The sequence below is a fragment of the Kordia sp. genome (assembly GCF_022447245.1).
Taxonomy (GTDB): Bacteria; Bacteroidota; Bacteroidia; order Flavobacteriales; family Flavobacteriaceae; genus Kordia.
Genome location: NZ_JAKVBC010000034.1, coordinates 1 through 57,671 on the forward strand (window position 1 = coordinate 1; position 57,671 = coordinate 57,671).

50 protein-coding genes and 1 tRNA gene (1 of these 51 running past the window's edge) are annotated in these 57,671 nt (G+C 33.8%); 28 read left to right on the forward strand and 23 right to left on the reverse strand.

Translation table 11 applies throughout. From position 1 onward, the window contains the following. Nucleotides 1-93: 93 nt before the first annotated feature. From MK119_RS19055 to abc-f, 3 genes are all read right to left on the reverse strand, one after another. Nucleotides 94-166: transfer RNA gene (locus MK119_RS19055), tRNA-Met, on the reverse strand. A gap of 58 nt (nt 167-224) precedes the next feature. Further along, entirely contained in the window at nt 225-407 is a 183-nt protein-coding gene (locus MK119_RS19060) for a CPXCG motif-containing cysteine-rich protein (protein ID WP_290682213.1), read from the reverse strand. A 16-nt stretch (nt 408-423) separates the two neighbouring features. Beyond that, on the reverse strand, nt 424-2,346 hold the full coding sequence (abc-f, locus tag MK119_RS19065) for a ribosomal protection-like ABC-F family protein (protein WP_290682215.1): 1,923 nt from the start codon (nt 2,344-2,346) through the stop codon (nt 424-426). Nucleotides 2,347-2,430: 84 nt separating this feature from the next. Here abc-f and MK119_RS19070 point away from each other — a divergent pair, with 84 nt between their 5' ends. Further along, a complete protein-coding gene (locus tag MK119_RS19070) occupies nt 2,431-2,823 on the forward strand; it encodes a DUF983 domain-containing protein (protein WP_290682216.1) in 393 nt (130 codons plus the stop codon). Between the two features lies 1 nt (nt 2,824). Here the strand turns inward: MK119_RS19070 and MK119_RS19075 are convergent, their stop codons facing one another. From MK119_RS19075 to MK119_RS19135, 13 genes are all read right to left on the reverse strand, one after another. Continuing rightward, complete coding sequence (locus MK119_RS19075) at nt 2,825-3,874, reverse strand: FAD-binding oxidoreductase (protein WP_290682219.1); 1,050 nt, start codon at nt 3,872-3,874, stop codon at nt 2,825-2,827. A gap of 64 nt (nt 3,875-3,938) precedes the next feature. Further along, nucleotides 3,939-4,832 carry a gliding motility protein GldN gene (gene gldN, locus MK119_RS19080; RefSeq protein WP_290682221.1) on the reverse strand — a complete coding sequence of 298 codons (894 nt, stop codon included), beginning with the start codon at nt 4,830-4,832 and terminating at the stop codon, nt 3,939-3,941. Nucleotides 4,833-4,852: 20 nt separating this feature from the next. Further along, nucleotides 4,853-6,415 carry a gliding motility protein GldM gene (gldM, locus tag MK119_RS19085; RefSeq protein ID WP_290682224.1) on the reverse strand — a complete coding sequence of 521 codons (1,563 nt, stop codon included), beginning with the start codon at nt 6,413-6,415 and terminating at the stop codon, nt 4,853-4,855. A gap of 56 nt (nt 6,416-6,471) precedes the next feature. Beyond that, a complete protein-coding gene (gene gldL / locus MK119_RS19090; RefSeq protein ID WP_290682227.1) occupies nt 6,472-7,104 on the reverse strand; it encodes a gliding motility protein GldL in 633 nt (210 codons plus the stop codon). 83 nt (nt 7,105-7,187) lie between these two features. Then, a complete protein-coding gene (gene gldK / locus MK119_RS19095) occupies nt 7,188-8,552 on the reverse strand; it encodes a gliding motility lipoprotein GldK (protein WP_290682230.1) in 1,365 nt (454 codons plus the stop codon). A gap of 151 nt (nt 8,553-8,703) precedes the next feature. After that, nucleotides 8,704-9,873: a formimidoylglutamase gene (locus tag MK119_RS19100; RefSeq protein ID WP_290682232.1), complete on the reverse strand. Its 1,170-nt coding sequence runs from the start codon at nt 9,871-9,873 to the stop codon at nt 8,704-8,706. After that, a complete protein-coding gene (gene topA / locus MK119_RS19105; RefSeq protein WP_290682235.1) occupies nt 9,873-12,368 on the reverse strand; it encodes a type I DNA topoisomerase in 2,496 nt (831 codons plus the stop codon). Before topA ends, MK119_RS19100 begins: the two co-directional genes overlap by 1 nt. A 104-nt stretch (nt 12,369-12,472) precedes the next feature. Then, on the reverse strand, nt 12,473-13,645 hold the full coding sequence (locus tag MK119_RS19110) for a hypothetical protein (RefSeq protein WP_290682237.1): 1,173 nt from the start codon (nt 13,643-13,645) through the stop codon (nt 12,473-12,475). Continuing rightward, nucleotides 13,632-14,180, reverse strand: a complete 549-nt coding sequence (locus tag MK119_RS19115; protein WP_290682240.1) for a sigma-70 family RNA polymerase sigma factor — start codon at nt 14,178-14,180, stop codon at nt 13,632-13,634. The genes MK119_RS19110 and MK119_RS19115 overlap by 14 nt, the downstream gene beginning before the upstream one ends. A 41-nt stretch (nt 14,181-14,221) precedes the next feature. Continuing rightward, nucleotides 14,222-15,283 (reverse strand): hypothetical protein, encoded by a 1,062-nt coding sequence (locus tag MK119_RS19120; RefSeq protein ID WP_290682243.1) that lies wholly within the window; start codon nt 15,281-15,283, stop codon nt 14,222-14,224. A gap of 73 nt (nt 15,284-15,356) precedes the next feature. Next, nucleotides 15,357-15,806 carry a hypothetical protein gene (locus tag MK119_RS19125; protein WP_290682246.1) on the reverse strand — a complete coding sequence of 150 codons (450 nt, stop codon included), beginning with the start codon at nt 15,804-15,806 and terminating at the stop codon, nt 15,357-15,359. Between the two features lie 159 nt (nt 15,807-15,965). Then, entirely contained in the window at nt 15,966-16,454 is a 489-nt protein-coding gene (locus MK119_RS19130) for a hypothetical protein (protein ID WP_290682248.1), read from the reverse strand. 452 nt (nt 16,455-16,906) lie between these two features. Then, nucleotides 16,907-18,142: a hypothetical protein gene (locus MK119_RS19135; RefSeq protein ID WP_290682250.1), complete on the reverse strand. Its 1,236-nt coding sequence runs from the start codon at nt 18,140-18,142 to the stop codon at nt 16,907-16,909. A 162-nt stretch (nt 18,143-18,304) separates the two neighbouring features. Here MK119_RS19135 and miaB point away from each other — a divergent pair, with 162 nt between their 5' ends. From miaB to MK119_RS19220, 17 genes are all read left to right on the forward strand, one after another. Beyond that, on the forward strand, nt 18,305-19,750 hold the full coding sequence (gene miaB, locus MK119_RS19140) for a tRNA (N6-isopentenyl adenosine(37)-C2)-methylthiotransferase MiaB (protein WP_290682252.1): 1,446 nt from the start codon (nt 18,305-18,307) through the stop codon (nt 19,748-19,750). A gap of 40 nt (nt 19,751-19,790) precedes the next feature. After that, nucleotides 19,791-20,753: a hypothetical protein gene (locus MK119_RS19145; protein WP_290682255.1), complete on the forward strand. Its 963-nt coding sequence runs from the start codon at nt 19,791-19,793 to the stop codon at nt 20,751-20,753. A 100-nt stretch (nt 20,754-20,853) separates the two neighbouring features. Further along, nucleotides 20,854-21,840 carry a hypothetical protein gene (locus tag MK119_RS19150; protein ID WP_290682258.1) on the forward strand — a complete coding sequence of 329 codons (987 nt, stop codon included), beginning with the start codon at nt 20,854-20,856 and terminating at the stop codon, nt 21,838-21,840. An 18-nt stretch (nt 21,841-21,858) separates the two neighbouring features. Further along, nucleotides 21,859-23,121 carry a sigma-54 dependent transcriptional regulator gene (locus MK119_RS19155; RefSeq protein WP_290682261.1) on the forward strand — a complete coding sequence of 421 codons (1,263 nt, stop codon included), beginning with the start codon at nt 21,859-21,861 and terminating at the stop codon, nt 23,119-23,121. Between the two features lie 18 nt (nt 23,122-23,139). Further along, nucleotides 23,140-23,643, forward strand: a complete 504-nt coding sequence (locus tag MK119_RS19160) for an LptE family protein (protein WP_290682264.1) — start codon at nt 23,140-23,142, stop codon at nt 23,641-23,643. A 1-nt stretch (nt 23,644) separates the two neighbouring features. Continuing rightward, a complete protein-coding gene (locus tag MK119_RS19165) occupies nt 23,645-24,781 on the forward strand; it encodes a tetratricopeptide repeat protein (protein ID WP_290682267.1) in 1,137 nt (378 codons plus the stop codon). A gap of 6 nt (nt 24,782-24,787) precedes the next feature. After that, nucleotides 24,788-25,141: a preprotein translocase subunit SecG gene (gene secG, locus MK119_RS19170; protein WP_290682270.1), complete on the forward strand. Its 354-nt coding sequence runs from the start codon at nt 24,788-24,790 to the stop codon at nt 25,139-25,141. A gap of 152 nt (nt 25,142-25,293) precedes the next feature. Then, nucleotides 25,294-25,572: a co-chaperone GroES gene (locus MK119_RS19175; protein WP_290682273.1), complete on the forward strand. Its 279-nt coding sequence runs from the start codon at nt 25,294-25,296 to the stop codon at nt 25,570-25,572. Nucleotides 25,573-25,630: 58 nt separating this feature from the next. Then, a complete protein-coding gene (gene groL / locus MK119_RS19180; protein WP_290682276.1) occupies nt 25,631-27,268 on the forward strand; it encodes a chaperonin GroEL in 1,638 nt (545 codons plus the stop codon). A gap of 124 nt (nt 27,269-27,392) precedes the next feature. Further along, nucleotides 27,393-29,741 carry a hypothetical protein gene (locus MK119_RS19185; protein ID WP_290682278.1) on the forward strand — a complete coding sequence of 783 codons (2,349 nt, stop codon included), beginning with the start codon at nt 27,393-27,395 and terminating at the stop codon, nt 29,739-29,741. Nucleotides 29,742-29,983: 242 nt separating this feature from the next. Next, nucleotides 29,984-32,326, forward strand: a complete 2,343-nt coding sequence (locus MK119_RS19190; RefSeq protein ID WP_290682281.1) for a hypothetical protein — start codon at nt 29,984-29,986, stop codon at nt 32,324-32,326. Between the two features lie 276 nt (nt 32,327-32,602). Further along, entirely contained in the window at nt 32,603-35,008 is a 2,406-nt protein-coding gene (locus MK119_RS19195) for a hypothetical protein (RefSeq protein WP_290682284.1), read from the forward strand. 258 nt (nt 35,009-35,266) lie between these two features. Then, nucleotides 35,267-37,666 carry a Plug domain-containing protein gene (locus MK119_RS19200; protein WP_290682287.1) on the forward strand — a complete coding sequence of 800 codons (2,400 nt, stop codon included), beginning with the start codon at nt 35,267-35,269 and terminating at the stop codon, nt 37,664-37,666. 556 nt (nt 37,667-38,222) lie between these two features. After that, nucleotides 38,223-38,654 (forward strand): hypothetical protein, encoded by a 432-nt coding sequence (locus MK119_RS19205; protein ID WP_290682290.1) that lies wholly within the window; start codon nt 38,223-38,225, stop codon nt 38,652-38,654. 44 nt (nt 38,655-38,698) lie between these two features. Next, nucleotides 38,699-38,986 carry a hypothetical protein gene (locus MK119_RS19210; protein WP_290682292.1) on the forward strand — a complete coding sequence of 96 codons (288 nt, stop codon included), beginning with the start codon at nt 38,699-38,701 and terminating at the stop codon, nt 38,984-38,986. 309 nt (nt 38,987-39,295) lie between these two features. Then, nucleotides 39,296-39,472, forward strand: a complete 177-nt coding sequence (locus MK119_RS19215) for a hypothetical protein (RefSeq protein WP_290682295.1) — start codon at nt 39,296-39,298, stop codon at nt 39,470-39,472. Between the two features lie 35 nt (nt 39,473-39,507). Beyond that, complete coding sequence (locus MK119_RS19220) at nt 39,508-39,978, forward strand: hypothetical protein (protein ID WP_290682298.1); 471 nt, start codon at nt 39,508-39,510, stop codon at nt 39,976-39,978. Here MK119_RS19220 and MK119_RS19225 read toward each other — a convergent pair. Together MK119_RS19225 and xrtF are read right to left on the reverse strand one after the other, a co-directional pair. Next, nucleotides 39,975-40,415, reverse strand: a complete 441-nt coding sequence (locus tag MK119_RS19225) for an exosortase F system-associated protein (RefSeq protein WP_290682301.1) — start codon at nt 40,413-40,415, stop codon at nt 39,975-39,977. The genes MK119_RS19220 and MK119_RS19225 overlap by 4 nt on opposite strands. Then, nucleotides 40,416-41,027 (reverse strand): exosortase family protein XrtF, encoded by a 612-nt coding sequence (gene xrtF / locus MK119_RS19230; protein WP_290682304.1) that lies wholly within the window; start codon nt 41,025-41,027, stop codon nt 40,416-40,418. An 83-nt stretch (nt 41,028-41,110) separates the two neighbouring features. Here xrtF and MK119_RS19235 point away from each other — a divergent pair, with 83 nt between their 5' ends. The 7 genes from MK119_RS19235 to rodA all read left to right on the forward strand — a co-directional run bounded on the left by MK119_RS19235 (nt 41,111) and on the right by rodA (nt 48,913). Next, nucleotides 41,111-41,569, forward strand: a complete 459-nt coding sequence (locus MK119_RS19235; RefSeq protein ID WP_290682308.1) for a GAF domain-containing protein — start codon at nt 41,111-41,113, stop codon at nt 41,567-41,569. A gap of 208 nt (nt 41,570-41,777) precedes the next feature. Continuing rightward, on the forward strand, nt 41,778-43,310 hold the full coding sequence (gene purH / locus MK119_RS19240) for a bifunctional phosphoribosylaminoimidazolecarboxamide formyltransferase/IMP cyclohydrolase (protein ID WP_290682311.1): 1,533 nt from the start codon (nt 41,778-41,780) through the stop codon (nt 43,308-43,310). Nucleotides 43,311-43,377: 67 nt separating this feature from the next. Next, nucleotides 43,378-44,412: a rod shape-determining protein gene (locus MK119_RS19245; RefSeq protein WP_290682314.1), complete on the forward strand. Its 1,035-nt coding sequence runs from the start codon at nt 43,378-43,380 to the stop codon at nt 44,410-44,412. A 7-nt stretch (nt 44,413-44,419) separates the two neighbouring features. After that, nucleotides 44,420-45,241, forward strand: a complete 822-nt coding sequence (mreC, locus tag MK119_RS19250) for a rod shape-determining protein MreC (protein ID WP_290682317.1) — start codon at nt 44,420-44,422, stop codon at nt 45,239-45,241. Continuing rightward, complete coding sequence (locus tag MK119_RS19255; protein ID WP_290682320.1) at nt 45,242-45,748, forward strand: rod shape-determining protein MreD; 507 nt, start codon at nt 45,242-45,244, stop codon at nt 45,746-45,748. It abuts the gene before it with no gap. After that, nucleotides 45,745-47,628: a penicillin-binding protein 2 gene (gene mrdA, locus MK119_RS19260; RefSeq protein WP_290682323.1), complete on the forward strand. Its 1,884-nt coding sequence runs from the start codon at nt 45,745-45,747 to the stop codon at nt 47,626-47,628. Before MK119_RS19255 ends, mrdA begins: the two co-directional genes overlap by 4 nt. Continuing rightward, on the forward strand, nt 47,621-48,913 hold the full coding sequence (rodA, locus tag MK119_RS19265) for a rod shape-determining protein RodA (protein ID WP_290682326.1): 1,293 nt from the start codon (nt 47,621-47,623) through the stop codon (nt 48,911-48,913). Before mrdA ends, rodA begins: the two co-directional genes overlap by 8 nt. A 342-nt stretch (nt 48,914-49,255) precedes the next feature. Here the strand turns inward: rodA and MK119_RS19270 are convergent, their stop codons facing one another. After that, complete coding sequence (locus MK119_RS19270) at nt 49,256-50,368, reverse strand: leucine-rich repeat domain-containing protein (RefSeq protein WP_290682329.1); 1,113 nt, start codon at nt 50,366-50,368, stop codon at nt 49,256-49,258. A 245-nt stretch (nt 50,369-50,613) separates the two neighbouring features. Between MK119_RS19270 and MK119_RS19275 the strand changes: the two genes are divergently transcribed. Beyond that, the gene (locus tag MK119_RS19275; protein ID WP_290682331.1) at nt 50,614-52,170 is read left to right on the forward strand and encodes a vitamin K epoxide reductase family protein; all 1,557 of its coding nucleotides are present in this window, start codon (nt 50,614-50,616) and stop codon (nt 52,168-52,170) included. A gap of 194 nt (nt 52,171-52,364) precedes the next feature. Here MK119_RS19275 and MK119_RS19280 read toward each other — a convergent pair whose 3' ends face one another. After that, a complete protein-coding gene (locus MK119_RS19280; RefSeq protein ID WP_290682334.1) occupies nt 52,365-52,895 on the reverse strand; it encodes a YcxB family protein in 531 nt (176 codons plus the stop codon). A 25-nt stretch (nt 52,896-52,920) separates the two neighbouring features. After that, a complete protein-coding gene (locus MK119_RS19285) occupies nt 52,921-53,766 on the reverse strand; it encodes a DNA/RNA non-specific endonuclease (RefSeq protein WP_290682337.1) in 846 nt (281 codons plus the stop codon). Between the two features lie 131 nt (nt 53,767-53,897). Between MK119_RS19285 and MK119_RS19290 the strand changes: the two genes are divergently transcribed. Further along, on the forward strand, nt 53,898-54,119 hold the full coding sequence (locus MK119_RS19290) for a hypothetical protein (RefSeq protein ID WP_290682340.1): 222 nt from the start codon (nt 53,898-53,900) through the stop codon (nt 54,117-54,119). 50 nt (nt 54,120-54,169) lie between these two features. On the opposite strand, the gene MK119_RS19295 is transcribed toward MK119_RS19290, so the two are convergent. Together MK119_RS19295 and MK119_RS19300 are read right to left on the reverse strand one after the other, a co-directional pair. Continuing rightward, nucleotides 54,170-55,279: an ABC transporter permease gene (locus MK119_RS19295; protein ID WP_290682343.1), complete on the reverse strand. Its 1,110-nt coding sequence runs from the start codon at nt 55,277-55,279 to the stop codon at nt 54,170-54,172. Between the two features lie 14 nt (nt 55,280-55,293). Next, nucleotides 55,294-57,420: a carboxy terminal-processing peptidase gene (locus MK119_RS19300; protein ID WP_290682345.1), complete on the reverse strand. Its 2,127-nt coding sequence runs from the start codon at nt 57,418-57,420 to the stop codon at nt 55,294-55,296. Nucleotides 57,421-57,656: 236 nt separating this feature from the next. Between MK119_RS19300 and surE the strand changes: the two genes are divergently transcribed. Further along, nucleotides 57,657-57,671: the 5' portion of a 5'/3'-nucleotidase SurE gene (gene surE, locus MK119_RS19305; RefSeq protein ID WP_290682348.1), read on the forward strand. Its footprint extends 765 nt past the window's final position; the window shows 15 of its 780 coding nt (coding positions 1-15); its start codon is at nt 57,657-57,659; its stop codon lies beyond the right edge, outside the window.

Sequence of the window (57,671 nt, forward strand, 5' to 3'; positions counted from 1 at the left end):
TTGTTAAAATCTGTTCGAATATAGTCATAAAAAAACGGTTTACCAAAAGAGGTAAACCGTATAAACAGTGGCTTTTCGCCTATTTTATCCTAGTAGCGGGAACTGGACTCGAACCAGTGACCTTCGGGTTATGAGCCCGACGAGCTACCTACTGCTCTATCCCGCGATATTGGATTGCAAATATACAACCATTTTTCATTCTACCAACAAAAAAATAAACTTTTTTATTGTTCTATGTTTTTTGCATTGAAAGCTGTGATTTCTCCTTCTTCTGTAAGCAGTTCTAATTCAATTGGATTGCAGCAAACTTCGCAGTCTTCAATGTATTTTTGCTGGCGCACAGATGTATCAATTAACATGGAAATTTCTTCCCAACAATACGGACATTGAAAAAAATATTCGTTCATATTGCAAAAATACAACTTAAGATTGAGACTCCAACGCTTCCATTTCTTCCTGAATTGCTTCCCAATCTTCCATCAATGTTTCCAACGTCTTCTTTTTCCCCTGATATAAATCAAAGAAATTAGGTTGCGCTATGGTTTCTTCATAATTAACCGCCAATTCCATATCAATATCTTTGATTTCTTTTTCCAAGTCAGAAATAGCACGTTCAACTTTGTTGAGTTTATTGTTAAGTGATTTTAGCTTTTTTTGCGATTCATAAGAGTGCTTTGGCGCTTCTGCTTTTACAATTTCTTGCTTTACTACTGTTCGTTTTTCAACTTCACGCAAGTCTGCTACTTTTCGTTCACCCAAATAATAGTTAATATCACCCAGATATTCTTTTATTTTTTGATCTTTAAACTCATAGACTTTGTTTGTTAAACCTTGTAAAAAATCACGATCATGCGAGACTAAGATTAAAGTTCCTTCAAAGTTTTGCAATGCTTTTTTGAGTACATTTTTCGACTTTATATCTAAGTGATTCGTAGGCTCATCCATTACCAATACATTGAAAGGTTGCAAAAGCATTTTACACAAAGCCAAACGATTTCGTTCTCCTCCAGAAAGTACTTTTACTTTTTTGTCAACTTCTTCTCCTCTAAATAGAAAAGCTCCTAGCATGTCGCGCACTTTTGGGCGTGTTTTTTCATCGGCAGCTTCAATCATTGTATCTTCTACCGTAAGGCTACCATCCAAGTATTCTGCCTGATTTTGCGCAAAATAACCAACCTGTACATTATGCCCCAATTCCATTTTACCTTCATGCGAAATTTCGTTGACAATGATTTTTGCCAAAGTAGATTTTCCTTGTCCATTTTGCCCAACAAAAGCAATTTTGCTACTTCTTTCTACAAATAAATCAATGTTTGAAAGCACTTGTTTTTTTCCATAATTTTTAGAGATATTTTCTCCTTCCACCACAACTTTTCCTGGCTGAATAGATAACGGAAATTGAATTGCCATCACCGCATTATCATCTTCATCGACTTCAATACGGTCAATACGTTCCAATTTTTTAATGAGTGATTGCGCCATGGCAGCCTTGGAAGCTTTCGCTCGAAATTTTTCAATGAGTTTTTCTGTATGTTGAATATGCTTTTCCTGATTTTTTTGAGTTGCTAATTGTTGTTCACGGATTTCTTGGCGTAGTACTAAATATTTAGAATACGGTTTGTTGTAATCGTAAATACGACCTAGCGAAATTTCAATAGTCCTGTTCGTTACATTATCCAAAAACATTTTATCGTGCGACACTATGATTACGACACCCGGAAATGCTTTTAAGAACTGTTCTAACCAAATGATAGACTCTATATCCAAATGGTTCGTAGGCTCATCTAAAAGCAAGATATCGTTTTTCTGCAATAAGAGTTTTGCCAACTCTATTCGCATACGCCAACCTCCTGAAAAGGTATCTGTTTTTTTGTCAAAATCTTCTCGCTTGAAACCTAATCCTTGTAAAACTCTTTCAGTATCTCCTTTATAGTTATAACCTCCTAATATTTCATAACGCGAAGTGCATTCGCTTAAATCGACAATGAGTTGATTGTAGGACTGGCTATCATAATCAGTGCGCTCTGATAGTTGATGATTGATTTGATCAATTTTAAGTTCTAGCTCTCGAATTTGCTCAAAAGCTTCATAACTTTCTTCCAAGACGGTACGTCCTTGCGTAAATTCAATATCTTGTTTTAGAAAACCAATTTCGACATCTTTATCAGTTGCAATTTCTCCTTCATCTGGTTCGTTTTCTTTGGCAAGAATTTTTAATAAGGTAGATTTCCCCGCGCCATTTTTTCCAATCAGTCCAACACGGTCGCCCGCATTGAGTCGAAACGCAATATCTTTAAACAGATACGTTCCACCAAAAGCAACAGCAATATTGTGAATATTTATCATGAGTGTGACAAAAGTTACAGTTTTTATAAAATGTAAATCTTACTTTTGTAGTTCAGTAAGATGGTTTTATAATATATTTTACAAATGTTAAAAAAAGGAACGAAATTAAATAGTATTTTAACGGGAAGTTGCCCAAAATGCCAAAACGAGCGTATGTATGAGGTGAAAAATCCATATAAATTAAATACTACATTAAAAATGAACGAAACTTGTTCGCAATGTGGCACTCGTTATAAGATAGAACCTTCCTTTTTTTATGGAGCAATGTATGTAAGTTATGGTGTAGGAATTGCGTTTGCGGTAGCCGCTTTTATAATTACTCGATATTTTATTGGTTCTGAAAGTTTACTGACTTCCTTTTTTGCAATTATGGGAACATTGATTGTTTTTATGCCCATTATTATGCGTGTATCGAGAAATATTTGGATTAATCTTTTTATGTCTTATGACAAAGAATTAGATCCGAAAGCAAAGTAAATTACGCATCTGCATCTTCAAAACGTTTTATATTGATCTCATTTGGTAATTCAGCTTGATATTCTAGGTGCTTATAGAGCTGTTTGGGAACTGTTGGGGCAATCATAACACCACGTGTTCCTAAACCGTTTAAAACAGCTAATTTTGGGTTTTCAGGATGTATCCCCACTAACGGTCTTCGATCAATCACTGTTGGTCGTATTCCAGCTACATGTGCTATGATTTCGTATTCACAATTAATCAGTTTTGACAATTTTGTTACGAGCTCCCTTTTAGCTTCTTCTGTTGCAGTATTTGTTTTGTCTGTCCAATTATAAGTTGCGCCTACTGTATAGACATCATTTCCTTGTGGGATAAGAAATACAGAAGATTTTAACACATAGTCTATTTTTAATGTTGGCGCTTTGATAAAGAGTAATTCTCCTTTAGTTCCATTTAATGGTAAATATGAAAAATATGGATTTTTCTTGATTCCAAATCCTTCACAGAATACTATTTTTTTAGCTTGTATGTTCTGATATTGCACGAATTCATCTTCTATAGTCAACTTTTCATATTGAAAACTTTCATTTCGCAAATAGTTTTTAGCTTGAAGATATTCGCGGTAAGCTTTGAGTAATTTTCCTGTAAAGATTCTCCCTGTTTCTTTTACTTTCCCTAAAGAGAAAGGTGCATCGACTGCTTCATTCGTGTTAATGACAAGTTGTGTATCTAGGTATTTAGACAGTTTCGGTTTATCAGAAGCTTCAAACCACATATTTTGCTCTTCAATAGCAGCAAAGCGTCTCATAACAGGTAGTTTTTCATCAATGCTTGTTTGTAATTTCTCCTCCAAAGCTTCGTAAAACGGCAATGCGACTTCCAGTTGTTCATCAGCATTCCAAACTGGCGTAAATCGTTTTAAAATTACAGGATTATACAATCCGCCTGCAACTGTAGAAGATTTTTGAGAATCATCTTCAAAAACTATAATTTTTTTCCCTTCAGCTTCTAGTTCTTCACAAAAAGCAATTCCGGCCAATCCTAATCCAACAACTATACAATCAATCATGTTGCAAAAATAAAAAACGCTCACCAAATAGTGAGCGTTTTAATATTGTTATGTGTTATGAATTTTAGTAATTCCACATGTCTTGTTCTCTTCCTCTGATCTTTTCTTTGATTCGTTCAGATTCCAATAACTGCATGAGTGAATTCTCTTTCACGTATTCTTTAACTTGTCGATCTCCCTGGACATTTTCTTCTTTGTAGATAAGTCCATTGAAACGTCTTGAGTTGAGCACATGGTCAAATGATAATGGCACTGCAGCATTACGATCATTGAATGCTTTAGCTTCGTGCAAAATTTCTCTTGCATCTGGATAGAATACCCAAAATAATTCGATTAAATCTTGCTCTCCATCTAAATCAACATATTGTGCTTCAACTGCAACAGGTGCAATACCTAACAGTCTATATTTTAATTCACCTTGACGCTTGTCGAAATACCAGACTCCTTTTACATGATATTCTTGAATATCAGCAGCAGTTAGTTCTCTTACTTCAATATACTCATCAGAAAGTTTTTCTCCTCTGTTTAATTGGTTGAAACCTTCATCTAAGGTATCAATCTTCTTTAAACTTGATTGAATATCTTTGAGTGTACGTGTTGCTGTAAAATTACCATCTGCATAGATCTTTTCGATCTTGTTGCTTTTGATATATGCCATTAACACATCATATAGAGAACGTCTGTCTGGACGTATCCCGATTGAGTCAATAGGATAATACAATGGAAAGTTTACTCTTTCATCAAGATCTATAATTTCCCAAGTTGTTGCTGACCAAAGAATATCTCTGTCATCAACATATCCGTATGGTAAAGGACCATCATTATCAGCATCTTTCTGAGCTTGTGTCTTTTTACCAATTTCACTTGGATCCTTTGCGTTCAATAAGTTTGCTTGCGCAAGCATAGTTCCTGATAGCAGGAATGTAAATGCAATTGTAAATAAACCTTTCCAATTCATAACAAATGTTTTAATATTTTTTAGTTTGTAATTTCAATAATTACTGGCGATATTTTCTTAATAAGTGGTCCGTTACTTTTGGCCTTAATATTCAGAATCTGTACCGTTTGTCCTCTTCTAGCTCTGTTTAATGCAGCTTTAGCTCTTCCGTCTAACTTACTACCATTCACAGTAATTGTTGGTTGACCAGGAACTTTAAAATCAAACTGAGTTACACGTAATGGTAATTCGAAGTCGAAATCTTCGAAATCAGCTTTTACTGATCCCTTTGCAACACCTGATTTACTCATTTTTGTAGAACCTTTAACACCTCTAAAGAATCCAGTTGGTGCAGGAATATCTTTAATTCTGAATGTTTTACTATCTCCAGCTTTAGAACCATCATCAAGTGTAGCAGATACATTGATTTTTACTTCTGTTCCTGTAGATGGCTTCATGTTATATTTCCCGTTTCCAACTTTTTTTAATCCATTTGCATTTGCAGTTACCTTATTATCTGGCACACCAGCAAAAGAAATTGTCATTGGGTTATCTACTCCACGATATACTACATTCATCTTATCTGCAGAAATAGTTGCTGAGTTTGGACGTGGCACTACTACATAGTTTCCAACAATAGGAATTTCTAATGGCTTTCCATCTTCTAAGAATGTAAAGCTTCCCTCTACTTTATGTTCACCAACATTTCCTACATTGAAATCTAATTTAGCCGCACCTGAAGAGTCTACTGCTTTAGCAACATCGATTTCGGTTCCTTGAACAGTAAGTTTTGTAGGAGTAACATTAGCATACTTACCTAATACTACTTTTCCTTGAAACTTCTCTCCTGCAAAGAATGCTGACTTGTCAGCAAGTATAATTGCTTGATACTTTTTTAGCGAAACAGCTTCTGTAAGTGTATTTCCTAAGAATAAGTTGAACATATTAGCTTCTGTAACTTTAACATCATTTTGCATAGCTGTTAACTTTGTATAAGATGCAATAGCTGGGAAACCTTGGAAATGATAATCTAACCAATCTATTTTCTTCCCTTCTTTGTTTGTTACAGGACCAGTATTGAAACGCTTGTCAAAGCTTTCAATAGCCTTTTTGTATTTCACGTCAGTTCCTAAAACAGCTTTGATATCTGATTTGTATTTTTCAATTTCAGCCATCACAGCTTGCCCAGCCTTTGTAAGGCGATCACCTGTAAACCATTTTTCATCAAGAATATCAGTTTTGTCCATCGCTTCAAAAGGTAATTTACCTGTTTCTGTATCAGGAACATACCCACCATCTTTTAAAAGATCTGCTTTTAGTGTTTCAATGTATTTGAAAAATCTATCTGATATACGATTTACTTCTTGAGCTTTATTCGCAGGAACTGCGAATTCTTCCTTTTTCTCTTTTCCTTTTGTAATTAAATCGTCTAGTAATGCACCATTTGTTTCAGATGCCGCTATGTTAGACTCAGCAAACTTTGCTTCCATTAATCCAAAAGCTGATAATACTTCCTTAGACATATTCATAGCCATCATTGCGATGAATACCAAATACATCAGGTTAATCATTTTCTGCCTTGCAGATACTTTTCCTCCTGCCATTTCTAATTAGTTTTTTTGTTAATTTTTGTTGAATTAATTATTTAATTAACTACTAATTAGTTTTTGTTCATAGCAGATAACATTCCTCCATATACACCATTTAACGATGATAAGTTAGATGCTAATGATTGCATTTGCTCTTTAAGCTTCGCTGCATTTTCAACAGCTTCCTCGTTGATCGCCGCTTGACGATTAGCACTTTCCATTTGTACTTTGTAAAGACTATTTAAAGACTCCATTTGTGCTGCTGCTAATGACATTTCTTCACTGTACTTTTTAGTTGAAGCAATTGCGTCTACTGTAGGAGATATACTTTTTGCAGCTCCTTCAAAGTTACGAATACTATCTCCTAAGCTGCTCATTAATTCTCCGTCAATTCTTGCGTCTTTTAATAAGTTATCTAATTTCTTAGACAATAATCCTTCTGCATCAGTTGCTTCTTGCTTTTTAGCTTTAGCTTTTGCAGATCCTCCTGATAACTCAGGGTATACTAATGACCAATCTAGTTCGTCAGATTGTCTTTCAAATGCTGAATATGTGAATACTAGTGCTTCTACAATCATACCTAGTGTTAAAATCTCACTTCCGTAAGGCCAGTGTTGAATTTTAAATAATGCTCCTACAATTACAATTGCCGCTCCTAGTCCATATACCATGTTCGTTAGCGTAATCTTGCCATTCTTTGCCATAATAATCTAATTTTAGTTTAGTGTTTAGTTAATAAAATTTAAGTGTTTGGGTTTTCCGTGGTTTATTTTAGTATTTTGATTTTCTAATTTTTTACTGTTCCGATAACATCAGTTCCCATGTAGCTTTGTACAGTTCTGAAACCAATATAACTTCTTGCTGAATCTTTGTACTCAAAGTCTCTTGTACTTACTTGTAAGAAGTATTCAACATCTTTCCATGAACCTCCACGAATTACTTTACGATTGTTAAGTGAATCGTTTACGTTCGGGCTCATTGTAGACATGTATTCGTATGAACTTGGGTCATAAGATGACGCTGTCCACTCTGCTACATTTCCTGCCATGTTATATAAATTGAAGTCGTTAGGTTCAAATGCATCACCTTCTACTGTGTATAGTGCTTGGTCTGCTGCATAATTTCCTCTTAATGGCTTAAAGTTTGCCAAGAAACAACCTCTATCATTCATTGTGTAAGGTCCTCCCCAAGGATACGTTGCTCCTTCAAGTCCGCCTCTTGCTGCGTACTCCCATTCTGCTTCAGATGGTAATCTGAATTTGTTGATCCTGTGACGCTTCTTTTCTTTTCTGTAAATATTCTTTTTTAAAGTTCTCCACTCACAAAATGCCTTTGCTTGTTGCCATGTTACACCTACTACTGGATAATCATTGTATGCATCATGCCAGAAGTAATCGTTGTGCATTGGCTCGTTGTATGAATATTCGAAATCTCTAATCCACACTGTAGTATCTGGATAGATCTCTAGATTTTCTCTTTTGATAAAATCCGTACGCTTTTTCCCTTTGTGTTTTGCTGCAGCTTCAATATCCATCCATGTGTATTGGAATCTTACTTTTGTCCAATCGATTGTACGTTGTCCATTATATGATTCTGCTTCAGGAATTAACATAGAATCTAAAACCTCTGCATAGTACTCATCTGGAATTTCAGAATAATCCCAAATTAACTCTTCATCACGGTTTAGACGTCTACCTTCATAACCTGTATCACCTAAGCCTACATAGTTTTCAAGATTGTACTTTTCCCAAGCTGTTAAATCAGTTGTATCAGCATCCTTGAATGCAAACTTTGCGATACCATCTTCATTGGGATCAGTCTTACCTTCTTCATCTGCTAATATTGCTAGTCTTGTTCTCATTATTGAGTCACGAACCCAGTATACAAATTCACGATACTCGCTATTAGTAATTTCAGTTTCATCCATATAGAATGATGGAACTGTAACTGTTTTAGTTGGTGCGTTTTTAGTTTGAGCAATATCATCATCAGATTTACCCATGATAAAAGAACCACCAGGAACTAAAGTCATACCATAAGGTTTTTCTGGATGCCATTTTTTTCCTTTGACACCGATTAGCTCACCTCTGTCTTTAGAACCACAGCTACAAAGAAATGCTAAAACAGCTGTTAATACAACAATCTTTTTCATACGGAATTATTGAGGTTAATACGTTTTTTATAGATTTTAAGGGCGTAAACCTATTTATTTATTTTTAAAAAAACAATTTTTTATTCTAAAAACTAATGGTTTTAAATCGCTTTTTCTAAATATAATTTTAAGGTTTTCTTAACACACTTATTTAATTTATACTTTTTTTATACGCCATCCACCATCTTTCAGGGATAATTTGATTGCATGCATTCAAATAATCTTGGTGTGTGCAAGGTAATAACGTATGTCTTTTTAATTTATTATTCAAACTTGAAATAAATGGTATTTCTATCCACCATCTTTCAGTTTTATTACTCTTATAAAATACCATTTCTTCTACGTCGTTTGGCACGATATACTTTAAATAGTCGTCTTTTGAGGCAAATGGATAATCTTTTACACGATAATTGACTCCTTCAATAAAATACCAAATCATTTGTGCGACTAACATAGCCGTAATTTCTTCATCTTTGGAATTGCGATACTCAAAAACACCAAATGAAGATACTTTATCACTGATTCCTGCATATCGACTAATGGCGCAAATTTCTTTTCCATCTAAGCCGTTTGGTGATGTATTTTGATTCCCACTTACTTCAGAAGCCTTTACAGCCGATAAATCAATTCCGACAATGTCTGCATCACGTGTAATTGGCTCAACGATACTTATATCATTAGAAACTTGCCCTAAACGGAACGCATCAAAGAAAAGTTTTTGCATTAAATCAATTTCTTCTTGCGCATTGAAATAGGTTTGGTATCCTATATTACTGTAATTGAATAGATTGTGCGGCTCTTCTGTGATGATTTTACCCATGTAAGATTGATTACTTACAGATTGTGTTACCGCACCAAAATCAAATTTACTATCTACATTTACAATATTCACCGTTTGCTCCAAATTGTCATACGCGCGATACATTGCGTACATTAAATCTTGGCTTCCTCCCAAAATAATAGGAATGATGTTTTTTTTGAGCAAAGGTTCCATGATACGCTTCAATGCTGCATACGTATCATCAACGGATTCTCCTTTTTGAAGATTTCCTAAGTCAACAAGTTTGTGACTCCAGTTTCCTGGAAAGAGACTGTACAGTGCTTTTCGAATTTCTAATAAATCTAAGCTTTCACCCAAATAATTGATATCACTTCGATTTTCAAGCACTGCTATGATTGCAAATTTTGCTTCAGTCACCGATTCAGGAATACCATTTTTGGACGTATGGATGTCTATTTGATTTCCAAAAGCCTGCTCCGACAACAATTCATTATGAGCCATCAATATATCATTGACGGGTGATAAAAATTCGAACTCCATTATTTTTTAGCTTTTGCTTTTGACTTAGCTTTTGCTTTTGTTTTCTTCTTTGGAGCTTTATCTTCAATCATTTTTTGAACTTCTTCTAAGGTCAATTTTGTAGCATCAACTGTTTTTGGAAGCTCAATTTTTATTTTTCCTTGAATGATATTGCTTCTTCCCCATCGTGCTTTTTCGACGCGAATTCCTTCTACTTCCCAATTGTGAATTACTTTTTCACGTTCTTTTTTCTTCTTGTCTTCAATGAGTTCTTCAATATCGGCTTGCGACAAATTATCGAAGTCATATTTTTTATTGACATTAATAAAGATTCCATTCCACTTTAAGAAAGGTCCAAAACGCCCAACTCCTTTGGTAACATCATGTCCTTCATATTGTGCGATTGGCGCATCTGCTTTTTCACGCGCATCAATTAATTCTTTTGCACGCTCCATTTCCACACTTAATGGATCTTCTCCTTTGTCTAAAGAGATGAATTTTTTACCAAATTTTACGTACGGACCATAACGACCGTTGTTTACCTCAACAGCTTGACCTTTGTATTCTCCAAGTGATTTTGGCAATTGAAATAAATCCATTGCTTCTTCAAAAGTGATGGTATTTAATTGCTGATCTGGACTCAAGCTTGCAAATTTCGGCTTTTCTTCATCGTCTACCGTTCCTACTTGAACCATTGGCCCAAATCTTCCTAAACGCACACTAACTTGCTTTCCAGTTTCAGGATCAACTCCTAAGATACGTTCTCCTGATTCACGTTCGGCATTTTCTTTTACATCTTCTACAGTTGGGTGAAAATCTGCATAGAAATCTTTCATCATTACTTTCCACTCTTCATTGCCAGAAGCAATATCGTCAAAGTTTTGCTCTACTTTCGCTGTAAAATTGTAGTCTAAAATTGAAGAGAAATTTTTCACCAAGAAATCATTTACAATCATTCCAATATCCGTTGGCACTAATTTCCCTTTATCAGAACCTACTTTTTCAGTCAGTTCCTTTTCTATGATTTTATCTGCTTTTAATGTGAGTTGTTCGTATTTACGCTCTACACCTTCTACAGAACCTTTTTCAATGTATCCTCTGTTTTGGATTGTAGAAATTGTTGGCGCATACGTTGACGGCCTTCCAATTCCTAACTCTTCTAATTGTTTTACAAGCGATGCTTCCGTAAATCGATATGGTGCTTTGGTATAACGCTGTGTTGCTGTTATAAATTCGTTTGTGAGTTGTTCACCTACAAATAATGCTGGCAACATTCCGTCTTGCTCTTCTTCCTCATCATCTTTTCCTTCTAAATATACTTTTAGGAAACCTTCGAATTTTAATACTTCACCATTTGCAGTGAAACGTTCCCCATGTGTATTGGCTTCTATTTTTGCATTGGTACGTTCAAGCTTTGCATCGCTCATTTGAGAAGCAACAGTACGTTTCCAGATAAGTTCATATAAACGTATTTGATCGTATTCTGCATCTACCGAATGATTCGCCATGTTTGTCGGACGAATAGCTTCGTGTGCTTCCTGTGCTCCTTTTGATTTACTTCTGTAATCTCTTGGATGACTATATTCTTCACCATAGGAACGAATGATTTCTTCCTGTGCTGCATTTTTTGCATCGTTGGAAAGGTTAACACTATCCGTTCTCATATAGGTAATTAAACCAGCTTCATATAAACGCTGTGCCAATGTCATCGTTTTACTTACGGAGAAATATAGCTTTCGCGATGCTTCTTGTTGTAGTGTTGATGTGGTAAATGGTGCTGCTGGTGATTTTTTTGCTGGCTTAGTTTCTAAGTTGGCAATTTTAAAATCGGCCCCAGCATTTTTGGCTAAGAAATCTTTGGCTTCTTGATGTGTTGGGAATGTTTTATTTAGTCTTGCTTTGAACTTTTTCCCTTTTGAATTTAAGAATTCAGCTGCGATTTTAAATGATGCTTGTGGTTTAAAGTCTTGAATGCTACGTTCACGCTCAACAATTAATCGTACCGAAACTGATTGAACACGTCCAGCAGACAATCCTCCTTTTACTTTTCTCCAAAGTACAGGTGACAATTCGTATCCTACCAATCTATCTAATATCCTACGTGCTTGTTGTGCGTTTACAAGATTGTAGTCAATATCTCTTGGGTTTTCAATTGCCTTTAAGATTGCTGATTTGGTAATTTCATGAAAAACGATTCGCTTTGTACGTTCTGGATCTAATTTTAATGTTTCCGCTAAATGCCATGCAATTGCTTCTCCTTCACGATCCTCATCACTAGCGAGCCATACAACTTCTGCTTTTTTTGCTAAGTCTTTTAATTTTTTTACTACTGTTTTTTTGTCGTCAGAGACAATATATTCAGGTTCAAAATCGCCATCAACATTTACACCTAATTCTTTGGAAGGTAAGTCTGCAATGTGACCAAAACTTGATTCTACTTTGTAATCTTTTCCAAGAAATTTTTCAATTGTTTTTGCCTTTGCAGGTGACTCAACAATTACCAGATTCTTTGCCATATATTATTTTTTCAGAGTACAAAAGTATGTAGATTTTTAAAAATGGGCACATTTTTTTGCATTTACGATTTTTTTGCGTCTGTATTTTTTCATTTTTTACAGATTTAAAAATCATATTTCACACCTATGGTAAATGCGCCTGACTTCCTAGCTCCGAGATAATTTATATATGGTGAAAATTCATATTTAAAAACCAGTCCAACCTTTTTATAATACAAGGTAGAAAACAATCCGTAATTGATTTTTCGATCAAAGAAGTTGATGTTATCCCTACCAAAAACCTCATTATTTGGCGAATAGAATTCGTATCCAAGATATCCGCCAGCTTCTACACCAAAGTTTCCAAAACGCCTTTCAAGACCAGAATACACATTCATACTTAGTTCTCCTCTATTAAAACTGATAGAATCATTTTTGAGACGAAGATTTCTGAATTGCAAAGAAGCTCCATAATTAAAGGTGTACTTCTTTTTTAGTTTTTCTTTAACGGTATAAGAAAGTTCAAAAATATAAGAACCTATAAAATCATAATCATTTTTATTTACAAAACCATTGAAGCCAACCATGAGGTCAAGATTGTCATACATTTTTTCTGCTTTTTTAGATTTACGACGTTTTTTACGTTTCTTTTTGAGCATTTCTGGAGTTATCAATTCCCAAGAAGCTAGTTTCAATCCTGCCGCATTGAGTTGGCAATCTTCTTCTCCATCAGTAAAAGTCATGCTTGCTGTAATGCTCAATGAATGTTTGGTCTTAGATTTTGTAATCCTATTTCCGTCAAAAGCATTGGTATTGTTTGAAACCAACACATTATTTTTTCCATTCATGAATCGTGAATGATTTCCAGTCTGTGTTTTCACTACACCTTTTCTCTCTCTTTGTGAGTTTTTAGTAGTTTGCTGCTGTTTTTTTGTTTCTGACATTACAACAGAAGTGTTTGTTTCTGCTTGACTATCATCATTCACGACTTCATTTGATTGTGAATTTGAATCTGGACTTAAGGTTGAGCTCAAGGTTGAATTTGAAATTATTTCGTTATTAGTATTTGTATTTTTCTTTGAAACTTCTGTGGTTTCTACATCAGCTACTTTATGAACACCAATATAAATTCCTAACGAGCATAACAATGTAAATAAGAGTATATATATAAGGAGTCTTTTGCGTTTTTTACGCATCATTTTTTGCTGCACCATTTGCCAACCATCTGGAGAAGGTTGTACAGTACGATCTGAAAGCGCTGTTTTAGTTAATGCATCTATGAAATCAAAATCTTCCATTGGCTTTTTTTATGGTTTGCAATTGTTCTTTTAATAGTTTTCGCGCTCTGAATAAGCGTGTCTTCGATGTAGTTTCTGGTATTTTTAATAGATCTGCAATTTCCTTATGCGAATATCCTTCTATTGCATACAAATTGAATACTAGTTTAAACTCCAACGGAAGTTGCTCTATGAGTCGCTGAATTTCCGAAACTTCATTTACAGGTTCTTGATAGGTTTTTTGTCGCTCTAGAATAATTTCACTTTGGGAAACTATTACAAACTTCTTCTTGCGAAGAAACGATAGACTTTCTCGAATCATGATTTTACGAATCCAACCTTCAAAACTTCCTTTGTTTTTATATTTTTTTACATTAAAAAATACTTTTACAAAACCATTATTCATAGCTTCTTCTGCCAAGGTTTTATCGGAAATAAAGTTTTGACACGCCGCTAGCATTTTAGGTGCAAAGGCATCATAAACTGCTTTTTGTGCGAGTTCATCACCTTTGATTAATGCTTTTATATTATATGCTTCTGCGTTTGTGTTTTCCAAAAACGTTTGCCCTATTTGGTTGTTTTGTATTTGAATTATTTTTAACAAGTTGTCGATATAATTGTAATCGGAATGATAAAAAATTCGTTTGCTACTCCATAATTCACACGTACATAGATCGTTTGCTCTTGCGATGTGTTTTGATACGATGTTTGTGAAAGCGGATTGGTTTCTGCATCTGCATCTAATTGTGTTTCATAGAATGCAATACTATCTTCATCGGTCAATGCTTCTAAATCTTCAATTTGTAAAATACAAGGTATATAATTTTCAAAGATAAATTCAGATATTTCAGAACCATCAATTCCTTCGCATTCCGAAAATATAAGTTGCGCACAATAGTTTTCTTCTTCACATTCTTTTGTCAAGGTAAAACTTACATCTTGATTTGTGAAGCGCATCATTTCATCTGAAAGGATTTCTGTTTTCCAATCAAAATTCCAATCATCAGCAGTCATTCCTTGCTCCTCAAAAGTAATATTTGTGTGCAATTCGTCTTCTATAAAATAAACAATCCAAGTTCCTACATGAAGCTCTCCATTATTGTAAAATTGAAACGTTCCGTCATCTGCTACATCAAACACTGCATTTCCATACATATCTTCATCTTCATCATCGTGACTTACAATCCATACACATTCTTGCAATAGTTGGCTACATTGCCCTGCGATTTGATCTTGCTGCGCTGCTATACAATCGTCAATTGCTTGTTTTAATTCGTCTTTATTTTGAATTAAGAATTCTTCTCCGCTTTCTAAAATACTTTGAATTGGAAAATTGATTCCGATACTATTTCCATCTGAAATATTTTCAAGAATAAAAGTAAAATTAGCATCACTTGAAACTACATATTCGTTTACAACCATTAAGTCTGTATCAAATTCGAGCATTGTAAAAGAGTATAAAAACTTTATACAGGTGATTTCATGTTCATCTTCGGTTTCAGCTACACGTTCAATCAAACTAAATAATTCTGATTCTTTCTGAATGACATTTTCCAGTGCTACTGTTCCTACTTCTTCATTATCATCTAAATCAGAACATGAAAATGCAAAGAGTCCGACACATATAAGCATTAGTATTTTTAAAAATTGTTTTTTCATAATCAGGTTTTGTTAATGTTTCTACAGATATAGACGCGTATGTTTTTGAAAAGGTTCCCGATGTTTAGTTTTTTTAATTTAAATCAGCAGCATACACAGACCAATCTTGTAGACCTTGCCCAAGCATATCACCATAAATGACATACATTTTATCTCCTACGATGCACATTTCTTCTATAGCTTCTAATCCGCTAGCATTTGTTAAGTTATGCTGCAACTCTTGATACGTATTATCTAACGTATCAAAAACTCCTATATGACTTTCTCTCTCTGTAATACCTAGGACAGTATTTCCTGTAAACGTAATGCCTGCAACATAAATTAAGTTTTGATACGCTTTTACATAAGACACGTTCATATTTTGACTCATTTGCAAGGTTTGCACATTACTTGGATCATCTAAAGGAATGATATAAATAGTGTTCTGCGCTGGTTGTACTGCCGGATAATCTGTAACTCCTCCAAATACATATAAAACATTATTTACAATGATAGCATCTGCTCCATAACGCGCTTCTGGCAAACTTGCAAATTCGTTATAGGTTTGCGTAGCTACATTAGACTTATATATTCTAGCTGGATCTACAAGATGATTACCTCCTACAACATAAATATCATCGCCTTGTGTTGCCGTACCATATACAATCGGCGCTCCTAGATTTGAAATTTGCGAGTTGGTTAGTTAGGAGGTTGGTACGGTAGAAAAATTAGAATTATATAATGAAATCTTTTGTGTATTTACAAGCGCAAGTTGATTTGCTATTACATGTAATTTTGAATATGTAAAGTTGTAATTATTAACTATCTGTTCGGTTTGCAATCCACTTTCTAAATCTACTTTTAAAACACGTTGCGCTTGCCCATCATAATAACCTCTGTGCGCGATATAAATACCATCTTCGCTATTTGTTCCAATCATTCCTGTTCCAAAAACTTGCAATGATGCATTTACTGTAAACACTTCTGTAAATTGAAGCGATGTGCTTTCTGTAGACATATAGTATTGTGCTGTTTTGGGAACGAGCGTCACATGCAGTTCTGTCTCATTTCCCACTTCAATAACACCTGTAACCGAACCATTCTCCTGAATTTCACAATTCATTCCAGTATTCGCCGAGAATTGCGTAGCTCTTCCCAATTCAAAGGAATACATATAACTATTAGGAGCCACATAATAATCCTGTTTTGCATCATCAACAGTAGTAGCATCATATTTTATTTCATGACCTTTTCTCCATTATACAGTAGTATCCGTAAAAACAAATTCATCATCCACTATATTAAAATTTGAAGAAATATTGAGCGTGTCTTGCTCATTTTGCAATGTTGCTTGACTAATTCGCCATACTTTTTCAGAATTGCCTGCTAATAATTGAATATTAGCTTCACGTAATCCTTCAAGCGAAGATTTATTAATAATAGTTCCATTGTTATCATCGGATGCACAGGAAACTATACAAATTACAATCTAGCACATAAATATTTTTTTCATAGTAACTTTTTAATTGGTTTCTATCAACATAGACGCCCTCATTTTAAAAAAGGTTCCCAAAAAATAAAAAAAGCCTATTTTCAAATAGGCTTCTTCGTTATACAGGGTGTAAAGTTGTAATAGTAAAGTGATTATTGAATTGTAAATTCACTAATCAATTCAATTCCCGTATTTGTGTAGTTATATTGAGTCAACGTATTGTCTCCAATTTTCAATAATTTATCTTCCATTGGAATAACATCATACGCATCATTTGTGCTAAAGTTTTGTATTAATTGCAAGTTAGAAATATCTGATTTATTAAACACTTTTAATCCTGATGCACCATCACAAATAAACAATCTATCTCCTTTGATTCCCAATCCATACGGTTCATCCATAATGTATGTTTCTGCCAATTGCGGATTATGAATATCCGAAATATCAATAATTTCCAATCTACTCTCTAGCATTTGTATTTCTCCATCCATACAACTCGCGCCTGCACGAAGTGTGACATACGCATAATTACCATCAACTACTACAGGATCACAGAATTTAGCATGATCAAAATCTGATATATATATTGGCAAGCTTGCTTGGGTAATATCGTAAATATACATTCCTGTACGTGTTCCAATGAATAGTTTATCATCTTGATGAAAAATAGTTTCTGCTTGCCAAGTCACATACTCTTCATTTACTTTTACAGGTGTTTGTAAATTTTGAATGTCAAACACATTAATTTTATAATTATCTACCACATACAAATGATCTTCTACAATTTTAAATCGAGCCAATGATCCACCTGAACCTGTATTTCCTCCTCCATCAGATGTTTCTAAAGCTACAACATCATTATCTATTATTTCTCTGCGTTCGACAGCAATATCCCAACCGATAATAATATCTTCTTCGTAATTATAATTCTCCCAATCAAAGAAAGAAACATCTTGTGGATATTCAGCTTGTTGCGGATTTTCAATAACATCCTCCACGCGTCCTATCAGTTGTATATCATTGATCTGGCTAATATCAAAAACCACTAAATCTTTCCCACTATCTGCATACAAATAATTTCCTTTTACTGACACATCTCTGTTCAATGGAATTTTTAAGAAGTTAACAATTGTTGGTTGCAATGGGTTTCTGTTATCAATGACATGCACTCCTTTATCTACATCATTCACAAAAATAAACTGTTGATATGCATAAATTTTCCCAGATGTTACAATACTTTGAGCAGGTAATATTTCCACAGAAGCACGCAATTCTGTAGTGCTAATGGTAATTGGCGTCGCTACATTTACATATTCATAATCTTTATCATCTGAACAAGACATAAAAAGGCAAGTCACTACAAATAACAATAGGTAATTAATTTTCATGGTGAAGTCGTTTTTTGATTCGTTTATACAGCAGATACAAACATCTAAAAAAGGTTGCGTTGAAAAAGTAGGTATTTAACATGTCATTATGTCACTATCTTTGAAATAATTCTATCTTTGTACCTTATTTGATAAAGAATTCACCGTTCAGAATATATTTATATGGAGAAGATTATTGACGAAAGCAAACAAGGAGAAAGTATTGTTTTAGCACAAGATCCAAAGAACACACGAAAACTATATATTGAAAGTTATGGCTGTCAGATGAATTTTTCTGATAGCGAAATTGTAGCCTCTATTTTAGCAAAAGAAGGTTTTAACACTACCAATCGCTTGGAAGAAGCTGATTTAGTTTTAGTAAATACCTGTTCTATTAGAGACAAGGCAGAACAAACTGTACGCAAACGTCTAGAAAAATACAATGCCGTTAAGAAAAACAATCCAAAAATGAAAGTTGGTGTGTTAGGATGCATGGCAGAACGTTTGAAAAGCAAGTTTTTAGAAGAAGAAAAAATTGTAGACATGGTCGTTGGACCAGATGCATATAAAGATTTACCAAACCTTGTACAAGAAATTGATGAAGGACGCAATGCGGTGAATGTGATTCTTTCAAAAGAAGAAACATATGGCGATATTTCACCTGTGCGTTTAAACACAAACGGAATTAACGCATTGGTATCTATTACAAGAGGTTGCGACAATATGTGTACGTTTTGTGTGGTTCCTTTTACACGTGGACGTGAACGCAGCCGTGATCCGCAATCTATTTTAGAAGAAATTCAAGAATTGGTTGATAAAAACTATAAAGAAGTAACGCTTCTTGGTCAAAACGTAGACAGCTATTTATGGTATGGCGGTGGTGTGAAAAAAGATTTTGAGAAAGCTTCAGAAATGCAAAAAGCAACTGCTGTCGATTTTGCAAAATTGCTTGATATGGTTGCCACAAAATTTCCAAAATTACGTCTTCGTTTCTCAACATCCAATCCACAAGACATGCACGAAAATGTATTGCGTGTAATGGCAAAACATCAGAATATTTGCAATTATATTCACTTGCCAGTACAAAGTGGAAGTGATCGTATTTTAACAGAAATGAATCGATTGCATACACGTGAAGAATATTTTAGACTGATTGATAAGATTCGTGAAATTATTCCTGAGTGCGGAATTTCCCAAGATATGATTGCTGGTTTCCCAACAGAAACTGAAGAAGATCATCAAGATACCTTATCCTTAATGCGCTATGTAAAATATGATTTTGGATATATGTTTGCCTATTCAGAACGACCAGGAACGATGGCTGCCAGAAAAATGGAAGACGATGTGCCTGAACCTGTAAAGAAGCGTAGGCTTGCAGAAATTATTGCGTTACAATTAGAACATAGTGCTTACAGAACAAAGGCACAACTTAATAAAATAAAAGAAGTACTTATTGAAGGAACTTCTAAAAAATCAGATGCACATTGGAAAGGAAGAACTTCTGAAAATACAGTGGTAGTGTTCCCAAAAGAAGACTACAAGCCAGGTGATTTTGTCAATGTAAAAATAATCGATTGTACTTCAGCAACCCTAATTGGTGAACCTATCGAACTCTCTGAGAACAATTAACAACAAGTGTGTTTTGCTCCAACCGAAAAAAAATAAATAGATGAAAAAAACTTTTTTAATAACATCCGCATTTTTAGCGTTTTTCTGCCTTTCTTGTAATGATGAAATTTTAGACCCAAGTATTGTTATTGAACAACCTGCTAACAACGGAGGAAATAACGGTGGCGGAAACAATGGCGGTGGAAATAATGGAGGAAACAACGGTGGCGGAAATAATGGAACGGCGCTTTCTACCTATTCACTAGACACCACTTCAAACGTACCCATTTTTGGTGAAATTATCGTCAACACTGACTTTATTGTCAACAGCGGCATTGTAGTTTCTGCAAACATTCAGGCTACTGTTTTAGGCGCAACCAACAATTCTGTAAGTACCATTACTAGAGATGGAAACGGAAGAGTGATACAAACTGAATCTATGGATGGCGGAAACGTTACCAACAGAACAACAGTTACTTATACTGGCGACAATATCACACAAATAGTTTATGATGATTTAGGTGATAACACCGAAAATTACACCTATACATTTGCATACAGCGGTACAATTGTAACACGTACAGATGCTGCAAACAATCAATCAGCTGTATTTACATTTGACTCCAATAGCCAGTTAATCTCTAAAGAATCATTTACTGGAACTACTAGCACACAAATTGAAGTATTAACCTATTCCAATGGAAATTGCACAAGTTCAACGGTAAGTGGCGCCAATACAGGGAATAATGTTTTTGTATACGATTCGTTTACAAACCCATTAAAATCTGTATTCAACGATCAATTCTTACTTACCATGTTTGATAGCGAGAATGACAGTGAAGTTGGAAGCGTTTTAGCAACATTTTATGCCTCTAACAACTGGAGAAGAATTGAAACGAATGACGGAAATGTAGATTTCAATGTAACCTACAATGCCAATAACGACATTACTAGCAGAGATGGAAATTTTAATCTTGGAGATGGCGTTGTAATTACACAATCAGAAGCATTTCAATACCAATAAATAGTATAGAAAAACAATGAAATCAGCCATAGTTACCAACCTAAATACAAGTATTGGTCAATTTCATAAATATGACAGAAATTATTAAACACTAAAACCGATGAAAAGAATAATTTTACTGACAACAACCGTATTAGCTTTTTGCTGTTTTTCCTGCGACAATGAACCGTATGAAGGAGAGATTTTTATAGAACAACCATCAGTAGGAACACCAACAGATCCTAATCCTGACCCAGATCCTGATCCTGTGGATCCCAATCCACCAGCAAGCGGTTCTTTACAACTAGCTGATTACGATTATATCAAAACATTTTCTTCAGGAACTGGAGATGATACTACATTTATAACGGACTTTGTGATTAATGCAAACAATCAATTTTTATCACAAAATACTATGTTTACCTTTTTAGGTATCACTGTGAATGGTGCTGGGAATGTTATTAGAGATGAATTTAGTAGAGTAACTGAAGTCCGAACTTCTGTAGATGGTACACTTATCAACAGAACTACAGTAACATACAATCTGGATAAAATAACGGATATTGTCTATGAAGATTTACAAGATGCATCTGAAAATTTTACTTTTTCATTTATACATTTAAACAACGAAGTCATACGTACCAAAGAAGGAACTAACTTATCTACCAAATTTACTTTTGATGAAAACACAAGCAGACTCATTAAAAGAGAAACAATGGAAAATGGTACCGTGGTTAAAACAGAAAATATTTCGTACGACAGTAATAGCAATTTAACATCGTCTGTTATTACAGGACAAGATGCAAATACATACTCCTACATGTATGATAGCAATACCAATCCGTTGCGCAACTCATTAAATGACCTGTATTTGTTCTCCATTCTAAATGATGAGTACGACGATCAATATGAGCATTGGCAAGCTATTATTCATAGCACTAACAATGTTACCAGTGTCACTACGCAACAAGGAAGTTCCACATTAGACATTCAATATGATGCTAGCGACAGAATTTTAAGCAGAAATGGAACTATTTTCAGTTCAATTCCAAGTATACCTGACGGCACAACCATCACCATTGACGAAACATTTCAATACACAAACTAAAAAAAGAACCAAAAACAAATGGAATCCATACAAGCGATCAAACAACGTTTCGGTATCATTGGAAACAATGCAGGGCTTAATCGTGCTATAGAAAAAGCCATGCAAGTTGCACCAACTGATATTTCTGTGTTGGTCACTGGTGAAAGTGGAGTTGGAAAGGAAAGTATTCCTAAAATAATTCATTCGCTTTCTCACAGAAAACACGGAAAATATATTGCCGTAAACTGCGGTGCTATTCCAGAAGGAACAATTGATAGCGAATTATTTGGTCATGAAAAAGGAGCTTTTACGGGTGCTACACAAACCCGAAGTGGATATTTTGAAGTGGCTGATAACGGAACAATCTTTTTAGATGAAGTTGGAGAATTACCATTAACGACACAAGTACGATTGTTGAGAGTCTTGGAAAATGGTGAATTCATCAAAGTTGGTTCGTCCAAAGTACAAAAAACCAATGTACGTATCGTAGCAGCTACGAATGTAAACATGTTTGAAGCCATCAAAAAAGGTAAATTCAGAGAAGATTTATACTATCGTTTAAGCACTGTTGAAATTCTTCTTCCTCCTTTACGTGCCCGAAAAGACGATATTCACTTATTGTTTAGAAAGTTTGCTTCTGATTTTGCCATGAAGTACAAAATGCCTTCCATTCGTTTGAACGAAGAAGCTACGGATATGTTGACAAAATATCGATGGAACGGAAATATTCGTCAATTGCGAAATGTTGCGGAGCAGATTTCTGTATTGGAAGAAAACCGATCTATCACACCAGATACTTTACGTCAATATTTACCAAATACTTCAGGGAACTTGCCTGCGGTAATTGAACATGAAAAAAGTGAAAGCGACTTTAGTTCGGAACGTGAAATTCTGTATAAGGTGCTTTTTGATATGAAAAGTGATTTAAACGATTTAAAGAAACTTACCATGGAACTCATGCAAAATGGTGTTTCTCAAAAAGTCAAAGAAGAAAATGAAAGTCTTATTCAGAAAATATATGGTGACGATGAAAATGAGGAAATTTTCCACGAAGAAGAAACCACTACTGCTCCCGTAAAATTATTGTCCATTCCACCAGAAGTGACTGTAATTCCTGAAACCGATAAATATCATTTTGCAGAAGAAGTGGAAGAAGAAGAAACACTTTCGCTGCATGATAAAGAATTAGAATTGATCAAAAAAGCCTTAGAGCGCAACAAAGGAAAACGAAAAGCTGCTGCTAAAGAACTTGGTATCTCTGAACGAACGCTCTATAGAAAAATCAAACAATTTGATTTGTAATTTTAAGAAAACACACAAATGAAAAAGATAAAAATCATCATCACAACACTCGTCATTGCTATATCAATGGTAAGTTGTGGAATTTATAATTTTACCGGAACAGGTGATTTGAATGCCAAAACCTATCAAGTCAACTTTTTCCAAAACAATGCGCCAATTGTAGAGCCTGGACTCAGCAGAGACTTTACCTTATCATTACAAGATTTTATCCAGAATCAAACGAGCTTAGACCTCGTACGATCTAATGGAGACTTAGTGTACGAAGGTGAAATTGTAGAATATCGTGTATCGCCAATGAGTGCTACGGCAAACAATACGGCTGCTCAAAACCGTTTAACCATTGGTGTACAAGTTCGTTTTACACATAAAAACAGACCTGAAGACGACTTTGACAAACGTTTCTCGTTCTTTTTTGATTATCCGGCAACAACACAATTGCCATCCGTACAAGCAACAGCATTTCAAGAAATTTTTGAACGTTTAAACCTAGATATATTCAACGCAAGTTTAGCAAAATGGTAATATGAACATTTCTGATTTTACATATATATTACAAAACCCTGTACATATCAATGCTTCACAAACAGAAGCCATTGCTGCAATTACAAAAGAGTTTCCATACTTTCAGGCAGCGCGTGTCGTGCATTTAAAAGGGTTAAAAAATCAGGATAGTTTTCAGTACAACCAACATTTAAAAATTACAGCTGCGTATACTACCGATCGTAGTATTTTATTTGATTTCATTACTTCCAAAACCTTTGAACAACACGGAATTTCCAACAGTGTCAAAGAAATTCACAACAACACCAACGAAATAGAAGTAGACGTTGAAGAAGTAAAAGTAGATCGTAATCTTCGTATGGAAGAAGCCATTAAAACGAAGATTCAGGAAGCAAATGCCATTCTCGACCCAGAACTCTTTCAACCAAAAGAAACACAAATTCCGATCACACTTGCGGCTGAAGTTGAAGATACTTCCGAAGCTGAAAGAGAAATTGAGATAGATATTGAAAATGAAGTTGAGACCGACGTAAATACAGAAACTAAGGTTGAGACAGAAAAAGTGACTTCTAAGGAAAAGGAGAAACAGAAAAAGAAAGACAAAAAGGACAAGAAAAAGAAGAAGTTCAAAGAAAAGAAAGCTACTGAAGCAATAAAAGAACCTATAAAAGTAACTTCAGAAACTCCAGAAGAAACATTACAGTTAGGAAAACCATTAGCATTCAACAAAGCAGAAAAACATTCCTTTGCAGAATGGCTTCAATTAACCAATTTACAACCTATTGACCGTTCTAATGAAAGTCTTCAAGAGCCTAAAGAAGAAGTTACACCAGAAGAAAAAACGAAAGAAGAGCAAGTTAAAACTTCACCAATAGCAGAAGAAAAACAAAAAAGATTTGATCTGATAGACAGGTTTATAGACACAAATCCGAAGATAAAACCTAAGCCAGCACTAGAAAAAACAATCAACCTTGCCAACGAAGTAAACGTTGATCAATCAATGTTGATGACCGAAACTTTGGCGAAAGTATATTTGGAACAAAAGAAATATAGAAAAGCAATTAAAGCTTATAACATTTTAATTTTGAAATATCCAGAAAAAAGTGGTTTCTTTGCAGACCAAATTCGAGCAATAAAAAAATTACAACAAAATAATTAATATACAATGAGTTCAACTTATTACATTTTTATAGTCTTAATCCTTATTGTAGCATTTTTATTAATGCTAGTAATAATGGTACAGAATCCAAAAGGTGGTGGATTATCTTCTTCTTTTGGTGGTGGCGGAAACCAACAAATTGGTGGTGTGCAGAAAACAACAGACTTTTTAGATAAGAGTACTTGGGCATTAGGAACCATATTGATTGTATTAATCTTAATCACAAACTTTACAAACCTAAGCGCAACAGGACAACAATCAAAAGTTTCTGGAGATAGTATCCAGACAACACAACCAGTGGATACAAACACTAATTCTACAGACGATACTACGACAAACGAAAACAATGGAGGTAAGTAGAAACTCTTTGTAAAAAACATACATAAAATGCCAGCTTGTCAGAAGTTGGCATTTTTTTATTTCAATTTGTCAGTATTCTTCCAATGGCACAATTTCTGACTTATAGGATTACGTAAATAATCAAACAATTAAAAAATTAAATATTCAATAAAATGAGCAAAGTTAATATCAAACCACTAGCAGATAGAGTTTTGAATGCCCCATTGCCAGCAGAAACTAAGACTGCTTCAGGGCTTTACATTCCAGATTCAGCACAAGAAAAGCAACAAAGAGGAACTGTTGTTGCTGTTGGTTCAGGTAAAAAAGACGAACCGTTAACGGTAAAAGTTGGAGACACTGTGCTTTATGGAAAATTCTCTGGAACTGAAATTAAATTCGAAGGTGCAGATTACATCATCATGAGAGAAGATGACATTTTAGCAATTATTTAATCAAAAGAATAACAAACTAAGCGAAAGGCGAAAGCCAGTAGCAAACAATTAAAAAATCATGGCAAAAGATATAAAATTTGATATTGAAGCACGCGACGGACTCAAACGTGGTGTGGATGCTTTAGCAAATGCAGTAAAAGTAACTTTAGGACCTAAAGGAAGAAATGTAATCATCAGCAAATCATTTGGTGCACCATCAGTAACAAAGGATGGAGTTTCTGTAGCAAAAGAAATTGAGCTAGAAGATGCGTTAGAAAATATGGGAGCTCAAATGGTAAAAGAAGTAGCTTCTAGAACAAATGATTTAGCCGGAGACGGAACAACTACTGCAACAGTATTGGCACAAGCAATCGTAAAAGAAGGATTGAAAAATGTTGCTGCGGGAGCAAATCCGATGGATTTAAAAAGAGGAATTGACAAAGCAGTAACTGCAATTGTTGAAGACTTAAATAAGCAAGCAAAAAAAGTTGGGGACTCTTCTGAAAAAATAAAACAAATTGCTTCTATCTCTGCAAACAATGACGATGTAGTTGGTGATTTAATCGCACAAGCTTTTGGAAAAGTTGGTAAAGAAGGTGTAATTACTGTAGAAGAAGCAAAAGGAACAGATACGTATGTTGACGTTGTAGAAGGAATGCAATTTGACAGAGGATATTTATCTCCATACTTTGTAACAAACTCTGAAAAAATGGAAGCTGAATTAGAGAGTCCTTTTATCTTATTATTTGATAAGAAAATCTCTTCTATGAAAGACTTAATGCCAGTTTTAGAGCCAGTAGCACAAACTGGAAAGCCTTTATTAATTATTGCAGAAGACGTTGATGGTGAAGCATTAGCAACATTAGTAGTAAACAAATTAAGAGGAGCCTTAAAAATTGCTGCGGTAAAAGCACCAGGTTTTGGTGACCGTAGAAAAGCAATGTTAGAAGATATTGCCATCTTAACTGGTGGAACTGTAATTTCTGAAGAAAGAGGATTCACTTTAGAAAACGCTACAATCGAAATGTTAGGTACTGCCGAAAAAATCACAATTGACAAAGACAATACTACGATTGTAAATGGCGCTGGTGATGCAGGAATGATTGAAACACGTGTTGGACAAATCAAAGCACAAATTGAATCAACTACTTCTGATTACGATAAAGAAAAATTACAAGAGCGTTTAGCTAAATTAGCTGGTGGAGTTGCAGTATTATATGTTGGAGCTGCTTCTGAAGTTGAAATGAAAGAGAAAAAAGACCGAGTTGATGATGCATTACACGCAACAAGAGCTGCTGTTGAAGAAGGAATTGTTGCTGGTGGTGGAGTTGCCTTAGTTCGTGCAAAAAGTGTTTTAGAAAGTATTACTACTGACAACTTGGACGAAGTAACTGGTATCAAAATCATTGCACGTGCAATTGAAGAACCATTACGAACAATTGTTTCTAACGCTGGTGGCGAAGGAAGTGTTGTCGTTTCAAAAGTAATGGAAGGTGAAAAAGACTTTGGTTACAATGCAAAAACAGATGAGTATGTAGACATGCTTAAAGCTGGAATCATTGATCCAAAGAAAGTAACACGTATTGCTTTAGAAAATGCCGCATCTGTATCAGGAATGATCTTAACTACAGAATGTGCATTGATTGACATCAAAGAAGATGCTCCTGCAGGAGGTGGAATGCCACCAATGGGCGGAGGAATGCCAGGAATGATGTAATCATCACACAGAATATTAAAACACAAAACCTCTCAAATCATTGTATTTGAGAGGTTTTTCGTTTAAAACAAGTATTGGTATTCTTTTTGTGGCGTTTTTTCCAAACATTAACACCAACATTACTATGAAAAAAAACTACCTTTTACTTTTTCTCATTACCATCATTTCTTTACCGAGTGCAACCGCACAAAAGCAAAAACAAGTTGAAAACGAATACGCAGCGTATTTTACATTACCTAGAGAAAGCCTATATCTACATTTAAACAAAACCAGTTATTTTACAGGAGAAGAAATTTGGTTCAAAGGCTATGCATGTGACCAAAAAAACCAGCTTTCATCAAAGGCAACAACCAATATCAATGTTGGTGTGTATGATGCTCAAGGAAATCAAATCAAAAAAGCACTCTTTGAAGCTAAAGATGGTGTTTTGCAAGGAAACTTTACCATCGATTCTACCTTTACTGCTGGTAGGTATTATGTAAAAGCAGCAACCAATTGGATGAAAAACTTCAAGGAAGACAATGCTTTTATCCAAAAAATTGAAATCATTACTGACCAAAGCATCAAAGAAAAAAAAGTCACCAAAGAAGCCAGTTTCGATTTTCAATTCTTACCCGAAGGAGGCCATATTGTTGCTAATACGACAAGCAATATTGGATTTAAAGTCATCGACGATCATGGAAAAGGCGTTTCTGCTTCAGGAATTGTCTATGACGAACAAAAAAAGCAAGTTGCTTCCTTTGAAAGTAACACACTTGGTATGGGGAAATTTTTACTACAACCTAAAAAAGACACGCAATACATCGCTGAAATTACGCTTGAAAACGGAACTATCATTACGAAAGAATTGCCCAAAGCAACCTCGAAAGGAATTTCACTGATCTTACAAAGTCTCTCAGAAGGACAAATCATCCTTGATTTTAGCACAAATGAAGAAACACTTCAAAACAATCCATTTAAAGTATACAAAGTCCTAATACATCAAAATGGAAAACTAAAAACTGCTGCTTTAAAATTTGATAGCACCAAAAAAGCAGTTCGTATTCCAAAAAGTGAACTATTCAAAGGAGTTAATACCATTACTGTATTTGACGATAAGCAACATCCTATTTTAGAGCGTTTATTCTTTAACGAAAAAGCTATCAAACAAGCAAATATTAAGGTTTCAAAGCTCAATACAATAAATGACTCTATTCTACTTTCTGTGAAAGAACTAAAACTAGGAAAAAATGCCAATGTGAGTATTTCTATTTTGCCAGAAACTACTGAAAGTTACAATCCTACACACAACATTCTGTCAAATTTCTACCTAAAACCGCATGTAAAAGGCTTTGTGGAAAATCCGCAATACTACTTTCATAAAATGGACAGAAAGAAAAAATACGAATTGGATATTTTACTACTCACACAAGGTTGGAGTCGTTATGACTGGAAAGATATTTTCAATTCAAAACCAAATGCATTGCATCCTTTTGAAAACGGAATCACCATTTCTGGACGCGTAAACAAACCTGCTTCTGGTGTAAAACGCATCTTCCTACACACTACAAAAAATCATAATGGAAAATTCATCGATCTAGATGAAAATCAAAAATTTACACTCACAGGTTTGTTTTTGGAAGAAGAGGAAGAAGTCCGGTTTTCATATATCAATACAAAAGGAACCTTCAAAAAGCCAAGCATGTATCTGCGTTTTTTAGTCACTGACAAAGAAGACAAAATCTCAGAAGTTTATTTGAATGAAACAAAAAACATCACAACAACAGCAGCAGACTTTTCTATTCCGAAAGACTTCCTTTCTGAAAAAGTAGAAGCTCTTGATGCAGTAGTATTAGAAGCCGAAAACTCAAGATTGGCCTATGAAGATCCGTTTATGGAAAGTCCTGAAGTAACTGACATTACCGAGCAAGATTATTACAATCACTACAACGTAGTGCAATTTCTTCTTTTTAATGGTTTTGATGCCTCACAAGCTGGCGGAGCTGTAACGATTCGACATAGATCCACAAGAAGAGGAATTCCTAAAGTATTTTTCAACAATAGACTAATTCGCGATCCAGAAATGCGAATTTTATACAATCTTTCATTGGCTAATATTGAACGCATTGTAGTTGATAGATTTAGCTATATTCCTATTAATGGAGGACATGCAAATGGAATCATAAAAATTTATACCCGTGAAGAACCTTTATTCAAGCATGGCGCTAATGACATTGTATATTTATCAACTAAAACAACTAAGGCTTTCACCACTGGAAAAGAATACTATGCGCCAAACTATAGTTCGTACCTCAATCCTATTTTCAAGAAATATGGAACTATTTCGTGGATTCCAACATTAGAATTAAACACTGAAAAACCTACAAGTTTCAAAATATATGATACGTACACCAAAAATGTGACGCTATTCATCGAAGGAATTTCTGAAAATGGAGATTTAATCTCTGAACGAAAAACAATTCAAGTAAGGTAATACAGAAAAGCCTTTCAGTGGCATGCACTTGAGAGGTTTTCTTCTTATATTAAAATTTTCTTAAAACAACTTTTAAATATCACTTTTAGCTGTAACTTTATATGAAAATAAACACGAATTCATGTCAAATATTTAGTGTTTCAGAAATAAAAATAACGCATTTCAGAAACTATTTTAAAAAACATTTTTGTTGGCATTTTTTTTGTTGCAATTGTAGTATTAACATTAAAACTAAAGCTATTATGAAAAAAAATTGCATGCTACTAATACTTGTCGCCATGTCTACCATGTCAAGTATTTATGGACAACAAAAAAAGACTGTCGAAGATGAATATGCAGCCTACTTTACGTTACCAAGAGAAGCGCTGTATGTACATTTGAACAAAACTACTTATTTTACAGGAGAAGAAATTTGGTTCAAAGGGTATACTTTTGATCAAAAAAATCAGCTCACTTCTAAAGCAACAACCAATATTCATGTTGGTATTTACGATGCCAAAGGAAATCAGGTAAAGAAAGCATTATTTAAAGCAGAAGACGGATTTGCCAAAGGAAATTTGATGATTGATTCCACCTATACCGCCGGAACCTATTATCTAAAAGCAGAAACAAATTGGATGAAAAACTTCAAGGAGAGCAATGCTTTTATTCAGAAAATAGAGATTATCACTGAAAAACCTGTCAAAAAAGATGCATTAGAAGAAGTGGAGCGCTATGATTTTCAATTTCTTCCTGAAGGTGGAAACCTAGTAGCAGACACCAAAAATATTGTTGGTTTTAAAGTCATCAACACACAAGGAAAAGGTGTCATCGCTAATGGTGTAATTTATGATTCCAATCAAAAAGAAATTACTTCATTCAAAGGAAACAATAGAGGTTTGGGTAAATTTTTATTCTATCCAAAAGCCAATCAACAGTATACTGCTAAAATTGAATTGGAAAGTGGTAAAACAATCACACAAACATTACCAACTGCTAAGAATAAAGGAATTTCTCTTATTGTAAATCAAACCTTTGAAGATGAATTGATTCTGAACTTTAATACAAATATTGCCACATTAGATAGCAATCCTACCAAAAAATATAAAGTATTAATTCATCAAAATGGAAAACAAAAAACTATTAAGTTTTCATTTGATAATACACCAGAAAAAATAGTGACCGTTCTTAAAGAAGACTTGTTCAAAGGTATCAATACCATTACGGTTTTTACAGACAACAACACTCCGATTATAGAACGTTTATTTTTTAATGATTCCTTTGAAAAGAAATCCAGATTTAATATTTACAAAGCAAATGCTAGCAATGATTCTATTACCATATCGATCAAAGAATCTCAATTGCAAGACAATCTAAACTTAAGCATTTCAGTACTACCAGAAGCAACAGAAAGTTACAAACCTAATCACAATATAGTATCCAATTTCTATTTAAAACCACATCTAAAAGGTACTGTGGAGAATCCGCAATATTATTTCACAAATATGGATCGAAAGAAAAAATATGAACTTGATATTTTATTATTGACACAAGGATGGAGTCGTTATGACTGGAAAAATATTTTTGAAGAAAAGCCAAATGGATTAAAAAGTTTTGAAACAGGGATTACTGTATCTGGAAGAGTAAATCGTCCAACTTCTGGAATTGATCGTTTATTTTTATATGCTACTAAAAATCATGCTGCTCGATTCATAGACTTAGATAAAGATCAAAAGTTCACATTGACTAATTTATTTTTAGAAGAAGGTGAAGAAATTCGCCTCTCATACATGACTAAAAAAGGGCTCTTTAAAAAGCCAAGTGTATACTTACAATTCAAGGTTTCTGATGGAAATGATAAAATTACGGAAGCTGTTTTAAGTGAAGTTACTGCAGTTTCTTCAAATAGTTCAGACTTCAAAGTACCTAAAAACTTCTTCTATGAAGATGCTAAACAATTGGATGAAGTGGTCATTAGGGCAGTAAAGAAAAAAGAAGAAAAAGATCCAATCTTAATGAATGCTAAGGTGACACAAATCACACAACGCGAATATGAACGTTACTTCAATATCACTGATTTTATTCAAGACAACGGCTATGATGTATATGAAAACTTAGGACAAGTTTCTATTTTAATTCGCAGACGTCCAAGAGCTGCGCCTGTTATTTATTTTGATGGTGCTCGACTGACCAACTTTACCATTTTATTCGGTCTATCAACTGCAAATGTTGAAAAAATTGTCATTGACAAAACTGGACAGGGAGAAGGAATGAATGCTGGTTTTGGCGGTGTTATTAGAATATTTTCGCGCAGAACTCCGCTGTTCAAAAAAGGACCTAGCGAAGCTATGTATTCTGGAACTAAAACTACTAAAGCATTTACACCAACAAAAGAATATTATGTCCCAAAATACGCTTCATACCTTAGTAGTACATTTGAAAAATACGGCGCAATTTCATGGATTCCTGAAATTAAACTTACCTCAGCGCAAGCCAATACTTTCAAAATATATGATACACGCACCAAGAACATTACGCTATTCATTGAAGGAATTTCCGAAAGTGGCGAATTGATTTCAGAAAAGAAAACTATTCAAGTACGATAATTAGCATGTACTGAAAAATTAAAAAAAAAGCAGTATATTTGAATCAGAATAAATACTAAACTACTATATTTTAAATAGTATTTTAAATAGTATTTTGAATATAGTAGTTGATAGTTTTTACCCTAGCCCCTTAACCCCATTAGAATTTCCAAAATCCCCATTTAGAAAATGAATTGTTCCCAGTACTATTCAATTTCGAATTTAAATTTCAGTCTTGAAGTTACTTCTTGATTGCAATTTTTTCAAAACGAACTGAAACTGACGAACCTTTTATTTATGAAAAAAAATTACTACTGCTTTTACCTTTTAGCATCTATTGCATGCTACGCATTTTCTCAGCAAAATGCCACTATTCACAAACAATATCAAAAACATTTTAGGACTTCTTATGAGGAAACCATCCACATTCACCTCAACAAAACTTCCTATTTAGTTGGCGAAGAAATATGGTTTAAAGGCTATATTTTTAATAAAAAAGACGAAGAAATCTCAAAAACATCTACCAATTTATATGTAGGATTATATGACAACGATGGAACACAAATTACTAAAAAGCTGATTCGTATTCATGAAGGATTAGCGTATGGAAACCTAGAATTAGACAAAGAATTAAATTCAGGAACCTACTACATTAAAGCAGCCACACAGCTCATGCTCAATAAAAACTCAAGCAACAGATTTATTGAGGAAATTACCATATACGGACATGATGTTTCTGAAATACAGCAAAATGATGCTGTTAAAAAATATGACATTCAATTTTTACCTGAAGGCGGACATATTGTAAAAAATGCTGAAAACAATATTGCTTTTAAAGCAATTGACCAAAATGGAAAAGGTGTACATGTTACTGGCACTATTTATGACCAAAATAACAACGAAGTCACTACTTTTGAAAGTAATAACTACGGAATTGGCACTTTTAAACTTTCTCCAAAAAACAACCACACATATACAGCTAAAACGAAATTCTTAGAGGGCGCAACTAGCGAAAAACTTTTGCCTAATATTGAAAACACAGGGATCACTATCCAAGTAAATGCTATTGAAAAAGATAGTATTAAAATTTCAATGCATACCAACAAAGAAACTTTACAAAGTATTGTTTCTAAAGAATATAGTGTATTAATTCATAAAGATGGAAAAGCGCGCTCCATGCCTTTTTCTTTTAATAATACTGAAACGGTTATATTAACCATTGCTAGAAGAGGTCTTTTTAATGGCATTAATACCATTACTTTATTTGATGGGAAAATTCCAATTCTAGAGCGTATGTTTTTCAATAAAAAAACAGAAAAACAGCTATCTGTAATGGTAAAAAAGAATATCACCGAAAATGACTACTCAAGATTTTCTCTCTATCTTGTGAAAAGAAAAACTGGGATATTAGAAGCCAATGTGAGTATTTCCATACTGCCAGAAACTACAGAAGCATACAATCCTGCACATAATATATATTCAAGCTTCTACCTAAGACCTTATGTACGAGGTGAAATTGAAAATCCGAAAAACTATTTCCCTAACAACACAAAAACCAAACGAAAAGCCTTAGATAATTTGCTTATTACACAAGGTTGGAGTGCGTATGATTGGAATACTATTTTTAAAGATGTTTCAAAAAAACAAAAAATAGCACAAGGAATTACAATCAAAGGAACTGTAAACTATCCAACAAAGCGTATTAGAGGCGTCTTTTTACACGACACCAAAGAGCTACCTGCGCAATACATTCCAATTGATAAAGAGCGTAAATTTGTAATAAAAAATTTATTTCCGCAAGAAAATGAACAACTGCGCTTTTCATACGTTAATAACAAAGAAGAATTCCTAAAACCAAAGCTTTATTTGACTTGCGACGCAAACACTAAAAAAGATTTTCTTCCAAAAAACGCATGCATTGACCGTTCATTTTTAAACAAGTATAAGATTTTTAAACTTCCTGATGATTTTTTCCCAAAAGACGCCGAAAACCTTGAACAAGTAGTATTAAAAGGTGAAAATAAAAAAGAAAAAATACACATAGATCCAATGATGGTTAATGCAAAAGAAATCAAAATTGGGGTTATGGAATATTTACATTATCCACAAGTAACCGATATAATTATTGACAATGGTTTTAATGTATCTGAAGATCCATGGAAACTAGGTAAATTATCTATTAACGTAAGAAGTAGAAGATCCATAGAAGGTGGAGATATTGCAATAGTAGAAGGAGACTCTGTGAGTAAGATATCTCCGCTAATTTTTTTAGACGATGTCCTAATGACAGATGTCAACTTTTTACGAAGCTTCTCAACAGCACATTTAGATCGTGTGGTGATCAATAAAACTGGGCAAGGATATGGAATGCGAGGCATTGGTGGTGTGATAAAAATTTACTCAAGAAACACTCCATTAACTCCCACAACAAAAGGCAGTAGAGAATCCTATGTTGAATATACTCCTCCTATTGGTTTTAGTGTAGCCAAACAATATTATGAACCAAAATATAGATCATTTACAGACGATACTTTTCTAAAATTTGGTGCAATTGACTGGCGACCCAATAATGTGATACCACGAAGAGGATCACTTGATTTCACTATTAAACATAAAAATGTAGAAGCTATTACATTGTTTATTGAAGGCATCTCAAAAGATGGTAGTTTAATTTCAGAAAAAAGAACAATTCAAATACGATAACTTACACGCAAACTAAATTCAAAAAAAGAAGTATCTTTAAAAGAACTTAAACTAAAACTACTAAATTTGAAATGATATTTCGAATATAATGGCCAATAGCGTTTTACATAAGAATCCCCATTCTTATATAATTTCTAAAAAATCCCCATTTAGAAATGAATTGTTCCCAGTAGAATTCATTTTCACACTAAAATCTCGTTTGTGAAGTTATTTCTTAATGTTGTTTTTAGATGAAATATAACTGACGAACTATTACTTATGAAAAAAAACCACTACTGCTTTTACCTTTTATTATGCATTTCATGCTGTGTATTTTCACAGAATAATGCTGCCATTAGCGAACAATACCAAAAGTATTTTAAAGCATCTCATGAGGAAGTTATTCATATTCATCTCAACAAAACCAGTTATTTAGTTGGTGAAGAAATATGGTTTAAAAGCTATATTTTCAATAAAAAAGATGAAGAAATTTCAAAAGTTTCTACCAATTTATATGTAGGATTGTATGATAAGCAAGGGGAACAAATTATCCAAAAACTCATTCGAATTCGCAATGGATTGGCACATGGAAATCTAGAGCTTGATAAAGAACTCAATTCTGGCACGTATTATATCAAAGCAGCTACACAATATATGCTTGACGAAGCAACCGACAATGTTTTTATTGAAGAAATTACTATCTATGGAAAAAACGCTGCTACCGATATCCAAAATAATAATAGTACCGAAAAATATGATATCCAATTTTTACCTGAAGGTGGTCATTTGGTGAAAAACATAGAAAATACTATTGCCTTTAAAGCAATCAACAAAGAAGGAAAAGGAGTCTACACCAAAGGAAGTATTTATGATGAAAATAATGAAGAAGTCACTACTTTTGAGAGTAACAACTACGGAATTGGAACATTCAAACTTTCTCCAAAAAACAACCACATTTACACTGCAAAAACTACTTTTAAAGAAGAAGATACAAGTCAAAAACGCTTGCCAAAAGTAGAAAATACTGGTATTGCCATTCAGGTGAATAATATTGAAAAGGACAGTATCAGGATTTCCGTAAATACCAATGCTGAAACATTGCGTAGTATTGTTTCCAAAGAATACACTCTTTTTATTCATAAAGATGGAAAAGCGCGTTCGATGCCCTTTTCTTTTAACAATTCTGAAAAGGTTGGATTGACAATTGCTAGGAAAGGACTTTTTAATGGCGTAAACACCATTACTTTATTCGATGGAAAAATTCCAATTCTCGAACGTATGTTTTTCAATAAAAAATTAGAAAAACACCTTTCTGTAACGGTTAAAAAGACAGTAACTGAAAAAGACTATTCACAATTTTCAATATATCTTATAAAAAGAAGAGCTGGAATTTTAGATGCCAATGTAAGTATTTCAATACTTCCAGAAAGCACAGAAGCTTACAATCCTGCACATAGTATTTTTTCTAGTTTTTATCTTAAACCTTATGTACGTGGGGAAATTGAAAATCCAAAATATTACTTTCCAAACAACTCAAAAACCAAACGAAAAGCCCTAGATGCTCTACTCATTACACAAGGCTGGAGTGCTTATGACTGGACAGATATTTTCCAAAACACACCTAAAAAACAAACAGCTGCACAAGGAATTACAATTAAAGGTACTGTAAACTATCCAACAAAAAATATCAGAGGTGTATTTTTGCATGATACCAGAGAGTTACCTGCACAATATGTCCCAATTGACAAAGAGCGAAAATTTGTCATTAAAAATTTATATCCACAAGTTGATGAACAATTGCGTTTTTCATACATCAATAGCAAAGAAGAGTTTCTCAAACCAAAATTATACTTAACGTATAGCGCAACTATTAAAAAAGACAATATTCCTGAAAACGCAATTGTAGATCGCTCCTTCTTAAACAAAAACAATATATTCATTCTTCCTGATGGATTTTTCCCGAAAGATGCTGAAGCTTTGGACGTGGTACTTTTAGAAGGTTCTAACAAAAACGAAAAAGAAACTACGGATCCAATGATGGCTAACGGAAAGGAAATAAAAATTAGTGTTGATGAATATTTACAGTATCCGCAAGTAAAAGACATTATTCTTAATAGCGGTTGGGATGTAGCAGACGATCCTTTTGATATGCAAAACCTACTCATTTTCACAAGAAACCGACGGACGTTAGAAGGTGGTAATCGACCTGGAACCACATCGCCTTTGATTTTTTTAGATGGAATTCCGCTTTCAGACTTTAGTATTTTACGAAACTTCTCTACCGCAAATGTAGACCGTGTTGTAATTAATAAAACAGGACAAGGATATGGTGTACGAGGTATTGGCGGTGTGATTAAAATTTACTCCAGAAGAACACCTTTAACTCCAACAGCTAAAGGAAGAAGAGAATCGTATGTTGAATATACACCACCTATTGGTTTTAGTGTAGCAAAAAAATACTATGATCCTAAGTATCGATCATTCTACGATGACACTTTTAAAAAATATGGCGCCATTGATTGGCGTCCAAATAATACAATTCCACGAAGAGGACCATTCAATTTTACCGTTAAACATAAAAATGTAAAAGCTATTACAATGTTTATTGAAGGAATTTCGAAAGATGGTAGTTTAATTTCTGAAAGAAGAATTATTGCGATAAAAAAACAAAGCAAATAATTACAAAAAACTGCCATGAAAAAACATTATTGTAGTATCCTTTTACTGTTGTTCATTTCATATCATTCGTTTGCTCAAATAAATACAACGATACAAAATAGCTATGAACGCTATTTTGATTTCCATTGTGAAGCTTTGTTTCTTCATTTAAAACAAATCTACCTATTTAATCGGAGAAGAAATATGGTTTCAAGCATATCTGCTAGATCGTAAAAAAAAAACTTCAAACGATGCGGCAACTATTTTTATAAATATCTATGACGTAAAAGGCATTAAAATCTCAAAAAAATTATTCCATATAGAAAACGGAATAGCAACTGGAAACCTTAAAATTAATAAAGAAATTACCTCAAGAAACTATTTCATAAAAGCAAGTGTACACAAAAAAACAATGCATTGTTCAACATAGATTATATTGAAAAAATCATCATCATTGGTGCAACAAAAGTGGTCATATTTTTGAAAACACTAAAAACGTGTCGCTTTCAAAGCGATCATTTCGTCAGGAAAAGGTGTGCAATGTTCTGGCATTATTCAAGATAAAAATAATATGGTTGTGGCTGAATTTTCTAGCAATCATTTGGGCATAGGAAGTTTTTACCTAGAAGCTTTGGCAAATGAAACATATACTGCAAAAATTAAACTTGCTCAAAATACTGAACTTCACAAAACACTTCCCAAAGCAAAACAAGTAGGATTTAACATTGTTGTAGACAATATTCAAAGAGATAGTGTTTATATAAATATTCACACAAACAAAGCAACCTTAACTACAACAGACAAAGACACATTCACACTATTCATTCATAAAGATGGACAATCTAAAACAATTCCGTTATCCATAAATGATGTACACATATCACAAGCGATTGCCAAAAAAGAAATTTTTAATGGAATAAATACCGTTACACTTTTTAAAAATAGAGTTCCCATTGCAGAACGTATGTTTTTTAATGAGTATTTCCTTCGAAAACAGCGTTTACTGTAAAAAAATCAAAGACTTCCAAAGACTCTATTACGTTAGACTTATTAATGATTAAAAATAAAAAAAACACAAATGATGCAACCGTAAGTATCTCTGTGTTAACAACAACCCAAAGCTATAATCATGCACACAATAGTTTTTCATCTACTTATTTAAAACCCTATATAAAAGGCTTTTTTGAAAATCCTTCCTATTACTTTAAAAACAACAAAGTAAACACTCGACAAAATCTAGATTTACTCCTTATTACTCAAGGTTGGAGCAAGTATGACTGGACAACCAATTTAATAATGACGAAAGTAAGAAACCAATCTTTACCAACGAAATCTCCTTAAGTGGTGTTGTCAACTATCCCATAAAAAATGTAAAAGGCATTTGTATTCAGAAAGGCAACTTTGAAGATGCATTGTATGTTCCTATTGATAAAGATCGAAAATTTACATTTGCCTCCTTTTTTCCTAAAGACGGAGAAGATATCAAGATTTCGTATGCGAATTCACGAAAAAAGTTTTTAAACCTAAAGTATATTTACAGTACGATCTTTTAAATGAAGACTTCATTACAGATGATGTATTCTCTGTTTCCGAAACCAGCAAAAAAATGGAGTCATTCGTAAAATAAAAGCCTTTGACATTAGTGATGGTATGGAAGCCTTAGATCCTGTCATTTTGGAAGGAAAGAAAAAAGAAAAAGCCAACCATCCAGATACTTTGTTGTTAGATTTAAAAGAATTTAATGTAGATCTTGATCTTACTTATAGATTCCCAAAAGTAACCGATATACTCAGAATTATGGCTACAATGTTATTGTTGATCACATAAGAGGTTGCAGATTGAGTACTTCAACTAAAAAACCGATGACACATGTAAAGTCAATATCTCTATATATATTTATTGATGATGTGCAATTGGAAAATTTTGATTTCATTAGCAATCTATCTACTGCAGATGTAAAAAAAATAACTGTCAGTAGAAACGCATACGGATATAGTTTGATTGATGCTAGCGCTGGTGTTATCAAAATCTATTTAAGAAGTAATCCTCTATTCAAAGACAAAGCAAGTAAAAACTATATAAGGTCTGGAGCTCCTGTTGGCTTCACAGAAACCAAAACATATTATGCACCTAGATATGAAACCTTATCTAGCAAAAACTTCAATCAGTTTGGCGTGATTGATTGGAAAGCAAATGTTTCAATTTCAAGAGCAGGCATACATCAAATAAAAATTCCAAACCTTGGAACAGAAGAAATTACATTGCATATAGAAGGAGTAAGCAAAGATGGAGGACTGATTTCTCAACAAAAAGTTATTAACATTTACAACTAAAACTCTTCATGCTTTATTTTGCGCTGATAGTAGAATGCTGGTAACAAAATCAGCACAAAAAGTGGTTGAATCAAAAAGCGTCGTATATAAAACGTAAGCAGATAATCTTCTGCTAAATCGTGTTTGATCAGATAAAAATAGAGCGAAACTAAAATTATAAAAGCTACTAAATACAAACCCAAGGAAAATTTAACAACACTCATATTTTCAAAAGAAATATAAATAATGACTAAAGAAACTAGCATGTTCAAACCATAACGAAAGACATGACTAAAAAATAAAGACCAAGTCTCGTACTCAGGAATCGTTCCTTGAAAATAATCGTACTTAAAAAAATTTAAAAATGGATCATAAAACAATTCATTCTCGAAAGCTCGTATCAACACAAGCAATCCGAAAAGGAATCCAATAACAATATATTTCCAAACTTTCTTCATTTACTTTTTTGAAAATTTTTGTACCCAAAACATCCATAACGAAAATACCATTCCATAGATAATCGTAGGAAACACAATTTGGTGCAGCAAATATTCTTTATCAGGAAAGCTATACAATCCAATACCCAAAATAACAATACGCAGCAAATTTGCTAAGTACACCAAGACACTTCCAACAAGAATAAAAAGAATCGTATTTTTTAAATTCCCTGTAAAGGCAATCACAAAAGTGACAAATAAAATTAACACGCTAATAGAATTGCAACCTTCTACAATACGTCCCACATAATTGCCATGAACTAGCAATTTCATCGTAGGTTCAGATTCATGCACTTCAACATTAGCTGTATATCCCAACGTATTGATAATACTTTCGGTTTGATTGGCAACTAAACGAGTAACACCATCGGGTTCGCCTTCAAAATTCGATAAATACAAACTATAGAAATACGTCAATATCGCGTACACGATAAAGAATTTTATAATAAAACCTAAAGCTGATTTATATTTTTGAATGCTTTCTACCACAATTGTAAAGATGATTTCAAGTCCTACAAACTTACAGTAAAAGCATTGAAATATCACATTTTCTACAAAATTTGTCAAATTCATTTTCGAAGTCGCTTTATTCGCAATCTCATGAAAGATTTTTAGATTTTTTTCGACTATTTTTGTCAAAATTTAAGTTAAAAAACATGACATTAGCAACATATAAGCCCGAAATTGCAAACATTATCTCTAACGATGCACTTTCCGTAGACGATCGTATGACAAAAGTGTGTGAATTACTTCAAGAAAATATAGATCATTATGACTGGGTTGGATTTTACTTTAAAAACGGAGACAAACCTGAATTAAAATTACGTGCCTTCGCTGGCGAGCCAACCGATCATACAATTATTCCTTTTGGAAAAGGAATCTGTGGACAAGTAGCAGTTTCTAACGAAAACTTTTTGGTTCCTGATGTAAAGGCACAAGACAATTACATTGCATGTAGCATTCATGTAAAAGCTGAAATTGTCATTCCATTATTTGTAAATGGTGAAAATATTGGACAAATCGATATTGATTCGCATACTCCAGATCCTTTTACTAAAGAAGACGAAGAATTTTTAGAATTCATCAACGCAAAAGTGGCAGAAATACTTTCCTAAACTTTTACAATCACAATATTTTTAAAAGCTGGCGTTCACTATTGTAAAGGTGTTCGTCAGTTTTTTTATGATCCAATTTTAACATTTTGTAAAACTATCTTAAACGAAGTTAAAATTCTCGATTATTTATTGAGCTAAGAACGTGTTTTTTTAGTGTTAATTATTACTTTTGCAGCTTCACACAACACATTTAAACAACTCAACTATAATGAATTCCCAAAAACAAGCAAAATCAGCTTTAATTTCGGTTTTTAGCAAAGACGGTTTAGCTCCAATCGTAGAAAAACTACATGCATTAGACATCACAATTTATTCAACAGGTGGAACAGAAAAATTTATCAAAGATCTTGGTATTCCTGTGGTTCCTGTAGAAGATGTGACTTCATATCCTTCTATTTTGGGCGGACGTGTAAAAACATTGCATCCAAAAGTATTCGGAGGAATCTTAAATCGTCAAAATAATGAAAGTGATGTTGCCGAATTGGCACAATATGAAATTCCACAAATCGATATTGTCATTGTAGATTTATATCCGTTTGAAAAAACCGTAGCTTCTGGTGCATGTGAACAAGATATCATTGAAAAAATTGATATCGGAGGAATTTCATTAATCAGAGCTGCTGCCAAAAACTTTGCAGACGTACTTTGTGTATCTTCAGTAAACGATTACGAAAACTTCTTAAACTTGTTAGAAACGCAAGAAGGAGCTTTCTCTATTGAAAACAGAAAAGCGTTTGCAGCAAAAGCTTTCAATGTATCTTCACATTATGATACAGCAATTTTCAACTATTTCAATCAAGATCATGCAATTCCAGCTTTAAAAGTAAGCGAAACAGAAGGAAAAGTATTGCGTTATGGAGAAAACCCACACCAACGCGGATTCTTCTTTGGAAACTTTGATGAGATGTTCGAGAAGTTACACGGAAAAGAATTAAGTTATAACAATTTACTAGATGTAGATGCAGCCGTAAACTTGATGAACGAGTTTACAAACGACGATCCTACATTTGCGATCTTAAAACATAACAATGCATGTGGGTTTGCCACACGTGCAACCATTCACCAAGCGTATGTAGATGCTTTGGCAGGTGATCCTGTTTCTGCTTTTGGTGGAATTTTAATTGCAAATACAAAAATTGATAAAGCAACGGCTGACGAAATTCACAAGTTATTCTGTGAGGTTGTCATTGCTCCATCGTATGATGAAGATGCTTTAAAAGTTTTAAAAGGAAAGAAAAACAGAATCATCTTAATCCAAAACGAAGTTGAATTACCTCAAACACAAGTACGTACATGTTTGAATGGTGCTTTAGTTCAAGATAAAGATGCAAAAACGGATGTTATTGAAGATTTAACATATCCAACAAACAATAAACCAACAGAAGCACAGTTAGATGATTTATTATTTGCTTCTAAATTATGCAAGCACACGAAGTCAAACACAATAGTTTTGGTAAAAAACAAACAATTGTGTGCGAGCGGAACTGGACAAACAAGTAGAGTTGATGCATTAAATCAATCTATTGTAAAAGCAAACAGTTTCAAATTTGACTTGAATGGAGCTGTCATGGCAAGTGATGCATTTTTCCCATTTCCTGACTGCGTAGAAATAGCAGATAAGGCAGGAATTAAAGCAGTAATTCAACCTGGAGGATCTATAAAAGATCAATTAAGTATCGATTACTGTAACGAGAATGAAATTGCAATGGTATTTACTGGTACAAGACACTTTAAACACTAAAATTTTTATACCTTTGTAAGTCATTAAAAATGAATTACAAAACACACATTAATAGCGGACATAACACATGGGATTTTTTGATTTCTTAACAGAGGAAATAGCGATAGATTTAGGAACAGCAAACACCTTAATTATTCATAATGATAAGGTAGTTGTTGATAGCCCATCGATTGTCGCCAGGGACCGGATGTCCAACAAAATCATTGCCGTCGGACAGGAAGCTGCTCGTATGCAAGGAAAAACCCATGAGAACATCAAAACAATTCGTCCATTGAAAGATGGCGTAATTGCAGATTTTGATGCTTCTGAAAAAATGATCAGTCTGTTCATAAAAAATATTCCAGCACTTAAAAAGAAATTATTTTCGCCATCATTACGTATGGTAATTTGTATTCCATCAGGAATTACAGAAGTGGAAATGCGCGCCGTAAAAGAATCGGCAGAACGTGTAAATGGAAAAGAAGTTTATTTGATACACGAGCCAATGGCAGCTGCCATTGGTATCGGTGTCGATATCATGCAACCAAAAGGAAACATGATTGTTGATATCGGAGGTGGAACTACCGAAATTGCCGTAATTGCTTTAGGCGGAATTGTTTGTGACAAGTCTGTCAAAGTTGCGGGTGATGTATTTACCAACGATATTGTATACTACATGCGTACACAACACAACTTATATGTGGGAGAACGCACTGCAGAAAAAATTAAAATTCAAATCGGAGCCGCTACAGAAGATTTAGAAGTTCCGCCAGAAGAAATGTCGGTTCAAGGTCGTGACTTATTGACTGGGAAACCAAAACAGGTTCAAATCTCATACCGAGAAGTTGCCAAAGCCTTAGATAAATCTATTTTACGTATTGAAGATGCCGTGATGGAAACGCTATCACAAACACCGCCAGAATTAGCGGCTGATATCTACAATACTGGAATTTATCTTGCAGGTGGAGGATCTATGTTACGTGGTTTGGATAAACGTTTGTCTCAAAAAACAGATTTACCAGTATATATTGCCGAAGATCCATTACGTGCTGTTGTACGCGGAACGGGAATTACGCTGAAAAACCTAAGTAAATTTAAAAGTGTATTAATTGGGAAGAACTGAATAGCTCATGCAACATATAATTAACTTTCTAATCAAGAATAAAAACTTTATTCTGTTTTTAGTGTTGCTGTCTATCTCTTTACTCTTTACAATTCAATCACATTCTTATCACAAAAGTAAATTTATCAACTCTGCCAATTGGCTTACAGGTGGTATTTACGAACAAGCAAATGGTGTTTCTTCCTATTTCAGTCTAAAATCTGAAAATGAACAATTGGTTGAAGAAAATAGACAACTCAAAACCATACTGTACAATAAACAAGATAGTTTAAGCACAGTTCAGTTTATTGACAGTATCTCCTATCCTACTGATTATTTATTTCGTTCAGCAAAAATTATCAAAAACAGCTACTCAAGTAGCAATAATATTTTATTAATCAACAAAGGAGGTAACGACAGTATTGTAACCGATATGGGCGTTATCAACTCTAAAGGTATTGTTGGAATTATAGATCGTGTGGGTGGAAGTCATGCCACTGTAATTAGTATTTTAAATTCAAATTCAAAAATCAACGCAAAATTTAAAAATACCAATCATTTCGGAACTCTTACTTGGAATGGAGAAAATCCGAATATCGTACAATTGGAAGATGTAGAGAAACTCGCAAAATTTTCTGAAAACGACACTATTATTACAGGAGGAAACTCCACGCTATTTCCAAAAGGAATTCCTATCGGAACCATTAAAGATTTTCAACTAAACACAACCGAAAACCTGTATAATATAAACGTGCAATTATTTAATGATATGACTAGTTTGGAGCATGTCTACATTATTGAAAACTTGCATAGAGAAGAAATTGATAACTTATTAGCTCCTAAAAATTAGATGGGTCCAGTTATTTTTTGGAATAGTGTCCGATTTATTATCGCTGTATTAGCGCAAGTATTGATATGCAATCATATCGACTTCTTAGGCTATATTAATCCGTTGGTATATATCTATTTTATCTTTATATTTCCTTTAAATTCAAATAGAAGCGCCTTTTTTGTCATTGCTTTTTTACTAGGACTAACCGTTGATATGTTTTCAGATACTGGTGGTGCACATGCAGCCGCTTGTTTGATAATAGCTTACATAAGACCGTTTATATTGCGTTTTGCTTTTGGAATAAGTTACGAACATCAATCCGTAAAGCTTGAAAACACCGCTTTTGGACAACGTATGGTGTATATTGTCATTTTAACCTTCATTCACCATTTTTTCTTTTTCCTATTAGAAATTTTTAACATTTCTTCTATCCTAATCATCCTAAGAAATACCGCATTCTTTAGTATCTTTACTATTCTAATCATCACTCTATCAATAACTTTATTTAGCCGAAAAAATTCATGAGGAAACTTTTGTTATACCTTGTCGTTGTCTCTGTTGGATTGATCTACACAGGACGTCTCTCCTATTTGCAATTATTTAACGAGGTTGAAGTCGCCACGAATTTTTTGAATGATAGTGCCATCAAAACAGAATATACCTATCCTGAACGTGGTTATGTATATGATAGAAACGGAACCTTGCTTGTAGCAAACCAACCGTCGTATGATGTCATGATTATTCCACGCGAAGTGAAAGCATTGGATACACTGGAATTCTGCAAATTTTTAAGCATTACCAAAGAAGATTTTAAAAAACGTTTCAACAAAGCTAAGAATTACTCTTGGCGTGTTCCTTCTGTATTTGTAGCACAAATGGCTAAAAAAGATTATGCGTTTCTTCAAGAGAAAATGCATCGTTACAAAGGATTTTACATTCAAAAACGTTCCATTCGAAATTATCAAACAGATCATGGAGCTAATGTGCTAGGGTTTATTAGTGAAGTAAATAATCGCGATTTAAAAAAGAATCCTTATTATCTATCAGGAGAACTTATTGGTCGCACAGGTATTGAAAAGACCTATGAGAATGAATTACGTGGAACCAAAGGTGTAAAGCGTATTCAAAAAGATATTCATAGCAAAGTCATTGGTTCTTATGAAAATGGACGTTATGATACACTTCCTGTAAACGGAAAAGACATTCAAATTACTATTGATGCCAAATTACAAGCTTATGGAGAAAAGTTGATGGTCAACAAACGTGGCGGAATTGTAGCTATCGAACCTTCTTCTGGCGAAATTTTAGCCTTGGTTTCTGCCCCAAGTTACGATCCTGACTTACTGGTTGGTCGTCAACGATCAAAGAATTATAATACAATGCATTATGATTCTATCCAAAATCCAATGTATGATAGAGGCTTGCTGGCTTCGTATCCTCCTGGATCGCCTTTTAAAACTTTAATTGCCTTGGTTGCCTTACAAGAAGGTGTAATCACATCAACCTCAACTTATACATGCCGTAACGGATATGTATATGGTAAAAATGGACGAAAAATGGGTTGCCATTGCGGAAGTGGAAAACGCAATGTTGTCAGTGGAGTTGCAAAATCGTGTAACTCCTATTTTGCCAATGCCTATCGTCAAACCATTAGCAAATATGATTCCCCGAGAGAAGGTATGAATGTTTGGAGCAATCATATCAAAAGTTTTGGCTTGGGTGACTATTTAGATAATGATCTATCTACAGGCCGTACAGGTAGAATTCCAACAGGTGATTATTATACAAATACGTACTTTAAACATGATAGATGGCATGTATTAAACACTATTTCTAATGCCATTGGACAAGGACAAGTAGAGTTAACACCTATTCAGCTAGCAAACATGACAGCTGCTATTGCCAATAGAGGCCATTATTATACGCCACATATCATTAAAAAAATTGATGGGAAACCAATTGACGATCCTCATTTTACAATAGCAAAGTACACTAGCATTGACAAGCAACATTTTGAACCTGTTATTCAAGGAATGCATGATGTATTCAGCATGAAAAAAGGAGGTACTGCAAAAAAGTTAAATGTTCCAGGTGTTGAAATATGTGGAAAAACTGGAACTGCGGAAAACTTTACCAAAATCGATGGAGAACGTACACAATTGACAGACCATTCTATTTTTGTAGCTTTTGCTCCAAAAGACAATCCAAAAATTGCCATTGCTGTATTTGTAGAAAATGGATATTATGGTGCACGCTGGGCTGGGAAAATTTCAAGCCTCATGATTGAAAAGTATATAAAAGACGAAATTACGTTGAAAAACATGGAAAAGTTAGTGCTAGAAAAGAGTTTGGAAGAAGAATATGCAAAGCCACTAAGCGGAAAACCATTTACAATTAATGAATAGAGAAGCAAAATTTGTCAAAAAAATAGACTGGCTTTCCATTCTACTATATTTTTTATTAGTTGGTATTGGTTGGATCAATATTTACTCAGCCTCTGTAACCGAAACTGCAAATGGCTTACTTGACATGGAGCAATTGTATGGGAAGCAATTGTTTTTTATTGGAACCAGTGTCCTAATCATAATTCTCATTCTCTCGATAGAAGCCAAGTTTTATGAACGATTTTCCAGTATCATCTATATTGTTGGTCTAGTGAGTTTGCTGGCTTTAATGGTGCTAGGAAAAGAAATCAATGGCGCTAAGTCTTGGTATGCTATTGGGAGTTTTACCCTACAACCTTCTGAATTTGCTAAAGCTGCTACAGTACTAGCCTTGGCAAAGTTTTTGAGTGATATACAAACCAACATAAATATTCTCCAACATCAACTGATAGCTTTTTCCATTATCCTAATTCCGCCAATGTTGATCATGTTACAACCCGATGCAGGAAGTGCTATGGTGTATATGGCATTCTTTTTTGTGCTGTATCGTGAAGGATTGCCTGGCATTTATTTATGGATTGGTTTTTTACTCATACTACTTTTTATCATTACACTTAAATTAGGATATATATACACCATTATTGGAACAGTCGTCATAGGATTGGCCTGTATTTTTATCTTCTTCAGGAAGAAGTTAAAAAAGTTGCGTAAGACCTCTTTAGCTTTGACTTCCTTAGTAGCAGCTATCAGCTTTATTTTAGCCGTAAACTATATCTTTTACAATGTGTTTCAACAACATCATCGCGATCGTTTTACTTTAGTTTTAGGACTGGAAAAAGATCCCGTTAAGTTGGAGAAAATTCGAAAAACGTTTGGGTTCAACACCAATCAATCAGAAATCGCGATTAGTTCTGGTGGTTTTAAAGGAAAAGGTTGGCTCAAAGGAACACGTACCAAAGGAGATTTTGTACCTGAACAAGACACGGACTATATTTTTACCACTGTTGGAGAAGAATGGGGCTTTATAGGAAGTACCGTTGTGATCTTTTTATTTGTGTTTTTATTACTCCGAATATTACACCGAGCCGAACAGCAGAAAAATAAATTTAGTCGAGTCTACGGATACAGCGTCGCCGCCATTCTATTTTTTCATTTTGCCATTAATATAGGAATGGTGATTGGATTGTTTCCTACGGTTGGAATTCCGCTGCCTTTCTTTAGTTACGGAGGCTCTGGACTTTGGGGCTTTACCATTTTACTCTTTATTTTTATTAAGCTTGACGCGAATCGAATTAATGAGTGGTAATCGCAAGAACATCATTCTAAAAAAGCCTTTTTACAAATGTTAAGTAAGGACTTTCCCTATACCACTCTTAAGGTGTTTTTGTACTTTTTAAATATTTAACCAAAAAATAACTACCATGTTAAAAAGTATTTCAAATTTAGGAACTGTCTTAGACAAAAAAGAACAGGAAAAGGAATGATTCCTGTAAATCCGAAAAAATGTAGATTTTGCAGTGGTGAATGGCTGGAAGACTTTGGATTGTGGGCATTACCTGAAGGTTCACCTTGTGGTGGATTTTGGTAAACCGTTTGAAAGAGCTAACTTAGGTTTGCTCTTTTGTTTAGTTTTAGAAAAACGATTCTATTAGCGGATTCTCACGTTTGGCAACGCTTTTTTTAACTTTTGCAATTCTTCGTCAGAGATATCATTTCCATTTTTAATAAAAAGCTCATGCAAATGTTGCATTTTATACAAGCTTTTGGGAATTGTTTTAAAATCGTTATACCATAAAATTAAAGTTCTTAAGCCTTGTAAGTTCTCAAAATTATCGGGCAATGTCGAAAGTTTATTTTCACGCACATCAAAGAATTTAAGATTTGATAATTTCACAAAGCTGTCTGGTAGTGAAGTTATTTGATTGTTTGACAAATTTAGTCTTGTCAATTGCTGCAAATCTCCTATTTCCTTAGAAACGTCTTGCAATTCATTACTATCCACACTTAGTTCTTCTAACGTAGTTAAACAAACAACTTCTACAGGAAATTCTTTAAACTTATTACTATGCAGACGAAGTGTTTTTAACTTTTTAAATTCACATATAGAAGGATCTAGGCTGGTAAGATGATTGATATTAAAAGATAATATTTCTAAGTTCTCTAATTTTTCAATGCCTTTCGGATATTCAATTAACTCTCTAAAAGCATATGAAGCTTGTGTAATTTTTTCAATTTCTGCTGGCGTATAATCTAAAAAGACAGTCCGTTTTCTCTTTAAAATTAAAGCCTCTAAACGTTCAGACCAGTTTTCACCATGCTTCTTTTCTATATATTGTGTTGCATAACTATTATATGCATCTACAAACTTTGGAAATGTTCCTACAACACAACTACAATGCACACTAAAATAGGTAAAATCAAACGCTTCCGTGAAATCATTATAAAAATCACCTTCTCTCCCGCAATTCCCATTAGTTCCCCATGTTAAATACAAACCAGCTGCTTCCTCATAATGCCTTTCCGCTAATTCAAAAGCGCGCTTTTGCATCAATTCAATGTCTGCTGCTGCTTCTAATTTATCTGCATGATATATTATTTTTTGAAGCGAATTAAAAGAGATTCCCACACGGTTTTCTAATGCTTTTATTTCCTTATTTGTGCTCAAATTTGTGTACTCTTTTTGATAAATCTCTACTTCTTTTTGAGCAAGCATTATATTCATAAAAAAAAGAACAATAAGTGTAATTTTATTAAGTTTCATATCTTCACAATCAATCATTATCAAAGCTAACTATTTCATTTTTAACAGAAAAAATAGATTTTGCAAACACCCCACTTCGGTGAGTTAACCCAACTAAAATCTTCTTCAAAACTTTCTGTTTTATAAATTTAAACAACTAGATACTCTAAAAAGCTTCATTCTTACGATAAAGCTCAAAAATACTCTCTATCTTTAGTGAGTCTTAAGCAATTTAATTTCCCCCTACCAAAATTAAAAGTAACTGAATGGAACAAATTATACTTTCCTTATTAACAAATAATAGTTATTTAGATATCAATCGTGAGTTATTGAATCTGCAATTATTATCGCATCCTGATTATCCAAGTTTAAAAGCAATTACTGATACTTTAGATTATTTTGAGATTGAAAATTTGGCGGCAACGGTACCAAAAGAAGCCTTGGATCAAATGCCCGATTGTTTTTTGGCGTTGGTCAACAGAGAGCACGGCGATGAAGTTGTGCTAGTGGAAAAGAAACGCAATGCCATTCAACTTGTAAATGCAGATGAAAAGAAGGAGAAGTTAACGGAAGAAGCCTTTACAAAATGTTGGACAGGAACTATTGTCGCTGTTGAAGAACAAGAAAAAACAAGCAACATACAATCTATTCAAGAAGCACTTCCCTACTTTATTGTAGCTGCTGTTGCTTCGGCAAATGTGATTTTGAATTTTAGTTTTCCTTACTTGTTATATACTGCATTAACGTTAGTTGGCTTATATATTAGTATTTTAATCATACGAGAAGATTTAGGCATTAAAAGCAAAGCAGTTGCTAAAGTTTGTGGCGCTATTTCTAAAAATAGTACTTGTGGAGAAGTCATTAATACTAAAGGAAATAAAATCTTTGGAATCATATCATTGAGTGATGCTTCTTTTGTATTTTTTGGAGGACTATTTTTAATACTATCTTCCATCGGATTTCATAATGGAACGTTATTAATGCTTTCTTTAGCAGGCGTCCCAGTGGTGATCTATGCACTTTTTAGACAAGGTTTTGTGTTAAAAAAATGGTGTGCCCTTTGTTTATTGATTGCTGGAATATTGCTACTTCAAACAGGTTTATTGCTTGCTACTTATAATTATTCATGGTATTTAGACACACCATATATTGTAAAGTTGATTAGCATTTTTGCTTTAATTTATATTGTATGGTCATATTGCAAATCGTACTGGGAAAGTCATGAAAAATTAGCTACTACTGAAACCGACTTCTTAAAGTTTAAACGAAATCCAGAGTTGTTTAAAACATTACTTCAAGAGCAAAGTGTTTTAAATCTTAATGTGATTTCTAAAGAATTACGCGTTGTATTTGGAAATCCAAATGGAGCTATTAAATTACAAGGTGTAACCAATCCGTTGTGCGGTTATTGTACGGCTGCTTTTGAATCGTATGATAAATTGATAAGCACATATAGAAATGACATACAATTAGAGTTTATTTTCAACGTTCCGCCTGATGAGAAACATAAAAGTACTCAGATTGCTGCTCGTTTGGTTGATTTGTATACGCAAGATCCTGCAAAATCATATGCTGCATTAAAAAATTGGTTTGCAAATAGAGATGTAGAAACGTGGCAGGAAAAGTTTGGAATTTCAGAGAATGCAAAGGCTATCGAAATCATAAATACACATAGAGAATGGTGTAATATTAATGATGTACATTATACACCTGCTAGTATTTTGAACGATCAATTCTTCCCAAAAACTTATGAGATTAAGGATTTACCATTGTTTATTCAAGATATGATTTTAGAGTCGCAACAAGATAATAATGTAGAATAAAGGTTATTCTTTTTGAACTATAATTTTCATCAGACACATATCCGTAAACCCTTGTAAATAAAACACTTTGAGAAGTCTAAAATTTTATCAAGACAAAATTATTTTTTATCAAGATGTTTTGTCTACTTTATCAAGATAAAATATTTTTTTGTCTTGATATTTTTGAAGTGTTATCTAAACAGTTTGTAAACACACTATAATTCCAAGTTCGTTTTATCATTTATAACAAACCCAATATCTTTAAGTTTTGTTCGAAGTTCGTCAACACTTGTCAATTCCTTTTTAGGAAGAAAAAACAAATCATCGGAAGATATTTTTAAAAAGAAGTAATCTTTTGTTTCATCAATTTCCTTAATTTCTGAAGTCTTTATTTTACTTTCTCCAATTGCATTTTTAACAACGATTACATCTAAATGTATTTCCATGTGCTCCGTTTGCCCAAAACGTTTTGCATAGGTGTTCTTTACCACTTTTTGATAATGCTTTTTATAACGCCAATTAAAATATGTTGGATAAAACAGTAGCGTCATAATAGTTACAAAAGCAGTACTAATACACATAAAAGTATCTTTCTTTGCCAAAAAGTAAAAAGAACCTAACGCAAAAATAATTGCCAATACAATCCAACCGTTTCTCCTTTTCTTTTTAATGATTTGCGACTTTGAAAAGATAAACAGATACAGGGCAACAAAATCGTGTTCGTGTATTTTATATGTAACATTCATCGTTTGTCCAATTATAAAATTAAGATTAGTTTCTAAAACTCCATTGTTTATAAGTAGTCATTGCTTCTAACTTGTTTTCTTTAGTATCATCCAATGCTGGAAAGAAGTCAATTCCTGTACGTTTTTCAAGTTCGTCTACAGAAACCACATATTCATATAAAGGTTTATTGGAAGCTTCGTGTGGCACTAAAAAAGCAATGATTTTTGTGTTTCCTCCCGAATTATCTAGTAAGATTTTATAGAAATACTTTGGCACTGCAACATCTTCACTTCCTATGGTTTTAAGATTGTTTTCTAAAATTCCACCTGTTACCACATATACTCCATCGTATTTCTTTGCCCAATAGCGCACTTTTTGCTCCAGTCGGTTCCAAACACCTGCATTAAATTCATGTTCTTGTGGAGAAATATTACTGGTTAAAAAAGTTTCTGTAAACGCTGCTTTGCTATACTTTCTATCAGCTGCAGGACATAAATGCCCACGATCATAACCTGACTTTTTGTAGTTTCTCCAATGTGCAGATTTTGTAGACACCGCTTTGTCTTGTACAAAATAAGGACGTTTGAAATCGGTATATACGACTTGATTCTTTTTTAATTCGTACGCCACCCATTCTGCCTGTTCAAAAGCCTCATGATACGATAAAGAATAGCCTTCATGATGTACAATTTGTCCTGTAGTAGAACTTGGCAGATAATACTTATTTGTTAAGGGTTTGGGCTTACTATTCGTAGTTTGTTTTTTAGCACCATGAACCTCAACATTAGGATCGTAAGAACTTGTTTTAAAGTTCTCACCATACTTTTCATAAATAGTTACCGCAGCTCCAATCAGCAGTACTAAAACAAGATATATTTTATTTCTTTTCAAAAGGATCAATTTTTACAAACACAAATGTAATCATAAATGCTACAGTGCTATACTGAGCAAGGGAAAATATCTATTTTGTTACTTGGCATAGTATTTGAAAAAGTTAAAGCATTAACCATGAAACTAAGAATATGAAAAACAATGTATTCAATACAACAATGGCAATTTTAGGAATGATAGTACTAGTTTTTGCTACAAGTCACAGAGGAGGAAATGGTTTTGCTTCTGGAGGAGACAAAGGAAATGGAATTATTTCTATGAGTGACAGCGGAGGCAGCGTTGGTAGTGGTATTGCCTTTGGACATAGAGTTGGAAACGGTCTTGTAAAAAGACATGGAGTAAGAAATGGCTAATCGTTAAACGATAAATATTAAAGAAGTGAACTTAGTAGGTTCGCTTTTTTTTAGCTTTTTACATCCAAAGCATCTCGCAAAGCATTTCCTATCAACATGAATGCCATTACCAAACTCATAATGGCAAGACCCGGAATGATAGCTAAATAGGGTTTTCCTAAAATGATATAACTGTAATGATCTTTTATCATAGCGCCCCAACTTGGCATTGGTGGTTGCGCTCCAATTCCTAAAAAGCTCAATCCGCTTTCTATTAAAATGGCTGCTGCAAAGTTTGCTGCCGATATTACGATGACTGGCGCCATAATATTTGGCAATATATGTTTTACAATGATTCTGATATCATGATATCCTAAGGCACGTGCTGCGGTTACATATTGCATCCGCTTTACACTCAGTACTTGTCCACGTACAATTCTGGCAACTTCTACCCACATGGTCAATCCTACTGCCACAAACACTTGCCAAAATCCTTTTCCTAACGTTAATGTGATTGCAATAACTAATAGTAATGTTGGAATAGACCACGTTACATTGATAATCCACATGATGACAGCATCCGTTCTACTTTCAAAGTATACTGCTAAGGCACCTAATGTAATTCCTATGAGCAATGAAATAAACACGGCTACAAAACCTATGGTAAACGAGATTCGCATGCCAACCAACATTCTACTCAATACATCTCTCCCGTATTTGTCAGTTCCTAAACGAAAGGTTTTTTGCTGAATAAACTGTGCTGACACTTCACTTGCTTGTGTTAGCGTTGGAAAAGAACTGAGTGGAATTTCCTTTTCTCTACCTGTAATGGCTTCATCCGTATATTCAGTAATGAATAGTTTATTATCAGCTATTCTATAATTCTCAATTGGAATTTCGGTAGCAGTGTTTTCTTTGCCAAAAAAAAGTGTATTGATAGAGCTTTCTTCCTTTTTTTCTGTAGAAGGTATTGTGAGCATCTGTACAGAAAATCCTGGTTTTTTTGAGTGAATAGACAAATGCATTTGATTTGCATTTCGAGTATCATCAGGTGCAAATACATACGCAAAAATCACGATAAAGGCACAAAGTACAATAAAGCTAAAACTCAAAACGCCCCAAAAATTCTTTTTGAATTTCTGGAGCGCTAATTTTGTTAGTGAATTTGAGTTTTTACTCATGTATATCTTTTAGATTAGCCTTTTACAACGGCTCTTTTCTTCTTTTTGATATTGTTTAATTGAATATCTCCTAATACATTGATCGCTTCTTCTACATATACATCTTTAGAAAGATCTTCATGCCAAGCTTGTCTTTTCCCTTGTAAAGTAGAATCTTTTTGCATTAATAATTCTTCATACGGCAAAGACGTAAATACTAGCTTTGTATCATAATCAGAGATTGCTTTGAAACGCTTTGCATAGTCTTCATCTGCATCTGCTTCTTTCTTGTATTCCACATAATTTAAAGGATATTCATTATCATCACGACGTTTCTTTATCCATTTTGCATTTTCTTCAATCAACTTTAATTGCGCATTATTTGCCATACGCTCTTTACTCTTTTTGATTGTTTTTTCATAGTCAATATAGCCATCCCAAAGATCGTACGTAGCTGGATCTATTTGATCCCAAGGTAATGGATTTTCTTGATCTTTTTCTCCTACATCAATAAAACTATATTTATCAACTACAACTACATCACTTTTTACACCTTCTAATTGTGTGGATCCACCGTTGATTCTGTAGAATTTTTGAGTTGTCAATTTTAAAGCTCCTACGTTTGTGTCAGAACCTCCAACAAATCTGTTTAAGTCTACGATATTTTGAACGGTTCCTTTTCCATAGGTTTGCTTACTTCCTATTACAATAGCTCTTTTATAATCTTGCAATGCTGCAGCCAAAATTTCTGAAGCCGATGCCGATAATTCATTTACTAAGATTACCAATGGTCCGTCCCACTGAATGCGACTGTCTTGATCTTTCAATACTTCTTTTCCATCTACAGAACTCTTAACCTGTACAATTGGTCCATCTTTTATAAAGAATCCTGCCATATCCACAACAGTTTTTAACGATCCTCCACCATTATTTCGAAGGTCTAATACCAAACCTTCCATGCCTTGATCTTTTAAACGCTCAATTTCTTTTTTCACGTCGCTTGCAGCATTTCGTTTATTATAGTCTTCAAAATTCACATAGAACTTCGGCAAGTTGATGATTCCGAACGTGCGTTCTCCTTTTTTTACAACAGCCGATTTAGCATAGGTTTCTTCAATCTCAACCAAATCTCTTTTGATTGTGATGATTTCAATAGAACCATCTACTTTTTTCATCGTCAAGGTTACTTTTGTTCCTTTTGGACCTTTGATCAATTTTACAGCATCATCTAAGCGCATTCCAACAATATCTACTGGTTCTTCACCTTCTTGTGCTACTTTTAGAATGATATCTCCTGCTTCAATTTTTTTACTTCTCCAAGCTGGTCCTCCAGAAATTACCTCAAATATTTTAGCTCCTTCTGTACGTTTTTGCAAACGCGCTCCAATGCCTTCTAAAGTTCCTGACATGTTCATATCAAAACGATCTTTGTCTTGTGGCGCTAAATATGAGGTATGTGGATCAAATTCTTCTACAATTGCATTTATATATATGCTAAACCAATCTTTACGCTCTAAATCATCCATTAAGTCAAAAAACTCAACATACGTTTTTGCGGTAGATTCACGAGCTTCTTTTTCTAAGGCAACATCATCCTTAATTTTATGAGCAGCATCTTCTTTCTTCTTATTTTTTTCTACTTCTAGCTTTATATCATAGTTTGCTAGTGTAGAAAATTTTAATTCTTTTCTCCAACGTTCTTTTAATTCTTTGACGTTTTTAGCAAAAGTTAGCTTTTCATAATCTCTATTGATTGTTTCATTCTTTGTAAAGTCGAACGGATTTTTCAATACTTCTTCTTGAAACTTTTTAGATTCCTCCATTCGTTTCATCAAACGATCATATACCAAACTAAAGAATACAACTCCTGGTTTTTTGATTTCATCATCGATTTTATCTTTATACTCACTAAACTCTTCAATGTCTGACACCAAGAAATAACGCTTCATTGGGTCAACTGCATCGATAAAGTCATTGTATACATTCTCAGAGAAATCATCATTAATATCCTGAGGATCAAAATGCCACCTACTTAATACATAAGAAATTAAGTCTACTAATGTTTTATCTTGTCCAGGATCGTCAAAAGATTTTTTTGCAAAACCGCAAGACACCATTGCAAAGACCAATAGTGCCACTAAATATATTCTGTTCCTTCTCATAAAAGCTCTAATTTTCACAGATTTAAGTTTTTTCATTTTCATAATTCAGCATGAATTTGGGGCTTATTTTCTTCCGAAAAGGAGCATTCATACCGATACCGTTAATTTTTTACTAAAATAAAGAAAAAATTATGCCGTTTTTTAACAATGTTACTAATTTTTTGTTAAAGACAAAACCGTATGCAATTAAACGGTAAATTGTGTACTTTAGCAACTTAAAATGAAGTACCTCTTTTATGGATGAAAAACCT

Coding starts and splice junctions, on each gene's coding strand:
- MK119_RS19060 (WP_290682213.1), bottom strand. CDS start 407: ATGAACGAATATTTTTTTCAATGTCCGTATTGTTGGGAAGAAATTTCC.
- abc-f (WP_290682215.1), bottom strand. CDS start 2,346: ATGATAAATATTCACAATATTGCTGTTGCTTTTGGTGGAACGTATCTG.
- MK119_RS19070 (WP_290682216.1), top strand. CDS start 2,431: ATGTTAAAAAAAGGAACGAAATTAAATAGTATTTTAACGGGAAGTTGC.
- MK119_RS19075 (WP_290682219.1), bottom strand. CDS start 3,874: ATGATTGATTGTATAGTTGTTGGATTAGGATTGGCCGGAATTGCTTTT.
- gldN (WP_290682221.1), bottom strand. CDS start 4,832: ATGAATTGGAAAGGTTTATTTACAATTGCATTTACATTCCTGCTATCA.
- gldM (WP_290682224.1), bottom strand. CDS start 6,415: ATGGCAGGAGGAAAAGTATCTGCAAGGCAGAAAATGATTAACCTGATG.
- gldL (WP_290682227.1), bottom strand. CDS start 7,104: ATGGCAAAGAATGGCAAGATTACGCTAACGAACATGGTATATGGACTA.
- gldK (WP_290682230.1), bottom strand. CDS start 8,552: ATGAAAAAGATTGTTGTATTAACAGCTGTTTTAGCATTTCTTTGTAGC.
- MK119_RS19100 (WP_290682232.1), bottom strand. CDS start 9,873: ATGGAGTTCGAATTTTTATCACCCGTCAATGATATATTGATGGCTCAT.
- topA (WP_290682235.1), bottom strand. CDS start 12,368: ATGGCAAAGAATCTGGTAATTGTTGAGTCACCTGCAAAGGCAAAAACA.
- MK119_RS19110 (WP_290682237.1), bottom strand. CDS start 13,645: ATGGAAGATTTTGATTTCATAGATGCATTAACTAAAACAGCGCTTTCA.
- MK119_RS19120 (WP_290682243.1), bottom strand. CDS start 15,283: ATGAAAAAACAATTTTTAAAAATACTAATGCTTATATGTGTCGGACTC.
- MK119_RS19135 (WP_290682250.1), bottom strand. CDS start 18,142: ATGAAAATTAATTACCTATTGTTATTTGTAGTGACTTGCCTTTTTATG.
- miaB (WP_290682252.1), top strand. CDS start 18,305: ATGGAGAAGATTATTGACGAAAGCAAACAAGGAGAAAGTATTGTTTTA.
- MK119_RS19145 (WP_290682255.1), top strand. CDS start 19,791: ATGAAAAAAACTTTTTTAATAACATCCGCATTTTTAGCGTTTTTCTGC.
- MK119_RS19150 (WP_290682258.1), top strand. CDS start 20,854: ATGAAAAGAATAATTTTACTGACAACAACCGTATTAGCTTTTTGCTGT.
- MK119_RS19155 (WP_290682261.1), top strand. CDS start 21,859: ATGGAATCCATACAAGCGATCAAACAACGTTTCGGTATCATTGGAAAC.
- MK119_RS19160 (WP_290682264.1), top strand. CDS start 23,140: ATGAAAAAGATAAAAATCATCATCACAACACTCGTCATTGCTATATCA.
- MK119_RS19165 (WP_290682267.1), top strand. CDS start 23,645: ATGAACATTTCTGATTTTACATATATATTACAAAACCCTGTACATATC.
- secG (WP_290682270.1), top strand. CDS start 24,788: ATGAGTTCAACTTATTACATTTTTATAGTCTTAATCCTTATTGTAGCA.
- MK119_RS19175 (WP_290682273.1), top strand. CDS start 25,294: ATGAGCAAAGTTAATATCAAACCACTAGCAGATAGAGTTTTGAATGCC.
- groL (WP_290682276.1), top strand. CDS start 25,631: ATGGCAAAAGATATAAAATTTGATATTGAAGCACGCGACGGACTCAAA.
- MK119_RS19185 (WP_290682278.1), top strand. CDS start 27,393: ATGAAAAAAAACTACCTTTTACTTTTTCTCATTACCATCATTTCTTTA.
- MK119_RS19190 (WP_290682281.1), top strand. CDS start 29,984: ATGAAAAAAAATTGCATGCTACTAATACTTGTCGCCATGTCTACCATG.
- MK119_RS19195 (WP_290682284.1), top strand. CDS start 32,603: ATGAAAAAAAATTACTACTGCTTTTACCTTTTAGCATCTATTGCATGC.
- MK119_RS19200 (WP_290682287.1), top strand. CDS start 35,267: ATGAAAAAAAACCACTACTGCTTTTACCTTTTATTATGCATTTCATGC.
- MK119_RS19210 (WP_290682292.1), top strand. CDS start 38,699: ATGATTAAAAATAAAAAAAACACAAATGATGCAACCGTAAGTATCTCT.
- MK119_RS19215 (WP_290682295.1), top strand. CDS start 39,296: ATGGAAGCCTTAGATCCTGTCATTTTGGAAGGAAAGAAAAAAGAAAAA.
- MK119_RS19220 (WP_290682298.1), top strand. CDS start 39,508: ATGACACATGTAAAGTCAATATCTCTATATATATTTATTGATGATGTG.
- MK119_RS19225 (WP_290682301.1), bottom strand. CDS start 40,415: ATGAAGAAAGTTTGGAAATATATTGTTATTGGATTCCTTTTCGGATTG.
- xrtF (WP_290682304.1), bottom strand. CDS start 41,027: ATGAATTTGACAAATTTTGTAGAAAATGTGATATTTCAATGCTTTTAC.
- MK119_RS19235 (WP_290682308.1), top strand. CDS start 41,111: ATGACATTAGCAACATATAAGCCCGAAATTGCAAACATTATCTCTAAC.
- purH (WP_290682311.1), top strand. CDS start 41,778: ATGAATTCCCAAAAACAAGCAAAATCAGCTTTAATTTCGGTTTTTAGC.
- MK119_RS19245 (WP_290682314.1), top strand. CDS start 43,378: ATGGGATTTTTTGATTTCTTAACAGAGGAAATAGCGATAGATTTAGGA.
- mreC (WP_290682317.1), top strand. CDS start 44,420: ATGCAACATATAATTAACTTTCTAATCAAGAATAAAAACTTTATTCTG.
- MK119_RS19255 (WP_290682320.1), top strand. CDS start 45,242: ATGGGTCCAGTTATTTTTTGGAATAGTGTCCGATTTATTATCGCTGTA.
- mrdA (WP_290682323.1), top strand. CDS start 45,745: ATGAGGAAACTTTTGTTATACCTTGTCGTTGTCTCTGTTGGATTGATC.
- rodA (WP_290682326.1), top strand. CDS start 47,621: ATGAATAGAGAAGCAAAATTTGTCAAAAAAATAGACTGGCTTTCCATT.
- MK119_RS19270 (WP_290682329.1), bottom strand. CDS start 50,368: ATGAAACTTAATAAAATTACACTTATTGTTCTTTTTTTTATGAATATA.
- MK119_RS19275 (WP_290682331.1), top strand. CDS start 50,614: ATGGAACAAATTATACTTTCCTTATTAACAAATAATAGTTATTTAGAT.
- MK119_RS19280 (WP_290682334.1), bottom strand. CDS start 52,895: ATGAATGTTACATATAAAATACACGAACACGATTTTGTTGCCCTGTAT.
- MK119_RS19290 (WP_290682340.1), top strand. CDS start 53,898: ATGAAAAACAATGTATTCAATACAACAATGGCAATTTTAGGAATGATA.
- MK119_RS19295 (WP_290682343.1), bottom strand. CDS start 55,279: ATGAGTAAAAACTCAAATTCACTAACAAAATTAGCGCTCCAGAAATTC.
- MK119_RS19300 (WP_290682345.1), bottom strand. CDS start 57,420: ATGAGAAGGAACAGAATATATTTAGTGGCACTATTGGTCTTTGCAATG.